At 61.2% G+C, this 55,677-nt stretch carries 55 protein-coding genes, 1 tRNA gene and 1 pseudogene (2 of these 57 only partly in view); 23 read left to right on the forward strand and 34 right to left on the reverse strand.

Features of this window, described 5'->3' with window-relative positions; all coding sequences use genetic code 11:
• A protein-coding gene (locus EEQ99_RS14095; RefSeq protein WP_047616450.1) for an undecaprenyl-phosphate glucose phosphotransferase crosses the window boundary here: on the forward strand, window positions 1-252 show its 3' portion. It extends 1,311 nt beyond the left edge of the window; the window shows 252 of its 1,563 coding nt (coding positions 1,312-1,563); its start codon lies off the left edge, out of view; the stop codon is at window positions 250-252.
• Window positions 249-1,493 (forward strand): O-antigen ligase family protein, encoded by a 1,245-nt coding sequence (locus EEQ99_RS14100; RefSeq protein ID WP_127430637.1) that lies wholly within the window; start codon window positions 249-251, stop codon window positions 1,491-1,493. The genes EEQ99_RS14095 and EEQ99_RS14100 overlap by 4 nt, the downstream gene beginning before the upstream one ends.
• 52 nt (window positions 1,494-1,545) lie before the next feature.
• On the opposite strand, the gene EEQ99_RS14105 is transcribed toward EEQ99_RS14100, so the two are convergent.
• The 3 genes from EEQ99_RS14105 to EEQ99_RS14115 form a co-directional block, all read right to left on the reverse strand.
• Window positions 1,546-2,379, reverse strand: coding sequence for a carbohydrate ABC transporter permease (locus EEQ99_RS14105; protein WP_097543010.1), 834 nt, complete (start codon window positions 2,377-2,379; stop codon window positions 1,546-1,548).
• Window positions 2,379-3,272: a carbohydrate ABC transporter permease gene (locus EEQ99_RS14110; RefSeq protein WP_047616639.1), complete on the reverse strand. Its 894-nt coding sequence runs from the start codon at window positions 3,270-3,272 to the stop codon at window positions 2,379-2,381. The genes EEQ99_RS14105 and EEQ99_RS14110 overlap by 1 nt, the downstream gene beginning before the upstream one ends.
• Window positions 3,273-3,405: 133 nt before the next feature.
• The gene (locus EEQ99_RS14115; protein ID WP_063474288.1) at window positions 3,406-4,743 is read right to left on the reverse strand and encodes an extracellular solute-binding protein; all 1,338 of its coding nucleotides are present in this window, start codon (window positions 4,741-4,743) and stop codon (window positions 3,406-3,408) included.
• Window positions 4,744-4,920: 177 nt separating this feature from the next.
• Between EEQ99_RS14115 and EEQ99_RS14120 the strand changes: the two genes are divergently transcribed.
• A complete protein-coding gene (locus tag EEQ99_RS14120; protein ID WP_025554907.1) occupies window positions 4,921-5,535 on the forward strand; it encodes a GNAT family N-acetyltransferase in 615 nt (204 codons plus the stop codon).
• 20 nt (window positions 5,536-5,555) lie between these two features.
• On the opposite strand, the gene EEQ99_RS14125 is transcribed toward EEQ99_RS14120, so the two are convergent.
• Window positions 5,556-7,313 (reverse strand): glucosidase family protein, encoded by a 1,758-nt coding sequence (locus EEQ99_RS14125; protein WP_127430638.1) that lies wholly within the window; start codon window positions 7,311-7,313, stop codon window positions 5,556-5,558.
• A gap of 362 nt (window positions 7,314-7,675) precedes the next feature.
• Between EEQ99_RS14125 and EEQ99_RS14130 the strand changes: the two genes are divergently transcribed.
• The 3 genes from EEQ99_RS14130 (at window position 7,676) to EEQ99_RS34615 (ending at window position 9,443) form a co-directional block, all read left to right on the forward strand.
• Window positions 7,676-8,857: an ROK family transcriptional regulator gene (locus tag EEQ99_RS14130; protein WP_127430639.1), complete on the forward strand. Its 1,182-nt coding sequence runs from the start codon at window positions 7,676-7,678 to the stop codon at window positions 8,855-8,857.
• Window positions 8,858-8,939: 82 nt separating this feature from the next.
• Window positions 8,940-9,233 carry a helix-turn-helix domain-containing protein gene (locus tag EEQ99_RS14135; RefSeq protein ID WP_047616439.1) on the forward strand — a complete coding sequence of 98 codons (294 nt, stop codon included), beginning with the start codon at window positions 8,940-8,942 and terminating at the stop codon, window positions 9,231-9,233.
• 60 nt (window positions 9,234-9,293) lie between these two features.
• Complete coding sequence (locus EEQ99_RS34615) at window positions 9,294-9,443, forward strand: hypothetical protein (RefSeq protein ID WP_047616637.1); 150 nt, start codon at window positions 9,294-9,296, stop codon at window positions 9,441-9,443.
• Window positions 9,444-9,446: 3 nt separating this feature from the next.
• Here the strand turns inward: EEQ99_RS34615 and EEQ99_RS14140 are convergent, their stop codons facing one another.
• The gene (locus EEQ99_RS14140; protein ID WP_029872887.1) at window positions 9,447-9,659 is read right to left on the reverse strand and encodes a hypothetical protein; all 213 of its coding nucleotides are present in this window, start codon (window positions 9,657-9,659) and stop codon (window positions 9,447-9,449) included.
• A gap of 194 nt (window positions 9,660-9,853) precedes the next feature.
• On the opposite strand from EEQ99_RS14140, the gene EEQ99_RS14145 reads away from it, so the two are divergent.
• The gene (locus tag EEQ99_RS14145; RefSeq protein WP_047616438.1) at window positions 9,854-10,087 is read left to right on the forward strand and encodes a DUF982 domain-containing protein; all 234 of its coding nucleotides are present in this window, start codon (window positions 9,854-9,856) and stop codon (window positions 10,085-10,087) included.
• Window positions 10,088-10,093: 6 nt separating this feature from the next.
• Here EEQ99_RS14145 and EEQ99_RS14150 read toward each other — a convergent pair whose 3' ends face one another.
• Window positions 10,094-10,309: a hypothetical protein gene (locus EEQ99_RS14150; protein WP_127430640.1), complete on the reverse strand. Its 216-nt coding sequence runs from the start codon at window positions 10,307-10,309 to the stop codon at window positions 10,094-10,096.
• Between the two features lie 485 nt (window positions 10,310-10,794).
• On the opposite strand from EEQ99_RS14150, the gene EEQ99_RS14155 reads away from it, so the two are divergent.
• Window positions 10,795-11,427 carry a class I SAM-dependent methyltransferase gene (locus tag EEQ99_RS14155; RefSeq protein WP_063474285.1) on the forward strand — a complete coding sequence of 211 codons (633 nt, stop codon included), beginning with the start codon at window positions 10,795-10,797 and terminating at the stop codon, window positions 11,425-11,427.
• 196 nt (window positions 11,428-11,623) lie between these two features.
• Here the strand turns inward: EEQ99_RS14155 and EEQ99_RS14160 are convergent.
• The 7 genes from EEQ99_RS14160 to bcsN form a co-directional block, all read right to left on the reverse strand.
• Window positions 11,624-11,700, reverse strand: a tRNA-Pro gene (locus tag EEQ99_RS14160).
• Window positions 11,701-11,798: 98 nt separating this feature from the next.
• A complete protein-coding gene (locus EEQ99_RS14165; protein ID WP_063474284.1) occupies window positions 11,799-12,467 on the reverse strand; it encodes an HAD family hydrolase in 669 nt (222 codons plus the stop codon).
• 90 nt (window positions 12,468-12,557) lie between these two features.
• Complete coding sequence (locus EEQ99_RS14170) at window positions 12,558-14,933, reverse strand: cellulose synthase (RefSeq protein ID WP_127430641.1); 2,376 nt, start codon at window positions 14,931-14,933, stop codon at window positions 12,558-12,560.
• Complete coding sequence (locus tag EEQ99_RS14175) at window positions 14,930-15,976, reverse strand: family 8 glycosyl hydrolase (protein WP_047616429.1); 1,047 nt, start codon at window positions 15,974-15,976, stop codon at window positions 14,930-14,932. The genes EEQ99_RS14170 and EEQ99_RS14175 overlap by 4 nt, the downstream gene beginning before the upstream one ends.
• Complete coding sequence (locus EEQ99_RS14180; protein ID WP_127430642.1) at window positions 15,973-18,435, reverse strand: cellulose biosynthesis cyclic di-GMP-binding regulatory protein BcsB; 2,463 nt, start codon at window positions 18,433-18,435, stop codon at window positions 15,973-15,975. Before EEQ99_RS14180 ends, EEQ99_RS14175 begins: the two co-directional genes overlap by 4 nt.
• Window positions 18,432-20,624: a UDP-forming cellulose synthase catalytic subunit gene (gene bcsA / locus EEQ99_RS14185; RefSeq protein ID WP_047616634.1), complete on the reverse strand. Its 2,193-nt coding sequence runs from the start codon at window positions 20,622-20,624 to the stop codon at window positions 18,432-18,434. Before bcsA ends, EEQ99_RS14180 begins: the two co-directional genes overlap by 4 nt.
• Before the next feature lie 57 nt (window positions 20,625-20,681).
• A complete protein-coding gene (bcsN, locus tag EEQ99_RS14190; protein WP_097543049.1) occupies window positions 20,682-21,662 on the reverse strand; it encodes a cellulose biosynthesis protein BcsN in 981 nt (326 codons plus the stop codon).
• Between the two features lie 326 nt (window positions 21,663-21,988).
• Here bcsN and EEQ99_RS14195 point away from each other — a divergent pair, with 326 nt between their 5' ends.
• Complete coding sequence (locus EEQ99_RS14195; RefSeq protein ID WP_097543003.1) at window positions 21,989-22,303, forward strand: DUF1236 domain-containing protein; 315 nt, start codon at window positions 21,989-21,991, stop codon at window positions 22,301-22,303.
• A gap of 150 nt (window positions 22,304-22,453) precedes the next feature.
• Here the strand turns inward: EEQ99_RS14195 and EEQ99_RS14200 are convergent, their stop codons facing one another.
• The gene (locus EEQ99_RS14200) at window positions 22,454-24,100 is read right to left on the reverse strand and encodes an ATP-binding protein (protein WP_047616423.1); all 1,647 of its coding nucleotides are present in this window, start codon (window positions 24,098-24,100) and stop codon (window positions 22,454-22,456) included.
• Window positions 24,101-24,484: 384 nt separating this feature from the next.
• On the opposite strand from EEQ99_RS14200, the gene EEQ99_RS14205 reads away from it, so the two are divergent.
• The gene (locus EEQ99_RS14205; protein ID WP_018447482.1) at window positions 24,485-24,832 is read left to right on the forward strand and encodes a response regulator; all 348 of its coding nucleotides are present in this window, start codon (window positions 24,485-24,487) and stop codon (window positions 24,830-24,832) included.
• Window positions 24,833-24,838: 6 nt separating this feature from the next.
• Here the strand turns inward: EEQ99_RS14205 and EEQ99_RS14210 are convergent, their stop codons facing one another.
• From EEQ99_RS14210 to EEQ99_RS14235, 6 genes are all read right to left on the reverse strand, one after another.
• Window positions 24,839-25,378: a MerR family transcriptional regulator gene (locus tag EEQ99_RS14210; protein WP_047616421.1), complete on the reverse strand. Its 540-nt coding sequence runs from the start codon at window positions 25,376-25,378 to the stop codon at window positions 24,839-24,841.
• Window positions 25,379-25,527: 149 nt separating this feature from the next.
• Window positions 25,528-25,866, reverse strand: coding sequence for an integration host factor subunit alpha (locus tag EEQ99_RS14215; RefSeq protein WP_047616420.1), 339 nt, complete (start codon window positions 25,864-25,866; stop codon window positions 25,528-25,530).
• 106 nt (window positions 25,867-25,972) lie between these two features.
• Window positions 25,973-26,944 carry a beta-ketoacyl-ACP synthase III gene (locus tag EEQ99_RS14220; protein WP_047616630.1) on the reverse strand — a complete coding sequence of 324 codons (972 nt, stop codon included), beginning with the start codon at window positions 26,942-26,944 and terminating at the stop codon, window positions 25,973-25,975.
• A 20-nt stretch (window positions 26,945-26,964) separates the two neighbouring features.
• Window positions 26,965-28,011, reverse strand: a complete 1,047-nt coding sequence (gene plsX, locus EEQ99_RS14225; protein WP_047616628.1) for a phosphate acyltransferase PlsX — start codon at window positions 28,009-28,011, stop codon at window positions 26,965-26,967.
• 99 nt (window positions 28,012-28,110) lie between these two features.
• Entirely contained in the window at window positions 28,111-28,665 is a 555-nt protein-coding gene (locus tag EEQ99_RS14230; protein ID WP_047616418.1) for a YceD family protein, read from the reverse strand.
• A gap of 11 nt (window positions 28,666-28,676) precedes the next feature.
• A complete protein-coding gene (locus EEQ99_RS14235) occupies window positions 28,677-29,282 on the reverse strand; it encodes a ubiquinol-cytochrome C chaperone family protein (RefSeq protein WP_052213390.1) in 606 nt (201 codons plus the stop codon).
• Window positions 29,283-29,469: 187 nt separating this feature from the next.
• Here EEQ99_RS14235 and EEQ99_RS14240 point away from each other — a divergent pair, with 187 nt between their 5' ends.
• On the forward strand, window positions 29,470-30,003 hold the full coding sequence (locus tag EEQ99_RS14240) for an outer membrane protein assembly factor BamE (RefSeq protein WP_047616416.1): 534 nt from the start codon (window positions 29,470-29,472) through the stop codon (window positions 30,001-30,003).
• 68 nt (window positions 30,004-30,071) lie between these two features.
• On the opposite strand, the gene EEQ99_RS14245 is transcribed toward EEQ99_RS14240, so the two are convergent.
• The 3 genes from EEQ99_RS14245 to ribH form a co-directional block, all read right to left on the reverse strand.
• A complete protein-coding gene (locus tag EEQ99_RS14245) occupies window positions 30,072-32,210 on the reverse strand; it encodes a sodium-translocating pyrophosphatase (RefSeq protein WP_047616414.1) in 2,139 nt (712 codons plus the stop codon).
• A gap of 198 nt (window positions 32,211-32,408) precedes the next feature.
• Window positions 32,409-32,891 (reverse strand): transcription antitermination factor NusB, encoded by a 483-nt coding sequence (nusB, locus tag EEQ99_RS14250; protein ID WP_018241520.1) that lies wholly within the window; start codon window positions 32,889-32,891, stop codon window positions 32,409-32,411.
• A gap of 3 nt (window positions 32,892-32,894) precedes the next feature.
• On the reverse strand, window positions 32,895-33,350 hold the full coding sequence (gene ribH, locus EEQ99_RS14255; RefSeq protein ID WP_004674116.1) for a 6,7-dimethyl-8-ribityllumazine synthase: 456 nt from the start codon (window positions 33,348-33,350) through the stop codon (window positions 32,895-32,897).
• A 345-nt stretch (window positions 33,351-33,695) separates the two neighbouring features.
• Between ribH and EEQ99_RS14260 the strand changes: the two genes are divergently transcribed.
• From EEQ99_RS14260 to EEQ99_RS14270, 3 genes are all read left to right on the forward strand, one after another.
• Complete coding sequence (locus tag EEQ99_RS14260; RefSeq protein WP_047616410.1) at window positions 33,696-34,055, forward strand: hypothetical protein; 360 nt, start codon at window positions 33,696-33,698, stop codon at window positions 34,053-34,055.
• Between the two features lie 209 nt (window positions 34,056-34,264).
• Entirely contained in the window at window positions 34,265-34,768 is a 504-nt protein-coding gene (locus EEQ99_RS14265) for a cupin domain-containing protein (RefSeq protein ID WP_097543002.1), read from the forward strand.
• A gap of 26 nt (window positions 34,769-34,794) precedes the next feature.
• Window positions 34,795-35,310, forward strand: coding sequence for a GNAT family N-acetyltransferase (locus EEQ99_RS14270; RefSeq protein WP_097543001.1), 516 nt, complete (start codon window positions 34,795-34,797; stop codon window positions 35,308-35,310).
• A gap of 183 nt (window positions 35,311-35,493) precedes the next feature.
• Here EEQ99_RS14270 and EEQ99_RS14275 read toward each other — a convergent pair whose 3' ends face one another.
• The 7 genes from EEQ99_RS14275 to EEQ99_RS14305 form a co-directional block, all read right to left on the reverse strand.
• Window positions 35,494-36,111, reverse strand: coding sequence for a riboflavin synthase (locus EEQ99_RS14275; protein ID WP_097543000.1), 618 nt, complete (start codon window positions 36,109-36,111; stop codon window positions 35,494-35,496).
• Complete coding sequence (gene ribD / locus EEQ99_RS14280; RefSeq protein ID WP_097631047.1) at window positions 36,111-37,349, reverse strand: bifunctional diaminohydroxyphosphoribosylaminopyrimidine deaminase/5-amino-6-(5-phosphoribosylamino)uracil reductase RibD; 1,239 nt, start codon at window positions 37,347-37,349, stop codon at window positions 36,111-36,113. Before ribD ends, EEQ99_RS14275 begins: the two co-directional genes overlap by 1 nt.
• 3 nt (window positions 37,350-37,352) lie before the next feature.
• Complete coding sequence (gene nrdR, locus EEQ99_RS14285; protein WP_003547190.1) at window positions 37,353-37,829, reverse strand: transcriptional regulator NrdR; 477 nt, start codon at window positions 37,827-37,829, stop codon at window positions 37,353-37,355.
• 9 nt (window positions 37,830-37,838) lie between these two features.
• Window positions 37,839-39,137 carry a serine hydroxymethyltransferase gene (gene glyA / locus EEQ99_RS14290; RefSeq protein WP_018447470.1) on the reverse strand — a complete coding sequence of 433 codons (1,299 nt, stop codon included), beginning with the start codon at window positions 39,135-39,137 and terminating at the stop codon, window positions 37,839-37,841.
• Between the two features lie 216 nt (window positions 39,138-39,353).
• A complete protein-coding gene (locus EEQ99_RS14295; RefSeq protein WP_047616400.1) occupies window positions 39,354-40,655 on the reverse strand; it encodes a L,D-transpeptidase family protein in 1,302 nt (433 codons plus the stop codon).
• Between the two features lie 439 nt (window positions 40,656-41,094).
• Window positions 41,095-41,610, reverse strand: a complete 516-nt coding sequence (gene ldtR, locus EEQ99_RS14300) for a transcriptional regulator LdtR (RefSeq protein WP_003547156.1) — start codon at window positions 41,608-41,610, stop codon at window positions 41,095-41,097.
• Between the two features lie 128 nt (window positions 41,611-41,738).
• Window positions 41,739-42,176 carry a DUF6163 family protein gene (locus tag EEQ99_RS14305; protein ID WP_047616398.1) on the reverse strand — a complete coding sequence of 146 codons (438 nt, stop codon included), beginning with the start codon at window positions 42,174-42,176 and terminating at the stop codon, window positions 41,739-41,741.
• A 230-nt stretch (window positions 42,177-42,406) separates the two neighbouring features.
• On the opposite strand from EEQ99_RS14305, the gene hemB reads away from it, so the two are divergent.
• From hemB to EEQ99_RS14345, 6 genes and pseudogenes are all read left to right on the forward strand, one after another.
• The gene (gene hemB / locus EEQ99_RS14310; protein WP_127430643.1) at window positions 42,407-43,420 is read left to right on the forward strand and encodes a porphobilinogen synthase; all 1,014 of its coding nucleotides are present in this window, start codon (window positions 42,407-42,409) and stop codon (window positions 43,418-43,420) included.
• A gap of 91 nt (window positions 43,421-43,511) precedes the next feature.
• Entirely contained in the window at window positions 43,512-43,970 is a 459-nt protein-coding gene (locus tag EEQ99_RS14315) for an RDD family protein (protein ID WP_047616624.1), read from the forward strand.
• A 218-nt stretch (window positions 43,971-44,188) separates the two neighbouring features.
• Window positions 44,189-44,965: an arginyltransferase gene (locus EEQ99_RS14320; RefSeq protein ID WP_063474272.1), complete on the forward strand. Its 777-nt coding sequence runs from the start codon at window positions 44,189-44,191 to the stop codon at window positions 44,963-44,965.
• 271 nt (window positions 44,966-45,236) lie between these two features.
• Complete coding sequence (locus tag EEQ99_RS14335) at window positions 45,237-46,121, forward strand: DMT family transporter (protein ID WP_097542996.1); 885 nt, start codon at window positions 45,237-45,239, stop codon at window positions 46,119-46,121.
• Between the two features lie 56 nt (window positions 46,122-46,177).
• Window positions 46,178-46,398, forward strand: a pseudogene (locus EEQ99_RS35135) (AbrB/MazE/SpoVT family DNA-binding domain-containing protein); the annotation flags it as partial.
• Window positions 46,399-46,409: 11 nt separating this feature from the next.
• Window positions 46,410-46,766: a type II toxin-antitoxin system death-on-curing family toxin gene (locus EEQ99_RS14345; RefSeq protein ID WP_127430644.1), complete on the forward strand. Its 357-nt coding sequence runs from the start codon at window positions 46,410-46,412 to the stop codon at window positions 46,764-46,766.
• On the opposite strand, the gene EEQ99_RS14350 is transcribed toward EEQ99_RS14345, so the two are convergent.
• Window positions 46,750-47,208 carry an SRPBCC family protein gene (locus tag EEQ99_RS14350; RefSeq protein ID WP_047616391.1) on the reverse strand — a complete coding sequence of 153 codons (459 nt, stop codon included), beginning with the start codon at window positions 47,206-47,208 and terminating at the stop codon, window positions 46,750-46,752. The genes EEQ99_RS14345 and EEQ99_RS14350 overlap by 17 nt on opposite strands.
• Window positions 47,209-47,360: 152 nt before the next feature.
• Window positions 47,361-49,616, reverse strand: a complete 2,256-nt coding sequence (gene parC / locus EEQ99_RS14355; protein ID WP_097542994.1) for a DNA topoisomerase IV subunit A — start codon at window positions 49,614-49,616, stop codon at window positions 47,361-47,363.
• A gap of 342 nt (window positions 49,617-49,958) precedes the next feature.
• Between parC and EEQ99_RS14360 the strand changes: the two genes are divergently transcribed.
• Window positions 49,959-51,146 carry a hypothetical protein gene (locus tag EEQ99_RS14360; protein ID WP_127430645.1) on the forward strand — a complete coding sequence of 396 codons (1,188 nt, stop codon included), beginning with the start codon at window positions 49,959-49,961 and terminating at the stop codon, window positions 51,144-51,146.
• A 104-nt stretch (window positions 51,147-51,250) separates the two neighbouring features.
• Here EEQ99_RS14360 and EEQ99_RS14365 read toward each other — a convergent pair whose 3' ends face one another.
• Window positions 51,251-51,892, reverse strand: coding sequence for a TetR/AcrR family transcriptional regulator (locus EEQ99_RS14365; RefSeq protein ID WP_097631116.1), 642 nt, complete (start codon window positions 51,890-51,892; stop codon window positions 51,251-51,253).
• 66 nt (window positions 51,893-51,958) lie between these two features.
• On the opposite strand from EEQ99_RS14365, the gene EEQ99_RS14370 reads away from it, so the two are divergent.
• Window positions 51,959-53,128, forward strand: coding sequence for a serine hydrolase domain-containing protein (locus tag EEQ99_RS14370; protein WP_097631052.1), 1,170 nt, complete (start codon window positions 51,959-51,961; stop codon window positions 53,126-53,128).
• 67 nt (window positions 53,129-53,195) lie between these two features.
• Here the strand turns inward: EEQ99_RS14370 and aspS are convergent, their stop codons facing one another.
• Window positions 53,196-54,986, reverse strand: a complete 1,791-nt coding sequence (gene aspS, locus EEQ99_RS14375) for an aspartate--tRNA ligase (RefSeq protein ID WP_127430646.1) — start codon at window positions 54,984-54,986, stop codon at window positions 53,196-53,198.
• Between the two features lie 252 nt (window positions 54,987-55,238).
• Here aspS and EEQ99_RS14385 point away from each other — a divergent pair, with 252 nt between their 5' ends.
• Window positions 55,239-55,677: the start of a multicopper oxidase family protein gene (locus tag EEQ99_RS14385; RefSeq protein ID WP_127430647.1), read on the forward strand. It continues 953 nt past the right edge of the window; 439 of the gene's 1,392 nt are visible here — the first part of the coding sequence; it begins with the start codon at window positions 55,239-55,241; its stop codon lies beyond the right edge, outside the window.

Consider the following 55,677-nt stretch of genomic DNA (forward strand, 5'->3'; position numbering starts at 1 on the left):
GTTCTCGCCCAGGCGCGCGATCGCGCCTTCTCCGATGTCGTCGAGGGCTATTTCGCCCGCCACCGCGTCAAGCCCGGCGTCACCGGCTGGGCGCAGATCAACGGCTGGCGCGGCGAAGTCGACAATGACGAGAAGATCAAGTTCCGCACGGCTTACGACCTCTATTACATCGAGAACTGGTCGCTCTGGTTCGATCTCAAGATCCTGTTCCTGACACCGATCCGGCTGCTCAACACGGAAAACGCCTATTGAGCGCGATCGAGGCGACATATCCCCGTGTCGCCCACCCGCAGCGGATGACGCTGCGCCTGATCGGCTCGGCCTTCGTCGCCTTCGGCGTCTTCCTCTCCGGTTTCGTGATCGACGAGCCGGCGCCCTATGAACTCTGGATGGCCGGGCTGATCGGCCTCTGGTTCATCCTGGGCCTCAGGATTTCGCGCGGCGTGGCGCCGCTGCTCGCCTTGTTGCTCACCTTCAATATCGGCGGCATGCTGTCGCTGACGCAGATGAAGGACCTGGCGACGGGGCCGATGTATATCGCGGTGTCGACCTTCCTGGCGCTGACGGCGGTGTTCTATGCAGCGATCATCGAGGACAGCCACAAGCGGCTGCCGCTGATGTTCAACGCCTGGACCTTCGCCGCCGTCGTCACCTCGGCGCTCGGCGTACTCGGCTATTTCCACGCATTTCCGGGCGCGGAGGTCTTCACGCTCTACGACCGCGCCAAAGGCGCCTTCCAGGACCCCAACGTTTTCGGCCCCTTTCTGGTGCCGCCATCGCTCTACCTCATCCACGGCATCCTGGCCGGCGACCTGAAGAAATCGCCGTTGAAGGCCGCCGCCCTGCTCGTGCTTGCACTCGGCATCTTCCTCTCCTTTTCCCGCGCCGCCTGGGGGCTTTTTGCTCTCGGCCTGGTGCTGCTGATCTTCATCATGCTGCTCAAGGAGCGCAGTGGCGCCTTTCGTCTGAGGGTCCTGGTGCTATCGCTGGCGGCGATCATCATGCTGGTCGCCTCGCTGCTGGTGGCGCTACAGATCCCGAAGGTCGCAGAACTGTTTTCAGCGCGCGCCCAGTTGGTACAGCAATATGACGGCGAACATCTCGGCCGTTTCGAGCGCCACCGGATCGGCTTCACCATGATGATGGAGCGCCCGCTCGGCATCGGTCCGCTGGTGTTCGGGACGATGTTTCCCGAGGACGAGCATAATATCTGGCTGAAATCGCTGACCACCTATGGCTGGCTCGGCTTCGTCAGCTATGTCGGCATGCTTGTCTGGACGCTCGCCCTTGGCTTTCGATACCTGCTGCTCGACCGGCCGTGGCAACCCTTCCTGATGGTCGCCTGGATCTCCGTCCTCGGCCATGCGGCGATCGGCAACGTCATCGACATCGACCACTGGCGCCATGTCTATCTGCTGCTTGGCACCGTCTGGGGCTGCGCGGCGCTGGAAGTGCGCCACAAGCGCGGGCGAAGGCGCCAGGGACCGGCGTGAGGCCTGACCCTCTGGCGCATCGTGCTTTGCGCGTCTGAAATCGCACAGCGGTCTATTTCGTGGCTCCTGCCGTCAGGCCGGCAATGAACCGCCGCTGGAAAACCAGATAGGTCAGGATGAGCGGGGCAATGACGATCACCGCACCGGCGGTCAAAACCGGCGTATTGACAGTGTAGCGCCCTTGGAAAAACAGCATACCGAGGGGCAGCGTCCGATAGGCGTCGTCGTTGACCAGAATGAAGGGGATCAAAAACTCATTCCAGGTCCAGATGAACAGGAACAGCGCCAGCGTCGACATTGCCGGCACCATAAGCGGGATAACGATCTTACGGAGGATATAGAAGCGTCCGGCGCCATCGAGAACCGCCGCTTCGAGAACTTCTTCCGGCAATTGCTGCATCGCGCTGGCGAGGAAGATCGTTGAGAACGGTATCGACATCGCGATCTGCGGCAAGATCAGAGCCGCATAGGTGTTGATCAGGCCGAGATAACGCATTTCATAATAAAGCGGGATGATGAAGGCCTCCGCCGGCACCATCATGCCGAGCGTCAGGATAGCGAACAGCGTGCGCCGAAACGGAAATGACAGGTAAGCGAAGGCAAAACCGGTCAGCAGGCCCAGAAAGACGCTGGCAGCAACGACGGGTATGACAACTGTAATCGAATTCCAGAAGTAAACGTTGAAATGTCCGGCATTCCAGGCATCGACGTAATTTTCGAAATGGGGATATGCCGGCAAAGCGAACGCACCCTGCAGAACGTCAGCCTTGCTCTTTATCGACGTCAGAAGCAGAAGCAGGAAGGGGATGATGGTGACGAAGGCAAGAAGCCAGAGGACAATGCGGAGGAATAGCGCACCGACGGGAAAGTTGGACGAACGGCTCATCAAGCCAATCCTTTATTCTGCGATCCCACAAATCGGTGAATTGCATAGTTGATGACGAATGTGAGTACCGCGCCGACAATGGCGATGGCCGCCGCGGCGCCGAAGCGATTGAGCTCGAAGCCGAGCTGATACATGTAGATATTCGGCACGAGGGTGGCGTTGGCGGGTCCCCCTCGGGTCATCGTGAAAATCAGGTCGAAGCTCTTGATCGACGCGATGACCGTCAAAAGCAAAACCACCCTTATCTCAGGCAATAGAAGCGGCAGCGTGATCCAGAAAAAGGTTTTTCGCGCCGAAGCGCCATCGACCTTGGCGGCGTCGAAGAGAGACGGGTCGATGCGCTGAATTCCTGTGAGGAAGATGACCATGCAAAAACCGAAGAAATACCAAGTGGCAACGATCCCGACCGCGGGGAGCACAAAATTGAAATCGCCGAGCCACGGCAACGCGAAGGCGCCTAACCCTACTGCTCTCAGAAACTGATTGAACGGGCCAAAGGCAGGATTGTAGAGCCATGCCCAGATGATGCCCAACACGGCCGTCGGCATGATGTAAGGCAGGAACAAGAATGTCCGCAGCGCGAGCTGTTCGCGTTGCTTCAGATTCCAGACGCAGGCGGCAAGGCCTATGCCGAGCACCAGCGGCAGAACACAATAAAAGATCATCAGCGCGGCATTGTTACGCAAGGCGATATAAAAACGATTGTCGGAAAAGAGATCGACGTAATTGCCCAAGCCAACCCAACTGGGCATGCTCAAGCCGTCCCAACTGGTCAGGCTCAAAGCCAAAGCCGCAATAATCGGTCCAAAGACAAAGGCCGCATAGAGCAGCAATCCAGGCAATAAATAGATAAAATTGGTGTGTTTCGAGCCATCAAGTGCGGAGCGTTTCATCCAGTACTCCATGAAGTCAAGGCGCTGGTGATCGCGCTGCAAGCCGCAGCTCGCAGCGCTGAATTTAACGTGGATCGACAAGACGCGGGCCGCGGCGTCCAAGGCGGACGGCCGCGGCCAGCGCCCGCACCTTTTATTTCTTATCCTTCAAATACGCCTGATAATCCTTGTCCATGGCGTCGACGAAGGCTTCGGGGGTGATATTGCCGGACAGAAGAAGCGGCGTGTTGTCGTCTATCGTCTTCAGCATCGTCGGGCTCGACCAGTCGGGGTAATGGCCGAGCGCATCGTTCGCGTTGAGTGTCTTCCACATTTCGATGCCGGAGCTCAGCAGCGGCGTGAGCTTTGGCTTTGCGTCGGCCGCCAGCGACGTTGCCGGAAGATAGCCGGCAGCGGCCCAGGTTTCAGCAGCCTTTTCCGAAACCATATAGTCGATATAATCACCTGCCAGGTCCTGCGTTGCCTTGGTTTTGGCAAGGCTCGTTATCGCCCAAGCAAGGTCCACGCCTCCGACACTCAATGGTTTGGAAATGCCCTTCGGGGCGGGAATGGCCATGAAGCCGATATCCGGATTGTGTTGCATGTCACCGAAATACCAGGTTCCGGAGATCAGGAAGGCACCCTGCCCTGATATGAAAAGCTGGACGGCGTCATCACCCGAGATGCCCTCGAAACCGGGGAAAAAATAACCGCCCTGTGCCCATTGCTGCACGAGTTTCGCGGATTCGATGTTCCCCTTGGTGTTCCAGGAACCGCCCCTGCCGTAGATCAGATCATCAAGTTCGGCGCGATTGCTCGCGTCGATATGCGCTTGCTCGATGGCGCCGATCATGTGCAGGGCCAGATGCTGCTTTGCCGAGCCCATCATGAAGGGCGCAACGCCTTTTTCCTTCAGCTTATCAAGATCGGCCAGAAACTCCTCGAAGGTTTGCGGCAATGCTACGCCCGCATCGTCGAGGATCTTTTTATTGTAAAAGAGACCAACGATCTCACCGAGGCCTGATATGCCATAGGTCTTGCCGACCCCGAACTTTCCATCCTCCCAGCGGTCTCGAGCAAGCACTGAATCCGACTGCCGCTTGTCCCAGCTGTATTTCTTGATGTAGTCGTCAACCGGAAGGAGCAATCCTTCCTTGACCATCGCGCCCATGTCGCCGGCGCCCTGGTTGACCTTCGTGATGACAGGGCCGTTCCCTGCCGAAACCGCAAGCTTCAGCGTCAACTTCATGTCATCAAAGGTGCGGGCGGTGCGTTTGATCGTGACACCGGGATGCGCAGCTTCGAACTCCTTGTTCAGTTGCTCTATAACAGCGCTCTGACCTTCATAGGTCTGGTCATCCCACACAGCCAGATCGTCAGCGCGCGCGGCTGCCGAAAGGCCCAAACTTATAAGCGCTGCACCAGCAAGCGCGACGGCTGCCTTCCATTGGCATCCCGGCAGTATGTTGATCGATTTCACGCTTCTATTCATCGGTTCCACCTCATTGATTTATTCTCCACTTTCCGTTCAGACCTGCCGCCCAGGCGACGGCCGAACGTTTTCTTCCCCCAGAGCTTTGCCGGGCTGGCGAATCTGAGGTAATCGTCAATGCATGAGCCTCCCTCGCAACCTGAAATGAAAAAACGCCACGCAGGAGGTGGCAAAGTGATGGACAACAACTGCTCCATCCGCCCGGCGACCGAAGCGGATACCGAAGCCCTTTTCGACATCTGCCTGAAAACCGCGAACGGCGGCGACGATGCCAGCGCGCTCTATAGCGACCCGCATCTGCCCGGCTACATCTGGTCGGTGCCCTATCTCAAATTCGCCGAAGACTTTGCCTTTGTGTTGATTCAGGACGGGCGCCCGGTCGGCTATATCGTCGGCGTCCCGGATACCAGCGCGTTCGACAGAGAGTTGCAGGCGAATTGGTGGCCGTTCGTCCGCCAGGAGATCGCTGGCCTGACGCCCGCCCGTCCGCGCGACGCCGACGTGATCGAACGTATTCAAAACCCGCGCAGCGGCACGCCGTGGCTTCAAGACGACTACCCCGCGCATCTTCACATCAACATCCTTCCCGGACTTCAGGCAGCCGGTTGGGGACGCAGGATGATCAGCATTGAGCTTGAGGCGCTGAGAGATCACGGCGTCCGAGCGGTGCATCTCGGTGTCGATCCCAACAACCACCGCGCCAGGGGCTTCTACCATCACCTCGGCTTTTCCGAATTCGAACGGGATGGTTCCGTCGCCTTCGCGATGCGGATCGATGAGGGGTCCCGCTAGAACCGACGGCGCAGTATTGTTCATGACCTTGGCTCCGCATTTGCAGCGTCCAGCCCATATTTCAAGACGACCGCCGCCGGCATGGTACTCCAGCCCTGAAGCAGGGAACCGCGCCCATAAGGCGGCGAGAAATATTCCACCGCACCGATCCAGCCATTGTCGAGGCAGGTTTCCCACCAGCGTGTCAGTGCGTAGCGTGCACCCCCAAGTCCGTGGCGAAGGCGTTCTTCGGCATAGGCGCCATCCCAATACGGCCAGTCCGAGCCATTGTGGTAGCGGTAGGGAAAAGCGGTCTTGGATCGCAGATCGCCTTGCCGCTTGAATGGCGGATAGGCGCACATGACACCCCAGCTGCCATAGGGCTGTTGTTGATTGTTGCGCGTTTCCAGTCTGTTTTCAAAAGCTTTCAACAGGCCGACGGCCCTATGCTTCGAAATTGCGCTGAATCGCGACAAGGTCAGGCTGTCGAGAGCCAGATGATCCTCGATGAAAGCGCCAGGCGTTCCATAATCGATATATCCCGCCGTTGCCGGCACGAAGAGCCTGGCCTCGATTTCTTCACGGGCCAGATTTGCGGTCTTGAGCGCGCGTGCGGCAAGCGTCGGATCGTGGCCCTCGCCAAGCCTTGCCACCGCGTCCATGGCACCGACGAAAAGACCGAGGTCATAGGAGACGAGACCCTCACGATAGACGTTGTCGGCCCAGTCCCGGTCGTTGCGCGGTTTCAGCGGCAGAACGCTGTCAGCCCCGGCCAGGCCGAGATAGCGATCGGTGATTGCTCTGACGATCGGCCAGTGCAGTTGCACCTCAGCCAGGTCTTGCGTCACGCTGAAATAATCGCTCAGAAACAGAATGAAAAAAAGCGGGCTGTCGAAGTGATCGCTCCACCAGTCCTGCGGACGGTTGTGGTATTCCGGAACGGCTCTTTTGTGGTTTTTGGGATTGGCCTTGCTGTCGGCGACAAAGTGCTGCCAGGCCTGTGATTGCGCCGGCCCCGTCAAGATCACGCCGCTCGGGGCCTCTCCATCCGGCTGCACTCCCTTGGCGAGAATTCGGATCTCGTCGCGCACCACCTCCGGCGCCAGCATCAAAAGAGGCTGCATCGTCCAGTAGCCGTCGCGGTAATAGGTTCGCGCCGGAGCACTATAGGCCTGCCCGGCGGCAAGGCCAGCGAAGGCCCCGTTTTCGTCGTGCCTGATGCTGGAAAGAGCGGCGTGTATCCCCTGGCTGACCATGCTGCGCATCAACGGATCGGCCTCGGGCATCCTGTCGCAACGCGCCGCATATTCAGCGGCTTCCCCGATGATGGCTTCGCTGGTGAGGCTCAACGCTTTCTCAGCTTCGTCTCCTGAGGCGCCGATGGCGATCCGCAAATCCGAACCCGACGTTTCGACAATGAGGACACCCCAGGCCATTTCGAAAGTCTGCCGATGGTGGTTGCGGGTGACCCTCACCCTGGGACCCTTGCCATCCGGCTCGTGCCACCAAGCGCAACGACGCGCAGGGTACACGCCCCGAAGGCTTGCTTGGCGGATCAGCATCACCGGCCGCGACTGCGCGACAAACACGCCGCCCTGTTTCGAGACGACTCGGTTCGGGGCATAAGCATAAGGGCCGGTGAGTGGAGAAAATCTCACACGCCCCAGGCTGCCGGCTCCCCACAGGGCAAGATCAGCATATCCACCCGGATGAACATCGGCCTGAAGGCGCGGCGCCATGACAGGCAGTAATACGGGCTCTTCGGCGAAAAGCTGTCCATCAGTCGAAGGCTTTATCATGGGCAGATCCCCGCACGCCAAGTTCAACAGACAGCAGGACGAGAAAAAGAAATAGAGCCGAATAAGCCCAGGCCAGCTCCTCTTCGGACGACCTTGGCGAGCGCATGTCTACCCGGACGAGACGTATGGCGCATACTGCTCCTCGACCCTCTTTATATCACGCGCATTGGATTGCGCGTTGACCTCAGCCTACAGGCCGATCCCTATTTGTCAAGGACATAGACAAATTGCCGATCTTGCTATACTCAAATCCGGGAGGACGGCGGAGCCAAGCCTCCGAATTTCTCTTCTTCTTGATAATTATGATCTAATATCGCCCCAATTAAGTATGCGCTCCGAACTAATTGGATCGATCTGGCTGGATGGCAATGACATCTTCCGTCGTACAGACACCCATCGCACGAAAAATTTCAACCAATGCGGTGATCCGAACCATTTTGGCAAACGGGCCGATCTCCCGCGCCGATATCGCCAAGCTGACCGGTCTGTCAAAGCAGACGATTTCCGAGGTCGTGCGCGACCTCGAGGATGACGGATGGCTGAAACCTGTCGGGCAGACCGACGGTCGTCCAGGCCGGAATGCCATTATCTATGAAATCAATGCGAGGGCCGGACTGGCTGTCTCTATCGATCTCGGAGGCACCAAGATCGCCGCAGCCATCTGCGATCTGTTGGGAAACGTGGTTGCCGAAACCAAAGTGGCCACCGACCCGCGCGGAGGCATGCATCTCGTCAATCAATTCAGCGATCTTCTCGTTGAACTCGCGCTTGCGGCCGGGACCACCGCCGACAAGCTCCGTCTCGCCGTCCTGGGCACACCCGGCGTGCTCGATCCGGTCACCGGACACATCAACGTCGCGCCGAATATCCCCGGCATCGACGCCATAAATCTGCAGCAAGTCTTCAGCGACAGAATGGGTATCACCGTGATCGTGGAAAACGATGTGAACCTTGCGGCGCAAGGGGAGCGGTGGCAGGGACACGGTGTCGAAACCGGCAATTTTGCTTTCGTTGCCCTTGGAACAGGCGTCGGCATGGGCATCATCGCCAACGGAACTCTGTTGCGCGGCGCGCGTGGCGCGGCCGGCGAAATCGCCTATCTCCCGATCGGCGGGGATGCGTTCGATCCCGGCGGCTTTACGCTTGGAACCTTTGAGAGCGCGGTCGGCAGTGTGGCGATGCTGCGCCGCTACACCGGTTTCGGCGGGCGTGACGCATCCACCGTGGCCGATCTCTTCGCCGCATTCAATGCAGGAGATACAAGCGCCGTGGCCGCAATCGAAGAGACGGCCAGGCTGGTGGCGGTCGCCATTGCGGCAATCGGAGCAACTCTTGATCCTGAACTGGTGATCACCGGTGGCAGCATCGGCTCGAGACCGGAACTCGTGGACGCCATCCGGCGTTTCCTGCCGCGTTGTACCCCTTACCCGCCGCGCATCGAGATCAGCCGCTTCGGAAACCGGGCCGCCCTAATGGGCGGCGTGGGGATCGCGGTCCAGCGCATGCATGATGATCTGTTTGGCGTAAAACTGAGGGACGTTTGAAGAATGCATGCAGCATTGCTTCGTTCGCCAATCAATCGCCGGGCCACTTGAGAAGCGCTGCAAATGCGCTAGATTTTCCACCATGATAACGGCAACGCAGATACGCGGCGCGCGCGCCATGATCGGAATGAGTATCGAAGAGCTCGCCGCCGCCAGCGGCCTGCCCGTGGAGACCGTGACGGCGCTCGAAAACGGTGAATTTGCGGGCGAGCCGCACGCGCTGTTCGATGTGCGCAGTACGCTCGAAGCGCACGGCATCATCTTCCTTTCCAGCGGCAATCAAGATGAAGGCGGCCCCGGCATCCGGTTGCGCGCACGCAGCTCCAGCGATGACGGCATCCGGCCGGAAAACCTCAACGCCGCCAACGACGACTGACGGAACCAATCGGTGCGCTAAGCGTTTCGCTGTCCCATGAACACATCCGGGGGCAGTCTCTTGAACCGAAGCAATGGTCTCTACGTCATCATCGGCGTTCTCGTCGTCGCCGTCGTCGGTCTCGGCGCCTACATCTTCCACGAGGAAAGCAAGCCGCAGGGGATCGAGATGAGCATCGGCAAGAATGGTGTGTCGATCGAGCAGAACTGATCGTCAGAGATAGGTTTTTGCAAGATCGGCGAGTTTGCCGCCGTCTTTCACGCCCTGCCTGTAGAGCTGAATGATGACCGCACCGATCCGCTCGGCCTCCGGTGTCGTCCTGGCCAGGCCGCGTTCGTCGCAGACCTTGTCGAGCACTTGCGACAGCAAATCGAGATCTTCCGAAAATAGCGGTAAATCATGCGGATGAATTGATGATCGTAACATCACGCCGCACATCCTCCGAGGGCAAACGCATTCACGCTTGCATCGCCGGCCGCCCTCCGCAACCGTCATAAAATCATTATGCGCGACGGTCCGAACTTTAGCAACTGCGCAAATTCCCGGGGAATAAAATTATGGAACAAAATTTTGTCCCGCGCGTTTGGTGGCGCTTGTAGCAGGAATCAGTGAGTGCAGACGTGAGCGAAATACGCTTTCCCTCCCCCGTCCGGGTCCTTTCTCCAAATAGCAGCCTGATCGTTTCCACCGTCTGGGAGGCCGTCGAATATCTGAAACGGTGGCCGAGCAAGCGCGGGCGCGATTATCGCGTTGCGCGCCAGCATTGCCTGGATGCGCTCGACGGACTGCGCAGCCCGCGCGCAGCGCAGGCTTCCTTCGTCACGGCAGCCAAAGCGGCAGGATTGCTGGTGTGAATTGCTCTAGCTGCTACGGCCGCTGGCGGCGAACTGGGTATGGATGGAGCCTTCCGTGATGACCTTGGCGGTCACTTCGATCACCTGCTCCTCGGCGAGTTCAGCGAGCGCGAGGGCGACATCGCCCTCTGACCAGCCGGCTTTGACGGCGTCTTCCGACAGAGCTTGGAAAGCGGCTGCGAGGGCCTGCCTGCAAGTGAGATTCTGCTTCATATCCGCCATGCGCTCGCACTAGGCTATTTCTGACAGGGATAATGTTAATCTACACATATTCGCCAGAAAGCGAAGAGGGTTCAGATCTTTTTCAAATAAAAATTGGACTCTTAACTTCAAAGCTCGGTATAGCCTTAACAAAATGCAACAATCATCACCTCTCCCAACTGAGGGAGTACCAAAAAGAACTACAGGAACTATTTGCGACACACTCCCAAAGGGTATTCCAGCGCGTTATTTATTTTAAATGGTCGAAACGGCTGGAGCCGATACAGCGGCCCTTTGGTCCGCGAGAATGCGGCAACCTCAATTGCGGCCCGTTTTCAGCATCTTCCTGGCACCCTGTCAATCAGCTTCGCGGACTTCCGGGACCGCTGGAGATCCCTTGGCAGCCGCGAACGCCTTCGGCGTTTATCACCTTAATACCACAACGACACCACACTGCCGTCAAAGTCCGCCGTACCATTGCGGCGGCTCACTTATCAGGAGGTAATATGTCTATCGAACTGGACGCGACTACCTATGTCCACGCCAAGCCGGCGACCGCCCATTCCTATATCTTGCCGGCCGTTGTCGATGTTCTCCAGAATAATTTTCAGGAGGCAAACGAGACTGCGGTCTTCGACCTCGGTTGCGGCACCGGCGGTGCTGCCGCCGTGCTGGCAAAAAAAGGTTACGACGTCGTCGGTGTCGATCCGTCCGAGGACGGCATTGCGAAAGCGAGAACGGCTCATCCCGATCTTCCGCTGGAGATCGGCTCTGGTTACGAAGATCTCTCCAGCCGGTACGGGACCTTCGATGCGGTGATAAGCCTTGAAGTGGTGGAGCATGTTTATGATCCCAAATCTTTCTCGGCCACCATTTACGATCTGGTCAAGCCCGGCGGCATCGCGGTCGTGTCGACGCCTTTTCACGGCTACTGGAAAAATCTGGCGTTGGCCGTAAGCGGAAAGATGGATGACCATTTCATGCCGCTCAAGGACCATGGCCATATCAAATTCTGGTCTCCCGAAACGCTCAGCACGCTGCTCGTCGAAACAGGCTTCGAAGACGTCGACTTCGAATATGTCGGGAGGATTCCGCTGCTGGCGAAGTCGATGATCGCGATCGCTCAGAAACCGCACTGAAGACGGCGTAAGGCCCGCCGTGTTTTCAATGACGGCGTAGCAACTCGTCTGCAACATCAACAAATGACGTTTTCGTTCGGGACTTTTCCGGGGTTTTCGGTTCCCGTTTCAGCACTACTGGCCATGTCTCGTTCCGTTTTCCGCCGCCGGCGGGACGAAGAAAGTGACATTCTGACTGGGATTTCAAGGGGATAAATGGTCGGGGCGACTGGACTCGAACCAGCGACCCCTTGACCCCCAGTCAAGTGCGCTACCGGGCTGCGCTACGCCCCGACCTGCCGAAACGGCTTGCTTCGTTTAGTTTTTCAGCGCGTGCAATGCAAGCGGAAAAACCTTGCCTCCCACAAAAAGGAAGCGGTTTGTGCGAATGCTCAGATCGCGGCGAGTGCCAATCGGCCTTCAGCGGTTTGAATGGGCTGCCATGCCTGGTAGTTGGCGATCGAAAAATGCGGTGTTTCGAATGGAGTGGCGTGGGTTTCGGTGATGACGGTGACGTCGGCGCCGGCGGCTTCACCGGCGAGGATGCCGGCGACGGCATCTTCGAAGACCAGGCATTTCGCGGGATCGACGCCGAGGCGGCTTGCGCCGAGCAGATAACCTTCGGGGCTGGGCTTGCCTGATTTGACCTCCTGGCCGCTGACGATGACCTTCGGCATCGGGATGCCGGCGGCAGCCATGCGGCGCCTGGCGAGCTCGATCGGCGCCGAGGTGACGATTGCCCATTTGCCATCGGCAATGGCGGAGAGGAAGCGGATGGCGCCCTGGATTTCGACGATGCCGGAGACATCCTCCATCTCCTCGGCGAGCAGCAGATCCGACTCGTGGGCCGGATCGACGCCGGGCAGGCCGAGCCCGCGGATGACGTCGGAGGCGCGGATGCCGTGGATGGTCTTCAGGAAAACCTCCGGTTCGAAGCCGTGGCGTCTTGCCCAGTCGCTCCAGACGCGTTCGACGACGGCGATGGAATTCAGGAGGGTTCCGTCCATATCGAAGAGGAAGGCATCATAGGACCTGTCGAGGACGTCATGGCGAGCGGGCACGGGCTTTTCCTTGAAGCATGAGGCCGGGAAGCATGAGGCCGCGGCGGCCCCTGCGCAGGCGAGTAGCGGAGAGCGGCGGCGGCGTCAACGTCAGTCGTTGACGTCCGGATGGGTGACGTTGCGGACGTCGGCAAGGCCGCGGGCGGCATCACGGCTACCGGTCGCGGCAGCGGCTTCGAAGATACGGGTCGCATCGCCGTACATTTTGAGATTGAGGTAGCAGTAGCCGCGCAGAACCATCAGGTCGATACGTTCCTGCTGCAGCTGGGCACGCTGATCGAGATAGATCAGGGTTTCGCGATAACGGCCGGCATCGAAGGCCGAAAGCGCCCGGTCGGCGAGGATCGCCACCTGAAGCTCGGCGGCGCGCTGTCGGTTCTGTGGCGCCTTGGTGGCCGCGACGGCAGCATTGCCGGAAAGGCCGGCGCGCAGATAGGCAAGACTCTGGCCGTAGGCCGCGTCTTCACGGACCTTGCGGGCCGGGCTCTGCAATGCCGCCTCGAAGGCCGAGATCGCCTCCATCGGCCGGTTGATATCCATCAGGCACCAGCCGCGCGACAGGGCGTCGGCCGGGCTGAGCTGCCCTGCATCGATGGTCGTCGAGCAGCCGCGTGTCTGGCGCGGACCGCGCTGGACAGTCACCGTCTGCAGCGAAGGCCTTGCCGCGCCAACGGCGACTTCCGGCTCCGGCTTCTGTGCAGGTCCCTGCTCGGCTGGGAGCGGTTGAGCGGCGGTCGGACGCGGCGGCTGCGTCGGCTGAACCGGCTGCTGCGGAGCGAGCGTCCCCTTCTCTGTCGCGACCGCATTCGGCGTCAGCGAGGAGGTATCTTCGAGTTTGGTGATCCGGGTCGACCGGCCGGCCCAGGCGCGCTGGAGGTCGAGCACGCCCTTGCGGTCGCTCAACTGCTCGCGGGTGATGACAAGGCCATAGGCGGACGGTTCGTCATCAGGTTTCCAGGCAAGAGCCGTCTCGAACCAGCGTGCGGCGGTCTGGAACTGATTGAGTGAACGGGCATACCAGCCGAACTGCTGCGCCGTCGGCGCGTATTTGCGGGCGATGACTTCGGCGGCGACGCGATGCAGCACATCCTCGGCCAGATCGGCCGGCGGCTGCAGCGCCATCAGATTGGCGGTGGCGGCGAGATAGGTTGATGTTGCATCCTCGGAATCGGCGCGCCAGCGGAACATCACCTCTTCGGCTTCCTGCGGCGCCTTGCGGGCAATCAGCGCCAGCGCCAGCCCCTGCGAAGCGGCCGCCGAATCTTGCTTGGCGCGGGCGGCGCGGAACCACTTCTCGGCATCGGCATCGTTGTTGCGGCGAAGCTGATACCAGCCGAGCAGCAGCGCATCCGAGGCAAGCCCCTGGGTCGCGGCGAGCTTTTCGAGACGGGCGACATAATCGGGCGCGATGGCGAGATTCGGATCGTCATTGCCTTCGGCCATGAAGCGCCGGGCGAGGTTGTCGCGGATCGCATCGAATTCCCTGCTGCCCTCACTGGCAGGCCTCTCCAGCGCAAGCAGCGCCTGCATCGGCTGGTAGGCAAGCAGCGTCGAGGCTTTTTCGACCGTCGCCTGCCGCTCGGCCGGATTGGGGCAGTTCTTCAGGATATAGGTGTAGGCGTCCTGGCCGCGCTGCGTCCTCTCGGTCCGGATGAAAGCTTCGGCCACGCGCCAGAGAATATCGATCTCGCTGCAGGTGAGCAGGCTCGGCGTTGCGGCAGCGGTATCGAGCACCGTTGCATATTGCTTGAGGTCGGACGCATTGATGAGGCGGGCGCGCGCCTCGGCGACATCGAGCCGGTCGAGCAGATCGGCCGGCGGCTGCCATCCGGCATCGGCTGCCTGGCGGTCAGCGATCGCCTTGCGCAGCTCCGCATAGCGGCCATCGGAATAGAGTTGCCACATGGCCTCAAGCTGTTTGTCGCCATTCTGCGGCACGGCGAGCGGATCGGCCGGCGGTACCCAGTTGGGGTAGAGCGCCTGAAGGCGGGAGATTTCGGCCTGCAGGCGCAGCTTGTCGCCGCGGCTGGCGAAATAACGAAGCGCACTTTCATCGACGGCGGGCGGCGGCGGCGCCGCAGCCTGTTGCGGCGCGGGCGGCTCGGAAACGATGGGGGGCGTGACCGGCGCCGGCGGGGCGGCCGTCTGCGGTGCCGCAGGTTGTGATGCCACAGGTGGAGGCGCTTCAGGCTGCTGTGCTGCGGCATCCGGCGCGGAGGTATCCGGTGCCGGCGGCGGCGAGGAGGTGATTGCCTCGATCTTGTCGGCGACGAGCTGCGCGTTGAATTCGGAATTGCCGCCGGGAGCATCGGCCGGCTTGATGCGGCCCACCATCATCAGCTCCGGCACCGGCTTGCCGGCAGGCCCAAGGCCGAACCGTTCCTGCAGAGCGGCACGATCCTTCAGCCCGGTGACGAGGGTCGCCACCACGACTGCCGCTGAAACCGCCACGAGAGAAGACTTCACAGACACTCCGGATGCTTCTCCCCGATATAGGCCAGCCCCAGCAACTGGAGCGTAGACGGATAATAGAGTGCGGGCGCAAATTGCAGGGCCGAGCCCGGCAGCTTGGTCCCATCGATTACACAGGCCACAACATCGTTAACAATTCTATAACCCGGATCCGGCAACACCGCCTTCGGCCGGCCGGTGGTCAGATCGAAGGTGGCAGGAACACCGTCTTTCGACATCCCCTCGCGCAGGTGGGTCAGCAGCGCCTTGTCGGTGACGCCGCCGCGAACGAGATAAAGCGGAATGCGAATGGCGTTATAGGCAAATTCCGCGTCGAAACCCTCGGCCGGCTGCGGCTGACCGCGCAGGCTCACCCATTCAGCGGGAAGCTTGCGCGGGCCGAACTGCATCGTCTTCAGCAGCGCCACGCCATCTTCCGACAGTTGTTTCCAGGCATCTGACGGAGCGAGCGCCGCCATCACCGGAATAGCCTCGTAAATCCAGTAGGACGGGTTGACGACGGGACCGTCGTCACGGTCGCTGCCGGTAAAACCCTCGCTTCCCGGCAACAGGAGCGTCCGGCCAGCCGAGCGCACGACGGTTTCGGCAAGCAGCGCCTGCGCCATGCGGGAGGCGGCAAGGATATAGTCCTCGCGTTTCCACGCCGTGCCGGCCAGCGCCAGCGCATAGGCGATCAGCATGTCGCCATCCGAGGCGTTGTTGGTGTCGGTGACGTGCGGCTTGACGTTCGGATCCCATTTCCAGACGGCCAGGCCATCGTCGCGCAGCAGCAGTTCGGTGCGGGTAAAATACCAGATCTGCTCGAAATCGGCGGGGCTAGCGGCGAGATAGGCGAGCAGCATGCCATAGCCCTGCCCTTCGCTGTGGCTGATATTGCCGTTGCCGTTGTCTACGATACGGCCGCTCGCATCGAGAAACTTCGCCTTGTATGCCGACCATGCGCCGGCATTGATCATCGCCTGCTGCGCAACGGCGGGCGCTCCAGCCGGAGCGAGCGCGACCGATGCCGCAAGCAGGAGCGCGCGTAACCGTCTCATTTCGACCGACCCAGCCTTCCGAGCATGCTTGAGGTGGTGACCCCGATCAGCAGCACGAAGACGACCAGCAGGAAGGCATAGGAGAGGATATTCGTCGACAGCCAGTTGGCGGCGATCAAGCGGTAATTGGAGATCGACCAGGGGGTGGACGGCACGAAATCGAAACGGGTGACGGGCACGGTCTCGATCTTGCCTGTCTTGCTCGAGTAGGTGGTGATGTGGCCTGATATCTGCGGCCAGTTCAGCTGCGCGGTCAGAACCTCCAGCCCTTCGCGCAAATCCTTCGCCGACGGCGCCGTCACCACGGTCCACGCGCCCGCCCCCGCGGGACTGGAGCCCTGGGCCACCAGGAGCGTGTCGACGTTGGACGGCGTGAAAATCTCCTCGGCGCCGGGCACGAATTGCAGCGAACTGCGGGAGATATCGAAATTGCGCGACACCCATTCGCGGAAAGCCGTGATCCGGTTGTGCAAGACACCGCCGCTGACCTTGGAATTCCATTCCTCAAAGGCCGTACCGGTATCGACGACGCTCGCCTGCGTATCGGCCACCGGACGCCACGAGGCCTGGCTCTCCGTCGAAATATTGGCCTGCGACAACGCGGTGGCCGGCATCTGCGAGACGGAGCCGATGAAGATGGCGTCGCGATCGCCGATCATATTCGGCGAGGCGACGGTGTCGACGGCAATCGGATGGCCGGCCGTGATCGCCATCTGGCCGAGCAGCGTGGCGGCGGCCGAAAGCGTATCGGCATCGACGCGGTCGATAAAGAGCGGCGTCGGCTCGGTGGCCCGACCATAGGGATAGGCGGTGCCGGACATTGCCGCCAGATTCGGACGCTGACCGACGCGGGCAAAATCCGGAATCTGCAGCTCGGATGTGTCGAACAGGGCAAAGCGCGGCGTCGCACCGGCCGTGGCGCCCGGCGCGCAAGCCGCATCGCCCTTGGTCATCAGGATCGCCTCGATCGCCACCGAATTGAGACCGGGCTTGAAGTGCCGCATCGTCACGCGAATCGGCAGATGACGGAGAATGCCGCCGGTGGTGGTGGTGATCGGCACGGTGGAGGCGATGTTGTCGTTGACGTAGATATCGATGTGGCTGCCGGGCAGCACGTTATCGGTATAGGCGGCGTCGAGCAGCACCTTCGCCTCGCCGTAGGCATTGGCATAAAAATCGGCCGGCACGGCGACGTTGAAACTGGTCCGCAGCCGCCGGCCGGAGAATTCGGTGGTCTTCACGCCGAGTTGGGACAAGGCGATGTTCGTATCGGAAAAGACCAGCGGCGCGTTCGGCGCGCTCCAGCGCTCGGTGGTGAGCACGTCGCGGCGGACATCCGAGGACCTGTCGGTCGGCGAGACGATGGTATCAATCGCCGAGGAGACCGCCTGCCAGGAGGGGCCGCTGATCAGAAGCACCGGCGAACCGCTGCGCGGATCGGTGGCAAAAGCGGCGAATGCCGCACTTTCGGCGCCGGGCGGCAGGCTCGGAAAAAGCGGCCGCAGCTCCGCCGCGGTACCGACGAGCACGCTGAGTTTACCTGGCCCGGCGGCCGGAAGCGAAGCGGTGCTGAAGGCAAAGATCTGGTTCGGCATGCTGCTCAGCACAGACAGGCCCTGCGCCAGTCGCAGCAGCGGCTTGGTGGTTCCCGGCTGCTCCAGTGCCGGGACGACGATGTCGAACTCGGTCTTGCCGGCGCCGTTGACGCCGATGGCGCGGATCGCGTCGGCGCTCGACAGCTGGGCGGCATCCCTGCCGGCAAAGCTCAGATAGGTTCCGGCCGGATCGATATTCGACCACAGCTCATAAGTGGACTGGATGCTGCAATCGGTGCGGTGGCGCTGGGCGGCCTCGAAGGTGACGAGATTGGCGCCGGGCTGTAGCAAACCGGGCGGAACCTGGAAGGTGACGGCCGACGGTCCATCCGGCGAGCCGACGCGCTGTTGGCCGATCGGGCGGTTGTTGAGATAGACGGTCACCGCCGAGGCCTCAGGCGCGACGACGATCGCATTCTGGTAGGCGAAGGTAAAGCTTGCCTTGGCCGCCGCCTGTTCCGGCGTCAGATAGACCGACCATGACCGGCGATCGTATTCGCCACTGAGATCCAGTTTCGAAAAGGGCACGACATAGCGACGGACATCGCCGGAGCGCGGCGGCGCAGCGGTATTTGCCGCCGCGGCTGGCTGGAGCGCGGGTGCTGCCAGTTGCGGCTGGACGACAATCGTCGGAGGAACGGCTGCGGGAGCAGGAGCGGCCGGCGTTGCAGGTGCGGGTGTTACGGAAACCGGAGGCGTGCCGGGAGCGGGTGCAGGGGCTGTCGGCGGCGTGGGTGGCGTCAATCTCGGGGTAACGGATGCCCCGGGTGGCCGCTCGCCGGACATGTCGAAGGGCGCCGTCTGCGCCTGGGCAAAGGCGGAGGCATTCAGCAGGAGAAGCGAGGCGGCGACGATCCTTCTCATCCGGCATTGACCTTTGCCGCCCGCTGCTGGGCTTCCCGCTCCGGCCGCATGCTGCGGAAGAAGTAAATGAGGCCGCGGCTCGTCTGGTAGAACGACAGGCCGAGGAACCAGATGGTGCCGCGGATCAGGCCGGGATTGCGGCGGCGCGAGGCCTGAAACTCGGTCCACTGACCGGAATTGGCAAACATCAGGTCGGCGATCAGGCGATGGTCGAGCGCGCTTTTCGGCACGTACTGGCAGCCGACATTGCTGATGTCGCCCGACGGCTCGATGTTGCGGACGATGAGCGGCAGGGTTTCCAGATCGGCGCCGCTATAGGGTCGGAAGCGGATTTCGCCGAGTGCGCCGACCAGCATCTCGTCGAGTTGCTTGTTGAAGATGTGAAGCCTCGCACCGTGGACGGAAACGTCCTCGATCGAAGCCGCGTACCACTTGCCGTTGGCGCCGAATTCGCAGCGCCGGTTAACTCGGACGCGGCGGGACAAGGCGCGCTCGCCGCGTTCCGACACGACACCCAGCGCGCAACCGGCCATGATCAGGTTGATGAGGTTCCAGCCGCCGACGACGAGCGTGACGTCGGCTTTATAAGGCTCGGCATAGATCCTGTAGATGGTGATGATGAGCGCGACGATCTGTACCGCAAAGATGACGAAGAACGGACGGCTGATCTCCGACAGACGGCTGACGGCGATCGATTCATCCTTGGCGGTGACCTTGAAGGTCGGCTTCCTCGGATTGAGCATGACGGAGACCACGGCCGGCAGCAGATGTACGGTCTGGACATATTCGTACAGCTCGGAAATCCAGGGCCAGCGGAACGACCCGTAGAGGTAGTTCTGCATCATCAGGTTCACGAGCATGTAGGCCAGCGTATAGGCAAGGAACTCGCCGCCGGAGGCGGTGAAGATCTCCAGATCGAAGAACAGGTAGAAGAGCGGCGCAAACAGGAAGATCGTCCGCGGGAACGGGAAGAGCCAGAAAAGCGTAGACGACATGTAGCAGAAGCGCTGCGGGATCGTCAGGCCGCGCTTCAGAAGCGGGAAGCGAAAGCGCAGGATCTGCATCATGCCCTGCGCCCAGCGGCTGCGCTGACCGATGAAGCTTGCGAAGGTGGCCGGCTGCAGGCCGGCGATCAGCGGCTTGTCGACATAGATGCTGTTCCAGCCGCTGCCATGAAGCGCTAGCGCCGTCTCGCAATCCTCGGTGATGCTGATGCCGGAAAAGCCGTTCTGGGATTCGAGCGCCTTGCGGCTCAGAACCGCCGCCGAGCCGCAGAAGAAGGCGGCGTTCCATTTATCGAGGCCGCGCTGGATGATGCCGTAGAACATCTCGTTCTCGCTCGGCATCTTGTCGAACGTGCGCAGATTGCGCTCCAGCGGATCGGGATTGATGAAGAAGTGCGGGGTCTGGACGAGGAAGAGCTTCGGATCGTCTTCGAAATAACCGACGGTCTCGAGCAGGAAATCGCGAGCCGGCGCGTGGTCGGCATCGAAGACGGCGATGAGTTCGCCGGTCGAATGTTTCATGCCGTTGTTGAGATTGCCGGCCTTGGCGTGCTCGTTGCGGTCGCGCGTGAGGTAGCTGACGTCGAGATCCTGACAGAGTTGCTTCAGCTCGATATGGCGGGCGGCAGCCGCCTGGGCTTCGAGCAGCTTGCCGGAATTGCGCTTCTGCAAGGTGCCGCCGTCGTCGAGCAGCCAGACATGCAGCTTCTCGGCCGGATAATCCATGGCCTTGGCGGCGGCGAGCGTGTTTCCGAGAAGCCCGGCATCCTCGTTATAGGACGGTACGAAGACATCGACATGCGGCAGACGCCCGGGATTGGCGGCACGCGAGGGGCGCGGCGGCAGCGGTGTGGCGACGATGAAAAGGCTGAGCGCCAGCATCGCGACGCTATACATTTCGGCGAGATAGAGCAGCAGGCCGGGAATGAAATTCTCAGGCTGGTTCATAGGCGGCAGCGTATTGGTGGTGCGCCAATAGACATAACGCAGCACGATCGAAGTGCCGAAGGCAAGCGCCACGAGGCGCCACGTCCCCTCGCCCTTCAAGACCTTGATCACCGCCATGACGGTTACCACGGTGATGCTGGTGATGAGCTGGGTCTGCAGGTTGACCGGCAGCGTGATCAGCACGATCAGGCAGAGCGAAACCACGGCCCATATGATGACACTGCGGGCTTTGCGCATCGTCGTTCCTTCGAAGTTGCTCAACCAGGGCGCCTTCCGGCGCCCCTGGCATGCTCACTATTTCCGGCAGGCGGCCGTCATGGCCGCGTCGCCTATACAGTCCGGCGAAGGCACGGTGACGCCGATCGCCCTTGCCGATTGTTGGTTCGGCGCAGGCGCGGCATCCGGCTTTGCGCTCGTCTGTGGCGCCTCGCCCGGCAGCGGCACGCGCGGGCCAATGGGCGCGGGCATAGGTGCTGCGCCTTGAGCCGGTTGCGAGGTCGGGGTCTTGCGAAGAGGCGTTGCCCGCGGCCGGCTGACAATCGCGGGCGCCGGCTCATAGCCGATCGGCATCGGACTGGCGCGATAACCGCCCTCGTCGGGATAGATCGGCGCGCCGCTGCGCCCGAGCGCACCATCGGCGGGCGGCGGATTGCCGTAAGGATTCCAGATCTCGCCGTCGAACGTGCCTGATACGGTGTAGCCGTAGACAATGCCGAGCAGCTGACGCTCGGTAGCACTCGCATCGCAGAGACGCAGACGCAGCTGGATCATGCCGAAATTGCGCGCCTGGGTATTGGCGGCGGCACTCGACCGGATCTGTTGCCAGGCATAGATGCAGGTGTCGCCTGCGCGGCTGCGGCCGGCGGCATAGCCGAAGGGCCCATAAGCGTTTTGCAGGAAGGTCGCCGAGGTCGCCATCGGCACACCGGGGGCCGAGCGGGCCACCTCGCGGGTAATGCCGCTCTCGTTGATCATGCTGAAGCCGGCATTGCCGGTGCCGGGATTGGCGCCGGAAGCGCCGAGGAACTGGACCTTGAGGAAATTCTGACCGGGCACGGCGGATGAGGTAAACAGCGAGATCGTCTGCTCGACGCCGTTGCCGCGCTTGCGCTCGACGACGCTGACGATCGACGGGCCGCCCGGCGGCGGCAGGACCAGCGCCTTTTCAGGCGCCACGGTTTCCGGCCCGGAAGGCTGATGCACACCGCCGGTCGACGTGCAGCCGGCCATCACGCCTGCCACGGCCATCAGCGATATCGTCTTCCGCAAACGCATGTTTCGAGCCGCCGCAATCGTCTTTTCAGATATCCATTCGCGAACCGAAACGCGACGGACCTTCGAATCAACGACCACCCGGCCGTTCATCCGACATAAACCGCCAGCATGGTTAATGAAGAGTAAAAAAGAACGAGCCGCTGATATCACCGGAGGGAATCACACTGGACGTTATTCGGACAGCTCAACCGTATGATGCACAAACCAGTTTCGCAACACCTCAACCGCTCTCATTGCGCGTGTCTCCGTCCGGCAAAAGTCAGTGGGGAACTATGCCGCATGGCCGGCGTTGCGTTGATGTCTGGGTAGGAAAAGGAGAATATCCCATGCGCAAGATCATGCTGGCTGCGGCCGCCATGCTGACCATCAGCTCCGCCGCCTTCGCGCAGAGCACCGTCATCGTCACCGATCCCGCACCGACCGGCTCCGTGGTATTGCCCGGCGAAGTGCGCACCTATGTGATGGAGCAAACCGCGCCGTCCGTCGTCTATGAAGGCGATATCGCAGTCGGCGCGACACTGCCCGATACCGTCGAAGTGCATACCGTGCCCAACGTCGACGGCTACGGCTACACCGTCGTCAACGAGCGGCGCGTGATCGTCGACCCGAAGACGCACCGCATAATCCAGGTCCTGGAATAATCTGATCTAACTGTGGACGTGCGGCCGTCTAGAACAGGATGTTTTTTGGGCCCGGCCAGCCTAAAATCTAAATCCTGTTCTAAATTAAGGAGTAGAACATGATGTCGTGCGAAAACCGCACACACTTTTCGGCATTATGATCTAGCGGCTTCACGTCCGCTCATCTTCCATCCTCACCGGCACATTCAGAAGTTCACGAATCTTGTGGGCGAGCTGCTCCAGGCTGAAGGGCTTGGCGAGCAGGGAAACGCCGTGATCGAGCACACCATTGTGGACGATGGCATTGCGGGTGTAGCCCGTCGTGTAGAGGATCCGGATCGCCGGCCATTTTTCCTGGACGACATCGGCAAGCTGGCGTCCGCTCATCTGCGGCATGACGATATCGGTGAAGATCAGGTCGACTGCCGCATTCTCCTCCAGAAGCAAAAGCGCCTCCATACCGCTTGCCGCCTGCAATACGGTGTAACCGAGTTCATGCAGGCTTTCTGCGGTCATGGTGCGGACGTTCTCATCATCCTCCACCACCAGGATCGTATCGTTGACGCTGCCCTGAGGAAGCGGCTGAGCGCCGGCGGCGCTCAAGCGGGCGTCCGTCGCGCCGACATGACGGGGAAGATAGATCTTCACCGTCGTGCCCCTGTCGATTTCCGAATAGATCTTGATGTGGCCGCCGCTCTGCTTGATGTAGCCGTAAACCTGGCTAAGGCCGAGACCGGTGCCCTTGCCGGGTCCCTTGGTCGTGTAGAACGGGTCGAAGGCGCGCTCGATCACCTCCGGCGACATGCCGGTGCCGGTATCGGTGATGCTGATCATCACATACTGGCCGGCCTCCACCTCCGAATGCATGCGCGAATAGCGCTCGTCGAGTTCGGTATTGGCGGTCTCGATCGTCAGATTTCCGCCGCCCGGCATGGCATCACGGGCGTTGACGGCCAGGTTCAGAATAGCGTTCTCGAGCTGGCTCAGATCGGCAAAGCTTGGCCAGAGGCCACCGGCGAGCACGGTCTCGATCCGGATCTGCTCGCCGAGCGTGCGCCGTAGCAGCTCGGACATGCCGCCGACCAGCTTGTTGAGGTCGATCACTTCAGGCGCGAGCGGCTGCTGGCGCGAGAAGGCGAGAAGGCGCGCGGTCAGAACGGCCGCCCTCTGCGCGCCGTCTTTGGCGTTCTGGATGGAATTCAGCAGCCGGGGATCCTCGTTGCCGGTCAGGCGCCGCTGGGCGAGATCGAGGTTACCGATGATGATCGCCAGCATGTTGTTGAAATCGTGAGCGACGCCGCCGGTCAGCTGTCCGATCGTCTCCATCTTCTGCAACTGGCGGACCTGCGCCTGAGCGGCAGCATTCTCTTCCATCTCGTGCCGGAGCTCGGCCGTGCGCTGGACCACCGTCTCTTCGAGGCGCGTGTTGAAGCTGTTGAGCTCGTTGCGAAGGCGGCTCTGCCGCTCATGGGCGATAATGATCATCTCCATCAGGCCGACGATGATCGCGGCATTGATGAGATAAGTGGAAAGACCGACCCATTGGCCGGCGCTGACCGGCCAGAAAATATTGTGCGGCTCGACGAAAAATTGCTGGACGATGAAAGCGGCAAGCATGGCCGCGACAAGGCCCGGCCCGGCGCCGCCGATGAAACTTGCGAGCAATATCGCCGGAAGGAAGCTCAGAAAGGGAAAGCCGGAGAGATAGTCGCTGGCGGCAAGCCTCAAAAGAAACGTCAGACCAACGAAGGCAACGGCAAGCGGGTAGGTAAAACCCGGCCTGTGACGCAGCCAATCCGTGGCACTCAGCAAATCCATCCGACACCCCTTCTTACAGCACCGCCATGTCTTTTCAGACGCGCAAAAGACGCTGTAACACTTTGGATTTCTGCATAATTTTATCCCGAAATCGATTCGGATTTCAGGAATTATGCAGCAAGTGGCCGTTGCGCGGCCGGCATCCCAGCTTTTGCACATCGAATTTCAACCGGCAATATGCTGTTTCTCACACTGCCGGGCACGACGTCTTGACGAGCCGTGCAAGCGGTCCACATAAACCATCATGCCTACGCATCGTGCTTTCCGAAAATCAGAATCGATTTTTGGAAAGCACGATGCGTAGGTTTAAAGTGTCGGAGCGTCCTTTGTGCATCCGAAAGGACGCACGGCGCTCTAGCAAGGGGGCAATGGGTGGACCGGATCATGAAAGACATATTCATCGTCGAAGACGACGCGCTGATTGCCATGCTGCTCGAGGACATGCTCGCCGATCTGGGTTACCGGGTCTGCGCCAGCGCGCCCGATCTGGAGCGGGCGCTGGCAACCGCCAGGGATACGGAGTTCGACGCTGCCATACTCGACGTCTCGCTGGCCGGGCAGAGTTCACTACCGGTCGCAAAGCTGCTCGACGAACGCGGCAAACCCTATCTCTACGCGACGGGATACGGCACCGCGCCTGATGGCAGCAGCCCCAGCACATTGCCCGTGCTGCAAAAACCCTTCCAGCTTAGCGAACTCGAACAGGCGATGAAGCGACTGACCGAAGCCTGAAGCGGTTCAGCGCACCTGGTCGAGCAGGCGCTTGCATTCCAGGAGATCGTAGAGCGCCTCCTGCAGTAGCGCCCTGTCTTCCTTGCCGACGCTCGACTTGCCGATCGAAACTTCCTGCTCGTCGTCTCCAGCGACGAAATTGAAGAATCGGCGGGTGATCGGCGGCTTGGCGCGGCCGACGATCTGATCTTCGTCGGCCATGCCGACGCGCGGTTCGCCGGCACCGGCATCCTGCACGCCCGAGGCAAGCGCCTCGACGCTGGCGAGATCGCCGTGGCCGACCGATATGACGAACTTGTTGCCGTTGGTCTTCAGAAGCTTCTGCACACCCTTGATCGTATAGCCGTGATCATAGAGCAGATGCCGGATGCCCTTGAGGAGATCCACGTCCTCCGGCCGGTAATAACGACGGCCGCCGCCGCGCTTCATCGGCTTTATCTGGGGAAAACGCGTTTCCCAGAAGCGCAGCACATGCTGCGGCAGATCAAGATCGTCTGCGACTTCGCTGATGGTGCGAAAGGCATCGGGGCTCTTGTCCAACGTCATACTGCTACGCGACCTCGCGGCTCGATCCAACGGCGACTCATCATATTTCAACGGTTTGGCGTCGACAATTCAAGTCATGTCTCGACGTTGCGCACAACGTTGGACAGTGCGAAAGCAAAAAACGCTGCTTAGAAACGGGAAGCCGATGATCAGGGAGCCGGATTCTGCGGCTTCAGCTTGATCTTGCGAGCGACATGCGCCTTGAGGATGCGCGTCTTCAACACGTTCGACGCCTTGAAGGTCATGACACGGCGCGGGGAAATCGGAACCTCCTCGCCGGTCTTCGGGTTGCGGCCGATCCGCTCGTTCTTGTCGCGCACCTGGAAAGTGGCAAAGGAGGAAAGCTTGACGGTTTCACCGCGCACGATCGCATTGCAGATCTCGTCGATGACGGTTTCGACGAGTTCGGCAGATTCGGTCCGGGAAAGCCCGACCTTTCGGAAAACGGATTCCGCCAGGTCTGCTCGCGTCACTGTTTTTCCGGTCATGGTTTCCCCGCCCACTACAAACTATTTTGTGAAATCGCACGAAGAGTATTTGTCTTGCGCCTTACGGTCAAGCTCTTGTTCGCCGCCAGTTTTTTAGGATTCCTGCCTACCAGCGCAGCAGAACGGCGCCCCAGGTAAAGCCGCCGCCCATCGCTTCGAGCATCACCAGGTCGCCCTTCTTGATGCGGCCGTCGCCGGCAGCGGTCGCCAGTGCGAGCGGGATCGAGGCGGCCGACGTGTTGCCGTGCAGGTCGACGGTTACGACGACTTTCGCCGCGTCGATGTTCAGCTTCTTCGCCGAACCATCGATGATGCGTCGATTGGCCTGGTGCGGCACCAGCCAGTCGAGATCATCGGCAGTGGTGCCGGTCGAATCGAAAGCCGCCTGAATGACATCGGTGATCATGCCGACGGCATATTTGAAGACCTCACGGCCTTCCATGCGCAGCTTGCCGACAGTGCCGGTCGTCGACGGTCCGCCATCGACATACAGCTTTTCCTTATGCGAGCCGTCGGAACGCAGATGCGCGGTCAGCACGCCGCGGTCGGCAACGGTGCCCTCGCCTTCGGTCGCTTCGAGTATGATCGCGCCGGCGCCATCGCCGAAAAGCACGCAGGTGGTGCGGTCGTTCCAGTCGAGAATGCGCGAAAAAGTTTCGGCGCCGATGACGAGAACACGCTTGGCAAGCCCGCCGCGGATATAGGCATCTGCTGTGGTGACCGCATAGACGAAACCGGTGCAGACGGCCTGGACGTCGAAGGCGAAGCCGTGGCTCATGCCGAGACGGTTCTGGATGTTGACCGACGTTGCCGGAAAGGTGTTGTCCGGCGTCGAGGTGGCGCAGATGATGAGATCGATGTCGGCGGGCGTCAGACCGCCATTGGCAAGGGCTGCACGCGCGGCGGCCTCGCCGAGCGACGCCGTCGTTTCGTCATCACCGGCGATATAACGCTGGCGGATGCCGGTGCGCTGGACGATCCATTCGTCGGATGTGTCGACGATCGCCTCCATGTCACCATTGGTCATCACGCGCTTCGGAAGTGCGGCTCCGAACCCGCGAACCACTGAACGGATCATATTTGACTGAACCCTATCGCTCATGCCGCTTCCGGGCCCATTGGGGGCAGCCGTTTGGCATGATATTTCTTAAGATCGTTTTCTATTTTCTGATTGAGGCCGTTCTTGGCCATGTCGTAGCCGACTTCGATGGCGGCTGCGATGCCTTCGGCATTCGCTCCGCCATGGCTCTTGATGACGATACCGTTCAGGCCGAGAAACACGCCGCCATTGACCTTGCTCGGATCGAGCTTCTCACGAAGCATGTCGAAGGCGCTTTTGGCAAAGAGGTAGCCGATGCGGGCGAGCAGCGTGCGCGACATGGCGGCACGCAGATATTCGCCGATCTGCTTGGCGGTGCCCTCGGCGGTCTTGAGTGCGATGTTGCCGGAGAATCCTTCGGTGACGACCACGTCGACCGTGCCCTTGCCAAGGTCGTTGCCCTCGACAAAGCCGGAATATTCGAGCGAATCGATATTGGCCTCGCGCAACAGCCGGCCGGCTTCCTTGACCTCCTCCTGGCCCTTCATCTCCTCGACACCGACGTTCAGAAGGCCGATCGTCGGGCGTTCGACTTCGAACAGCGCGCGCGCCATGGCGCCACCCATCAGGGCGAAATCCATCAGCTGCTGCGCATCGGCGCCGATCGTCGCACCGACGTCCAGGACGATGCTCTCACCCTTCAGCGTCGGCCAGATCGCAGCGATCGCCGGGCGCTCGATATTGGCCATGGTGCGCAGACAGAACTTCGCCATCGCCATCAGCGCCCCGGTATTGCCGGCTGAGACCGCGACATCGGCCTCCCCCGTCTTCACCGCCTCGATCGAACGCCACATGGTGGAGATATAGCGGCCGCGGCGCAGCGCCTGGCTCGGCTTCTCATCCATAGCAACGGCAAGTTCGCAATCGTGAAAGAGCGATTTTTCTTTGAGTTTCGGAAACTTGGCGAGAACCGGATCGCACTGTTCCTTGAGACCGTAGAAAACGAAGGAAATATCCGGATGCCGATCCAGCGCCTTGGCGGCGCCGGGGATGACAACCTGGGGACCAAAGTCGCCACCCATGAGGTCGAGAGATATTCTGATCACGCGTCCCTGATCCTTCTTTTCGCCGAGGGGCGAAATTTCGGCCAAAATACCGGTTTTGGCGTCGCTTACAACTGAATTGTGTCAAATGCCCGAGACGCTTCAGTCCTTTTTCCAGTCCTTGAGGACCGCGAAAGCGGAGGGTTTTTTATCGTCCTCGCCGCTATCCTCGATATGACCTGAGAATTCGATACCCTCCTTGCGCGGATAGGGATCAATCGCCAAAGCGGCGAATTCTGCAACCACCTCGCCGGCATCGATCGTATCGCCGACAAAGGTTTCGGGCAGATCGGGACCGTCGGGATCGAGCAGCATCTCGCCGGCGTCGCTGCCGGGCTGGCGCGCAAGCTTGGAGCCCTCCGGCACGAAGATCTGCTCGAAGCTCTCATCGATGGCGGATTCGACCGGTTCCAGCGTCACGACGCAGGACTGGACGATCTTCGCCTGCACGCGGCCCTTGATGCGCACGCCGTCGCGCTTCCAGCGGGCAATCTGCAGATCGGCGCTGAGATCGTCGACGGAAACGACGTTCCAGGTCTTGGCAAGCGCCGTGAGTTCGCTGGCGTCGGCCTCGACATGGACCTCGACGGGGTTGGCCGAAATATGGCCGACCTTGACATGATAGGAGAAGGGAACATCGTCCCGATCATTCTTCATCGTTTCCTCCTTCAGGCAACCGGTGGGCTGGCGACCGGCGGAAGCGTTGCCGAGCCGGTGGCGATCACCTCTTCGGCTAGAGCGGACAGATGCGCTTCCGCGGTGATCATCCATCCGGCGAGGCCGGACATATCGGCCGGCGCTTCGGTTTCGGGGTAGATATTGCGTTGAAGAGCAAGAGCCAGGGCTTCGGCATCGCCGGTGTCCATCGCCTTCGAATAGGCTTCGAGCCGGCCGTAAAACATGCCGGCAAGCTTCTTCATGCGCTTCGGCACGCTGTTGTCGCCGATGCCGAGCTCGCGGATCGAATAGTCGATATCCTGGAAGAAGGCGTCGACGATCTCCTGGGCGATCTCCTGACCGCTGGTGGCGGAAGCGCGCGTGCGGCGAAAAAACAGAATCATGGTGATCGACAGCATCTCGAAACGGCCCATGACCGTATCGGGCACATTGAGCTGCTCGTAGAGTTCCGGCATGCGCGCGGCCGCCGCCAAGGCCGCATATTGCCTGTCGACGATCGCCTGATTGTTGTTTTTCTTACGGAAGAGCCCGAAGATCATTGTTTTTTCCGGAAATGCCTCATTCTTCATGCCGGCTGGCGTCTGGCCTTGTTGCATGATTTCGAAAGCTGGTTTACCGAAGCAGGCGCGAATTGCAATGCTGATCGTGGCCAGTTTCGGGACAATGCCTTCAATGCGTCTACGAAGCGAATTCGGGACATTCGACTCGGAATGGCCACAATGGTTTTGCAGGAGGAAAGCGTGCAAGGCCCAAAATGGCTGCTATCGACACTCAAGGGAGTAGATGTCGTTGAAGAAACGGTATTTCAAGTCTGACATGAAATTCTTCAGCAGTGCGGCCATTGCCTTCATAATCGCCTCCACATCAGCTCTTTCCGGCTGCCAAACCAGCACCGTGCTCAACGGCGGTTATGTCGCCGACCAGCAGTCGCTGAACCTCGTTCCGGAGGGTTCAAGCCGCGAGCAGGTGCTGCTGTCGCTCGGCACCCCCTCGACGACGGCGACCTTCGACGGCGAAGTCTTCTATTATATCTCGCAGCGACGCACGCGTGCCGTCGCCTTCCAGAAGCTGAAGGTCGTCGACCAGAGCGTTCTGGCAATCTATTTCGACAAGGACAACGTCGTCAGCCGCCGTGCCAACTATACGCTGCAGGACGGCAAGGTGTTCGACACGATCGGACGCGTCACGCCGACCGGCGGCAAGGAACTCACCTTCCTGCAGCAGATGCTCTCCGGCGGCAGCGCCGCGAGTGCTGCCCGCAGCCTGTTCGGCGGCGGTGCGGGCGGTACGCCGCAGAACCCAAGCAGCCTGCGCTGATCGGACATACCTCATACGAAAAACCCGCCGGATCGCTCCGGCGGGTTTTTTAATGGTCTCTGATCTGTCTAGCCAGCAAGAACGGCGAGCAGCAGAAGTGCGACGATATTGGTGATCTTGATCGCCGGGTTGACGGCGGGGCCGGCGGTATCCTTGTAGGGATCGCCGACCGTATCGCCGGTGACGGAGGCCTTGTGCGCATCCGAACCCTTCATGTGACGCACGCCGTCCTTGTCGACGAAACCGTCCTCGAAGCTCTTCTTGGCATTGTCCCAGGCGCCACCGCCCGATGTCATCGAGATGGCGACGAAGAGGCCGTTGATGATGACGCCGAGCAGCGATGCGCCGAGCGCGGCAAAGGCGGAAGCCTTGGAGCCGGAGATGAGCAGCACGCCGAAATAGACGACGATCGGCGCCAGCACCGGCAGCAGCGACGGCACGATCATCTCGCGGATGGCGGCCTTGGTCAGAAGGTCGACGGCCCTGCCGTAATCCGGCTTTTCCGTGCCCTGCATGATGCCGGGCTTTTCCTTGAACTGACGGCGGACTTCCTCGACGATCGCGCCGGCCGCACGGCCGACGGCGGTCATGGCAATGCCGCCGAAGAGGTAGGGAACGAGACCTCCGAAGATCAATCCCGCCACGACGTAGGGGTTGGAAAGATCGAAGGAAATTTCGCCTATGCCCGCGAAATAAGGGAACTTGTCGCCATTCGCCGCAAAATATTTGAGGTCGTAGGAGTAGGCGGCGAAGAGAACCAGTGCGCCGAGACCGGCGGAACCGATGGCATAACCCTTGGTGACGGCTTTGGTCGTATTGCCGACAGCATCGAGCGCGTCGGTGGATTTGCGCACCTCCGGCGGCAGATGCGACATTTCGGCGATACCGCCGGCATTGTCCGTCACCGGTCCGAAGGCGTCGAGCGCGACGATCATCCCGGCAATGCCCAGCATCGCCGTGACCGCAATGCCGGTGCCGAACAGGCCGCCGAGCTGGTAGGTGGCGAGAATGCCGCCGACGATGACGATCGCCGGCAGTGCCGTCGATTCCAGCGAGACGGCCAGACCCTGGATGACGTTGGTGCCGTGACCGGTGACCGAGGCCTGGGCGATCGAAACGACCGGGCGCTTGCCGGTGCCTGTATAATATTCGGTGATCACCACGATCAGCGCGGTGACGACGAGGCCGATGACGCCGCAGAAGAAGAGGTGCGCGCCCGAGATATCGGCGCCGCCGACGGAGCCGATCGAGCCCCAGCCGATGGTCAGCGAGGTGGCAGCGCCGAGACCGACGATCGACAGCAGGCCGGTGACGATGAGGCCCTTGTAAAGAGCGCCCATGATCGAGCCGTTCGCACCGAGCTTGACGAAGAAGGTGCCGATGATCGAGGTGATGATGCAGGCACCGCAGATCGCCAGCGGATAGACCATCGCAGACTGGAGGATCGGCGCGCCGGCAAAGAAGATGGCGGCGAGAACCATGGTGGCGACGACCGAGACCGCATAGGTCTCGAAGAGGTCGGCGGCCATGCCGGCGCAGTCGCCGACATTGTCGCCGACATTATCGGCAATCGTTGCCGGGTTGCGCGGATCGTCTTCGGGAATGCCGGCTTCCACCTTGCCGACGAGGTCGCCGCCGACGTCGGCGCCCTTGGTGAAGATACCGCCACCGAGACGGGCGAAGATCGAGATCAGCGAAGCGCCGAAGCCGAGCGCCACCAGCGCATCGATGACTTCGCGCGAGCCGCTCTCATGGCCGAGCCCTATGGTCAAAATAGTGTAGTAGATGGAGACGCCGAGCAGCGCCAGACCGGCCACCAGCATGCCGGTGATCGCACCCGACTTGAAGGCGATGTCGAGGCCAGCGGAAAGGCTGATGGAGGCTGCCTGGGCGGTGCGCACATTGGCGCGGACGGAGACATGCATGCCGATGAAACCGGCAGCGCCTGATAGTACGGCGCCAATCAGGAAACCGATGGCGGCCGTGGCGGAAAGAAGCAGCCAGGCTGCGATGAAAACAACAACGCCGACAAGGGCAATGGTTCTGTACTGGCGCGTCAGATAGGCTTGAGCGCCTTCGCGGATGTAACCCGCGATCTCCTGCATGCGGCTATTGCCCTGATCGGCGGCAAGCACCGACCGGGTTGCCCAGGCGGCATAGACCACCGAGAGCAGACCGCATGCGATTACGCATAAAAGAATGGTCATTTCGCTCGTTCCTCCCATAGGCCGGAGATCACTCCTTCTCCGGCAGATACGCCGCCGAATCGCCTTCCTCTCCACAGAAATGCCACAGCTAAGCGGTGCGGAGATTGCGTGGTCGATCACGTTGCGTCAAGACCGCAACGGGCGAAAACCATTGCAGTGCGAAGAAAGACGCAGGGAGATTGTTTGGCGGCTAAGGAGTTATTTCTTCGCCTCGCCGCGGACCTGCTTGGCGATGCGGTCGAGCACGGCGTTGACAAGCTTCGGCTCGTCGTCGTCGAAGAAGGCCTGGGCGATCTCGACATATTCGGTGACGATGACCGCCACGGGAACGTCCTTGCGGTCGGTGATCTCGAAGACGCCGGCGCGCAGAATGGCGCGCACGGTGCTGTCGAGGCGCGACAAGGCCCAATCATCCTGCAGTGCCGCGGCAATCAGCGGATCGAGGCGGACCTGATCGCGCACGACGCCGGAGACGATGGAACGGAACCAGGCGGCATCGGCCTTCAGATAGGTCGCGCCGTCGAGTTCCTGGCCAAGACGGTGCGCCTCGTATTCGGCGACGATTTCCAGAACGCCGGTGCCGCCGACATCCATTTGATAAAGTGCCTGAACGGCAGCAAGACGGGCAGCGCCCCGCTGGTTTGCAGTCTTGACCGGCCGTTCCGTCTTGTCGTCGTTCATTCGTTATGCACCCAGTTTCTGCTTCAGCTCGATCATCGTCAGAGCTGCACGAGCGGCAAATCCGCCCTTATCCTTATCCGAGCGGCGCGCGCGCGCCCATGCCTGTTCATCGTTTTCGACGGTCAGGATGCCGTTGCCGATGGCAAGGGACTCGCTGACCGCAAGATCCATCAAGGCGCGCGAGGATTCGTTCGACACGATATCGAAGTGATAGGTCTCGCCGCGAATGACCATGCCGAGGGCGACATAGCCGTCATAATGCGTGCCGCCATTGTCGTCTCCATCGAGCGACATGGCAATCGCCGCCGGAATTTCCAGTGCGCCGGGAACGGTGACCACCTCGAAGGTGGCGCCGGCTTCTTGCAATGCGAAAGTCGCGCCTTCGAGCAGGGCGTCGGCCATGTCGTCGTAGAAGCGGGCCTCAACGATCAAAATATGGGGAGCGGTCTCTCTCGGCATGGTTCACCTTCGGTTGGCGGGACATTTCCCACTCGGCAGCCCGCGGTCAAAACATGCCTTCGTCCGAATGGCAAGCAATTTCGCCCGATGCCCCAATGCCAAAGAAGAAATATCTGCAAGGGGATAGCCGCGTCCTGCCTGCACTGCTGGGCAAGCCTTTCAAATCAGCTTTCCCGGATGCCTTGAAAACGGCAATTCGAAGGCGGTTTTCATGAACAATTCTTAATGGATTTTCAGTGGCTTAACCCATTGAATCGCGAAGAGGGCAACGCCAATTCCATGTCGTGACGCAGACGATCCCCTGCAACGACAGTCGACCGTCAAAGCAGATGAAAGGATACCATCATGAACCGCGTTGTCACCATCACCCTCGCCGCAGCCCTCTCCTCGCTCGCATTTGCCGGCGTCAGCCGGGCCGAAAGCCTTGGAATGAACACGGCCCAGGGCATCGAACAGACACTCCGGACCTTCCACGGCAATGATTTCAATGTCGAGCAGGTCCATAACTGGCGCAATCTCGACGACGAAACGACCGGTCCGCGCTCGGCGCCGGAACGCTCCGGTCAGGCCGTTCGCGGCATCCAGGCCTCGATCGACGCCAACAGATCGCTGGCCCACCGGCTCAACAATGAAGGCGTCGACGTCCGCAACATCGTCAACGCCGAGCAGGCAGCCGACGGAAGCTTGACCTTCTACGTCCGCTGACGCTCCAGCGCATACCCCCGAGATCGGAATCGATCTTCGGGGGTATGCGTGGGTTGAAGTGATCGAGCGTCCCTAGCGTGTTCCATTCCATGCGCGGCCGCTCACAGCATGGGCGGCGGTCTCCTCTCCGCCCATGCCGGGGATTTCCGAGATAGGCATTGAATTTTCCGGCGCGATGATAGTTTCTCTTCCTGGAACAGGAGAACATCATGGCGATGGAACCGAAGGCGGTGATCAATACCGCCGATCTCAAGCTCGACCATTGGAAACAGGGCGAGTTCTATGAAAGCGTCGACACCTCGTTCGGCACGCTTCTCGGCCTCGCCGGACTCGGCGTCAGCTACAACGAGGTACCGCCAGGCAAGTCGGGCTGTCCCTTCCACAATCATCATGTCGAAGACGAACTCTTCCATATAATCGCAGGCACCGGCGAATACCGCTTCGGCGACGCGCGCCATCCGATCAGGGCGGGCGACGTGCTCGGCGCGCCGGCTGGCGGGCCGGAAACGGCGCACCAAATCATCAACACCGGCACGACGACGCTTGTCTATCTCGGCATCTCGACGATGGCGAAGACCGAGATCGTCGAATATCCCGATTCCGGAAAGTTCCTTGCCAAGACCAACAGGGACGGCACAAAAGCCGGGCGCTTCCGCCACATCGGACGGCCGGAAGGTGATCTCGATTATTGGGACGGCGAGCCCGGCGCCTGAGGGCGCGATTTCCATAAGGACCTGATGTGACCGACATTCCGACCTTCGAAACGGCGCGGCTGACGCTGCGCCCTCACCGCCTCGACGATTTCGAGGCGCATGCGGCATTATGGGCAAACGAGGACGTCGTTCGCTTCATCACCGGCGTGCCATCGACGCGCGAGCAGAGCTGGAGCCGCATGCTGCGCCTCGCCGGCATGTGGCATCATATGGGCTTCGGCTTTCTGGCGATCATCGAAAAAGAGAGCGGCCGGTTCATCGGCGAAGCGGGCTTCCTCGAAGCCCGCCGCGAGATGGAACCGTCGATCGAAGGGACGATGGAAGTCGGCTGGGCGCTGATGCCCTTAGCACACGGCCGCGGTTATGCCACCGAGGCGCTGGCAATCCTGATCGGCTGGGCGGAGGCGCATTTCCCAGGAAAACCAATGAGCTGCATCATCAGCCCCGAGAATGAGGCTTCGTTGCGGGTGGCAGCCAAGCTCGGTTTTCGCGAGACGGCGCGGACGCAATACAATGGCGAGATTATTCAGTTTTCGCGGTAGCGGCCCCTCATCCGCCTGCCGGCACCTTCTCCCCGTAAACGGGGCGAAGGGAATATGCGGCGACCTCTCCGTCCTTCGCCGGCGTCTCGCATGGCACGTCCCCTCGCCCCGCTTTTACGGGGGTCCGAAGGACAGGGCGAGACGAGTGGCTCGACCCCGGCAGGTTAGGGTGAGGGGCACATTTCAGGCTGAGGCGCTGGGGAATTCGGCCAGCCGGGCGGCGTAACGCGCCATGGTATCGACCTCGAAATTGACGAAATCGCCGGCCTTGCGGTCGCCCCATGTGGTGACTTCGAGCGTATGGCGGATGAGCAGCACGTCGAAATCCGTGCCGTCGACCGCATTGACCGTCAGCGAGGTGCCGTCGAGTGCGATCGAACCCTTGGGGGCGACGAATTTTGCGAGGTGTTCGGGCGCACGCAGGCGGTAGCGCGTGGCGTCACCCTCCGATGTCACCGAGAGGATTTCCGCCTTGCCGTCGACATGGCCGGAAACGATATGGCCGCCGAGCTCGTCGCCGATCTTCAGCGACCGTTCGAGATTGATGCGGCTGCCTTCCCGCCAGGTGCTGATCGTCGTCAGCCGGAGCGCCTCCTCCCAGGCCTCGACCTCGTACCAGCGGCCGTTGCTGCCTTCGGCCGGCAGGGCGGTGACGGTCAGGCAGATGCCGGCATGCGAGATCGAGGCGCCCATGTCGATGGTCGCGGGATCATAGGCGGTCGCGACCCGCAAGCGGATGCCTTCTTTCAGCGGGGAAACGGATTCGACCGTGCCGACATCGGTGACTATTCCGGTGAACATCAAAACCCTCTTTCATATTCGTCCAGGCGATCTTCGCCGAACATCCGCGTGCCCCTATGGGCAAAACCCGATGGTATGTCGGTTGCATCAAGCGGCGATTCAATACCGCGCTGGCCGATAACTACAGGCGCCTGATAAAGCTGGATACGGTCGACGAGGCCAGCCTCGAGGAAAAGCCGCGCCGTCTTTGCGCCGCCCTCGACCAGAAGCGAGGAAATACCGCGTGTTGCGAGTGCCGGCAGCAGGATTTCCGGATGGTAAGGATTGCAATAGACGATCTCGACGCCGGCGGCTTCGAGTGCGGCGCGGCGCGAGTCCATGTCGGTAGCGTCTGTGGGTGGGGTACCGCCTTCTGCCCTGCCGGAGTACCGGGGCCGAGCCACAGGTCTCGACCCGTCCTTCGGACCCCCCACAGGTGGGGAGGTGTCCGGCAGGATAGAGGGGGGTAGCCCCTCCGCATCCGCCGACAAAGGCCACACTTCCTCACTCGCCACCACGATGACAGGCACGTCCCGCGCCGTCAGGGCGAGCTTGCTGGTCAGCGGCAATGCCAGGGTGGGATCGAGAACGATGCGGATCGGGGACTGGGCTTCGAGACCTGGTGTTCGCACCGTCAGCAGCGGATCGTCCGCAATCGCCGTGCCGATGCCGACGAGGATCGCATCGGTTTCGGCGCGCAGCGCATGCACCTGCGCGCGGGCGAGCGGGCCGGTGATTGCCACCTGTCCCTCCCCCTGACGGCCGACCATGCCGTCGGCGGAAACGGCAAGCTTGAGAGTCACATAGGGCCGGTTCTTCGTCTGGCGGGTGAGATAGGCGGCAAGCGAACGCCGGCCCTCTTCCTCCAGAGCACCGGCATCCACCTGTATGCCGGCTTCACGCAGCATGGCGATGCCGCGGCCCGAGACACGCGGATCTGGATCGGTGACGCTGATGACGACGCGGCCAACGCCAGAGGCGATCAGCGCCTCGGAACAGGGCGGCGTCTTGCCGTGATGCGAGCAAGGTTCGAGCGTCACATAGGCGGTGGCGCCGCGGGCGAGCGCGCCGGCTTCAGCCAGCGCCTGCGTCTCGGCATGCGGGCGGCCCCCGAGCGCCGTCACCGCCCGGCCGACGATGACGCCATCCCTGACGATCACGCATCCGACGGAGGGGTTGGTAGCGGTGCGGCCGAGATGCCAGCGCGACAGGCGGATCGCCGCCGCCATGAAACGTTCGTCATGCGGCGTGATGCTCATGGCTCACCTGTCCAGCGGGTCGCGGGCAATCTTGGCGTTGATTTCCGAAATGACCTTTTCGAAATCCTCGGCAAGCGAGAAATCCCGATAGACCGAGGCGTAGCGCACGAAGCCGACATCATCGAGGCTCTTCATCGCCTCCAGCACCTGCAGGCCGATCTGCTCGGAAGAGATCTCGGTCTCGCCGGAGCTTTCAAGCCGGCGGACGATGCCGGAGACGGCGCGCTCGATGCGATCCCGCTCGACCGGGCGCTTGCGTAGCGCCACCTCGAAAGAGCGCACCAACTTGTCGCGGTCGAATGGCACCTTGCGGCCGGTCTTCTTGATGACCATCAGCTCGCGCAGCTGCACGCGCTCGAAGGTGGTGAAGCGACCGCCGCAATCCGGACAGATGCGCCGCCGGCGGATGGAGGTGTTGTCCTCCGCCGGGCGCGAATCCTTGACCTGAGTATCTTCCGAACCGCAATAGGGGCAGCGCATCCCTACTCCTTATCCCATGTAGCCATACATGGGGAAGCGGTCGGTGAGATTGACCACCTTGCCGCGCACGGCGGCTTCGACGGCGGCATTGCCTTCATCGGAATTGGCGACCTTCAGGCCGTCGAGAACCTCGACAATGAGATTGCCGATTTCGCGGAATTCCGCTTCCTTGAAGCCACGGGTGGTGCCGGCCGGTGCGCCCAGGCGCACACCCGAGGTGACGAAGGGCTTTTCCGGATCGAAGGGAATGCCATTCTTGTTGCAGGTGACGTAGGCACGGCCGAGCGCTGCCTCGGCGCGCTTGCCGGTGGCGTTCTTCTTGCGCAGGTCGACCAGCATCAGGTGGTTGTCGGTGCCGCCGGAGACGACGTCGAGGCCGCCTGATATCAGCGTTTCAGCGAGCGCCTTGGCATTCTTGACGACCTGAGCGGCATAATCCTTGAATTCCGGCTGCAGTGCCTCGCCGAAGGCAACGGCCTTGGCGGCGATGATGTGCATCAGCGGACCACCCTGCAGGCCGGGGAAAACGGCCGAATTGAACTTCTTGGCCAGATCCTCGTCATTGGTGAGGATGACGCCGCCGCGCGGGCCGCGCAGCGACTTGTGGGTCGTCGTCGTCGCGACATGGCAATGCGGGAACGGCGACGGATGAACGCCACCGGCGACGAGGCCGGCAATATGGGCCATGTCGACCATCAGATAGGCGCCGACGCTGTCGGCGATCTCGCGGAAGCGCTTCCAGTCCCAGATGCGGGAATAGGCAGTGCCGCCGGCGATGATGAGCTTCGGCTTGGTTTCTTCGGCCTTGCGGGCGACCTCATCCATGTCGAGCAGGTTATCGCCTTCGCGCACGCCGTAGGAAACGACGTTGAACCATTTGCCGGACATGTTGACCGGCGAACCATGCGTGAGATGGCCGCCCGAATTCAGGTCGAGACCCATGAAAGTGTCGCCGGGCTGCAGAAGCGCCAGGAACACCGCCTGGTTCATCTGCGAACCGGAATTCGGCTGGACGTTGGCGAAATTGACGCCGAACAGCTTCTTGGCGCGCTCGATCGCCAGTTCCTCGGCGATATCGACGAACTGGCAGCCGCCGTAATAACGCTTGCCGGGATAACCCTCGGCATATTTGTTGGTCATGATGGAGCCCTGGGCTTCCAACACGGCGCGGGAGACGATGTTCTCAGAAGCGATCAGTTCGATCTCGTGCCGTTGGCGACCGAGTTCCTTTCCGATCGCGCTGAAAATGTCCGGATCGACGTCCGCAAGCGAGCGATTGAAGAAGGATTCGGTGGAAGCATTGGTCATGGGCGGGCTCCTCAACTGGAATGCGCTGAGGTATTAGCCTTCCGCTGTGGCAAGGGCAATACGAAGAACGACATTTGCTGAGCAAAGCGCGCGCTCACGCTCTTTTCCGGCCGCGCCGCGCCGATGCCCGGCGGCCATTTTATGGAGAGCCCCTCCCGGCATAAAAAAACCGCGCCCGAAAGCGCGGTTCTCAAATTGCGATGCAGAGCTTGCCGCTTACTGAACCGGCTGTTCCATGCCAGCCGTGGTGTCGAGCGCCAGCTCGGCATTGCCGTCCATCTGATAGATGTCGTCACGGAACTGGACGATGCCGTCGGGCATGCCCCAGGCAGAGATATAGACGAAGTAAACCGGAACTTCCGCCGCGAGTTTGATCGGCGTGTTGACGCCGGTGGCGATCACCTGCTCCATCTGCTGGCGGCTCCAGCCGGGGGTCTCGCGCAGCAGCCAGTTGGTCAGGTCGCGCACGTTCTGCACGCGGACGCAGCCCGAGGATTCGAAGCGCATCAGCTTGTTGAACAGGCCCTGCTGCGGCGTGTCGTGCATATACTCGCCGTTCTTGTTGTAGAAGTTGATCTTCGTCGACGCCATGGCGTTGATCTTGCCGGGGTCCTGTCGGAACATCAGGTTCGGCGCCTCGCCGTTCCAGTCGACGGTTTCGGGGGCGACTTCGTTGCCCTTGCCGTCGATCAGGCGGATGGCGTTCTTTTCGAGATAGGTCGGATCCTTGCGCATCAGCGGCATGATGTCCTTCTCGACGATCGAGCGCGGCGCCGTCCAGTAAGGATTGAGGATGACCTCGTAGATCTTCGAATTGACCAGATGCGTCGGGCGGCTCAAGCGGCCGACGACCGCGGTGTGACGCGTCGCGACACTGCCGTCTTCGACGGCCTCGACATAGGCCGCCGGAATATTGACCATCAGGTGACGGCGGCCCAAGTCCTCGGGGAAGGTCTGCAGACGGACGACATTGGTGTTCAGCTGCTGCAGGCGAACATCGGCGGGGATGTTCATCGCCTTCAGGGTGAATTCGCCGAGAACGCCATCGGCCGGCAGTCCGTGACGCGCCTGGAAGCGCTTGACGGCGCCGTCGACATAGGAATCGAAGGCGTTGGACAGGCCGGCCTCGCGCGGCAGATCGCCGGTGATCGCGAGACGCTGGCGCAGCGCCTGGACGGCGGGAGAGCTGACGCCGAGCTGCAGGCGCTGGTCACCGGGATTGACCTCGGGCCAGCCGCCGGCTGCGGCGATCTGCTGATACTGCATGATTGCCTGCTGGGCGCTCGCGACCGATTGGGGCCCGAGGATCGGCGTGTTGGAAACCATGGCGGTCGCCGTGCGCGACGCCGCCTTGGCGTCGAACTGGTCGTCCCAGTTGCCGCGGCGCGGCGCGTTGATCAGCGTATCGAGCGCCGATTGCGCAAATGCCGGCGCCGCGATCGCGCTGGCGCCAACCGTTGCCGCGGACGCAAGGAAAGCGCGGCGAGAGAGAGCTTCAATTCCGTTTTTCTTCGACATAGTCCCAACCACTCAATGCCGCCATAAGAACAAGCCGCGGCTCTTTGCGAAATCACTGCGCTTTAACGCAGATCCCTGTCCATTCGTTGTCCCGGCGTATCAAAAAACTCCGCCTCCCCCATCACAAGATTGCGATGAGAAAGCCTGAACTCTGATCGGTCCATTGAAAGCGCCGGTTGTTAAGCCTTCCGCTGCCACACCAATATGGCCAATTCGTGTTGCCAGGTCGGCAGAAGGACTGTCGGCTGCCGGGAACACGACGCAACGAACCATATGACGGGGTAAACCGTGCCGGTTAATAACGGCTAAAAAACGGCTTGAATACCGGGCTTTGCGCTTGTCTGCCCTGCGTTGCAAAGATGCCACGCGGATCAAACGGCAAATCGGACGTGCAGGGAACACGTCCGATTTTCTGCAACCCTGAAAGGAGGTCCGGGTTTTAGAGACGATAGAGGATCTGATCGTTCCAGAAACGGTCCAGACGCTGGAGCAGCTTGTTCATCTGGGTGAACTCGTCGGTGCCGATGCCGCCGACCTTGTCGATCGAGGCGATGTGGCGTTCGTAGAGCTTGGCCACCGTTTCGGCGATGTCCTGGCCGGTTTCGGTCAGGCTGATGCGGACCGAGCGGCGGTCGATGCGCGAGCGCTGGTGGTTGATGAAGCCGAGATCGACCAGCTTCTTGACGTTGTAGGAAACGTTGGAGCCGAGATAGTAGCCACGCGAGCGCAGCTCGCCGGCGGTCAGTTCGGAATTGCCGATGTTGAAAAGGAGCAGCGCCTGGATGGCGTTGACGTCGCTGCGACCCTGACGGTCGAATTCGTCCTTGATGACATCGAGAAGACGACGGTGCAGACGTTCAACGAGATGAAGGGATTCCATGTAAAGATCACGGATGTCATGATCCTGCTGGTCACGGAAGGTCGATACCGCCTGCGGCTTGATTTTCGTATTCATATTGACTGCCTCACTGTTTGTTTGGCGGTGTGTTTTCTTCCCGCCTTGAGTGAGACCCTATCGAATACATATAAAATTCGACTTAAACCGCAGGCTTAACGGAGCCTTACCGGTAACTCCACGTTGTCTCAGGGTAAATCAACGCTTACCTGGCGGCGATGCCGGCGCTTTTCCAGCCACAACAGCAGGCGGAAAATCCAGTAAACGACGGCGACCAAGACATGCAGCAGGATGATCAGCTGGTTGGGGCCGAAAATATCCGGCAGCAGGCCATACATCAGGATCTGCCCGCCGGCAGCGAGCACCCAGATCACCGGTCCCCAGGAAACGGTGAGCCAGAGACCGAGGGAGGCAACGGGGAAAAGCACCGCGAGACTGGTGCTCGCTACCTTCCACGGCAGGCTCAAAAGATCGAAGCGGCCGGCGCCGACCAGCGAATAGCCGACGAGCATCGCCCAATATTGCAGGCCGAACCAGAAGCAGGAGACGGCAACCAGCCTCAGGAAGAGAATGAAGAGGATATCCGCCAGCGTGCGTTTCGGTATCGTCGGGGAATCGGTTTCCATAGTGCAGACATCGGTTTGGGGTTGCATCTTCACAAAGGCGCCCGCGCATCTGACAAGACGGGCTGAGGACGCTCTATCACATTGCGTTGGCGCATAACCCTGAAAATCGACTCCAAATTTCGCGGTTATGCGCCGGAGGTTTTCCGCCGCGGCCAATCGTCCGGTTTGGATTTTCCGGGCGCCATGATAATGAGCGCTCGGATAAATGGAATGGGCTTGGGACAGATATCATGCAGGACAGGACTCATCTCGTCGACGAGATCACCGGCCATCGCCGCATGCGGCGCAACCGCAAGGCGGATTGGACACGCCGGCTGGTGCAGGAGAACCGGCTGACGGTCGACGACCTGATCTGGCCGATCTTCATCGTCCCGGGTTCCGGCATCGTCGATCCGATCCCGGCCATGCCCGGCGTCAACCGGATGAGCATCGACAAAGCCGTGGAAGCCGCGCGTGAAGCGGCCGGCCTCGGCATTCCGGCACTTGCCACCTTTCCGAATATCGAGATGGAATTGCGCGACGAGACCGGCTCGAACAGCCTCGAAGCCCACAATCTGATCAACCAGGCGACGGCAGCGATCAAGAAGGCGGTGCCCAATATCGGCGTCATCACCGACGTCGCGCTCGATCCCTTCACCAGCCACGGCCATGACGGTATTCTGAGAGACGGCGAAATCGTCAATGACGAAACGGTCGACCAGGTGGCGCGCGCCGCCGTGATGCAGGCGGATGCCGGCGCCGACATCATCGCACCATCGGAGATGATGGATGGGCGTATCGGCGCGATCCGCATGGCGCTCGATGCGGCCGGCCACCAGAACGTCGGCATCATGAGCTATGCGACGAAATTCGCCTCCGCCTTCTACGGTCCCTATCGCGAGGCGATCTCGACGGGCGGGCTGCTGAAAGGCGACAAGAAGACCTATTATCTCGACCCCGCCAACGGCACCGAGGCAGTCCGCGACGCGGCCCTCGACGTCGAGGAAGGCGCCGACATGCTGATGGTCAAGCCCGGCCTGCCCTATCTCGATATCTGCTGGCGGATAAAGGAGGCCTTCGGCTTGCCGACCTTCGCCTACCAGGTTTCCGGCGAATATACGCAGATCAAGGCTGCGGCGATGAACGGCTGGATCGACGGCGAGCGGGCGATGCTCGAAACGCTGCTGTCGTTCAAGCGGGCAGGATGCGACGGCATCCTCACCTATTTCGCGGTCGAGGTGGCGAAGATTCTCGCGAAGCGGTGATTTCAAGCAGATTGGCGATTTGGGGGCAGATTATTGCATTTTGCCCGGCCGATACCATATCAGCGGCATCGTTTTTCCGCAGGAGATTGAGATGAGCTACAACCCCAATCCGCTTTATGCCGCACCGGAGGACTGGCGCGCCTATAGCGGCGTGTTGAGCCGCCGTGTCCTCGCCTTCATCCTCGATTACGTCATCGTGGCGCTGCTCTGCATTCCCGCGGCGATCGTACTGTTCTTCCTGTCGATCGTCACGCTGGGGCTCGGCTTCTTTCTCTACCCTGCCCTCTTCGTCATCGTCGCCGGCATTTATTTCGGCCTGACGGTGGGCGGACCGAGCCAGGCCTCGCTCGGCATGCGCGCCATGGGAATCGCAATCGTGCGCGTCGATGGGCGGCCGATGGATTTCATGACGGCGATCGTGCATCTGGCGCTGTTCTGGATCCTCAACTCGGTGCTGACGCCGCTCATCCTGCTGGCCGGCCTGTTCATCGAGCGCAGCCGTCTCGTCCACGACCTGCTGGTCGGCACGGCAACGGTGCGCACAGCCTGAGACCCTGGCTCAAAGCCTCATTGCACCTTTGGGCTTTTTTGGAGGGCGGAGACGAAATAAAGTCTCCGCCTTGCCTTTGCCGGGAACTTCGGACGCTCCATATCTAAAATTAGAAGACTGAAATGAAGGGCGAAACCCGCCCCGCTGTTGACGTTTTCTATTCTTAGGTCATGCTGTCTGAAAACGGCACTGTCTCGACAAGGAAATTTCCGCGACAAATGAATACGCAGACCACGCCATCCCCGCAGTTTTATCTGACGGCTCCGGCTGCGTGTCCATATTTGCCGCATGAGATGGAGCGCAAGGTGTTCACCCATCTGGTCGGGCCGCGTGCCGCCGAGATGAACGACATCCTGACGCAGGGCGGTTTCCGCCGCTCGCAGAACATCGCCTACCGCCCGGCCTGCGAATCCTGTCGCGCCTGCGTTTCCGTGCGCATTCTCGCCCAGGAATTCGAGCCGACGAAATCGATGAAGCGGGTGCTTGCCGCCAATTCCGACGTCATGGCCACTGAATTCCCCGCCCAGCCTTCCAGCGAGCAATATTCGCTCTTCCGGCGTTATCTCGATTTTCGCCACCAGCAGGGCGGCATGTCCGACATGACCGTGCTCGACTATGCGATCATGGTGGAAGACACGCATGTGAATACGAGAATCATCGAATACCGCCGGCGCGAGGAAGGCTCCGGACTGGAGCAGCGGCCGAAGGGCGAGCTGCTTGCCGCAGCGCTGACCGATACGATGAGCGACGGGCTGTCGATGGTCTATTCCTATTTCAATCCGGCGCTCGATCGGCGTTCGCTCGGCACCTTCATGATTCTCGACCATATCAGGCGCACGAAAGCGCTGGGACTGCCGCATGTCTATCTCGGCTACTGGGTTCAAGGGTCGCGGAAAATGGACTACAAGACGCGCTTCCAGCCGCAGGAGCATCTGACGCCGCGCGGCTGGGAACGCTTCGATCCCGCCTCCATGCCCGAAAGCACCCACGATTAGAGCCTTTCCTGGTCAGCTTGAAGCATTCTGTTGGCTCAAACGGAGTCGGATGGTCGACCGGCCGGCGCGCGTCGTAGCCCAGCTCTACGGCCAAGCCGGCCGGTCGATCAGCCGGCCCGTTTCAGCCAACCCGAAGGGCCGGGCATCTTTCCGCCAGGATCAGAGGCGATCGGCTCGACCGTACCAAGAGGTATGCCCTTCGCCAATCGCCTCTGCCCTGACGAAAACCTGCTCCGGCAGAATGCTTCAAGCTGACCAGGAAAGGCTCTAAATGTTCCCCACCGCTCTTTCCGATCATCGGAAGGGTCTGCTGCTGACGGCGATCGGCGGGCTGGCGCTTTCGATGGATATCCCGCTCGTCCGTCTTGGCGATGGCGACATCTGGTCGATCCTGGGAATACGAAGCGCAGCAACGATTCTTGCGACGCTCGTCATCCTTGGAGCAATGCGCCTTGCCTCGGGCAAATGGCCGGTCCTCATTCCTGGGCGAGCAGGCCTATTCGCCGGCCTGCTTTACGGCCTCTCCTCCCTCACCTTCGTGCTTTCAGTCTTCAATACGGCCACAGCCAATGTCGTCTTCATCGTCGCCTTCAACCCGATGTTCGCTGCCCTGCTTTCCTGGATCTTCCTGAAGGAGAAGCCGCAGGCCGCGACGCTGATCGCCATGCTGTTCATGATCTTCGGCGTCGGGCTGATCGTGCGCGAGGGGCTTGCGAGCGGCCATATTTTTGGCGACGCCATGGCGCTTCTCAGCGCGCTTATTCTTGCCGCAGCCATCACCATCGGACGTGGCTCGCGCCGGGAAATGGGCTTCGTGCCGCTGCTTGCCGCCATCCTGCCGGCCGCCCTCGGCCTCGCGCAAGCTCTGCCCTTGGGATTTTCCATCGCCCATCCCGGCTGGATCCTCTTGAATGGCGCCATCATGATGCCGGTCGCCTTCTGGTGCCTTGCAACGGGGCCGCGTTATCTTTCCGCGCCTGAAGTCGGCATGTTCTATCTGCTGGAAACCGTGCTCGCGCCGATCTGGGTTTGGCTGATCTTCGCCGAAACGCCGGCGACGATGACGCTGGTCGGCGGCGGCATCCTGGTGACGGCGATCGCCGGGCATTGCTTCTGGATGGTGCGGGAGAAGAGCATCAGGCAACCAGCGGAATAGGACGTTGCCGCCGGATCGGACCATGTTGTAACTCCGTTATTACAGGGGATAAAATGATGAAGGGCACAATCCGCAAGGTCGGCAATTCCGAGGGCGTTATTATCCCTAAAGAGGTACTGCAGCGGCTGGGCTTGAGCAGCGGTGGGACAGCCTCGAATTGCGAGAGGTCGAGGGTAATATTCGGCTCGTGCCGGAATCGGCGGACCTTGCCGAGCAAGTGCGGGCAGCCCGCATCGGCATGGAAAAATATCGAGTGGCGCTCCGCGAATCCGCCAGGCGATTGAAAATATGCATGACGAGCAGATCGCCGAGCACGGCGGTCTGTCTGGCCTGCGGGATGCCAACGCATTGGAAACCAGTTTGGCACGGCCGCTCGACAAGGCGGCACATGGCGAAACCGATATCTTCGTATTCGCCGCAGCCTATCTCTACGCCATTGTTAGAAACCACCCATTCAAGGATGGAAACAAGCGTACCGGCTATCTCGCGGCGTTTACGTTTCTCTATATCAACCGCTATGTCATCAACGCCGATAACGCGCAGGTCATTGCATTTATACTCGACGTCGCCGCCGGCGTGATCGACGAGGAAGGCGCGACCCGCGTCCTTCGGGATTTCAGCATAGCGCTCAACCCGTCGCCTTGAACTGCTGCTGCTCCAGTTCCCTGCCAAGCCCCTCGATCACATGCGCCCAGCCTTGCCGGGTCTTTTCCTCATGTTCGGCCCATTCGGCGCACATTTCGTGGGTCAACGTCAGGCGGCTGCCGCCGCCGAGAGGCTCGATCTCGATTTCGACGCGGTCGCAATTGTGATCATGCTCCTCGACGGAGAAGCTGAAGACCATACGTCGTGGGCGCTTCAGTTCCAGGAAGACTCCCTGGTGGAAGGCGTCGCCGGTCGGGCGGCGGTCGACGACGAAGAAACGGCCGCCGACATGCGGATCGATATCGGCGCGGATGACGTGACCGTCATCGGTCGCGAACAGGAAGCGGCGGGCGATTTCGGGGTTAAGCCAGGCGTCGTAGACGACGGCGGGCGGGGCCCTATAGGTGTGGCTGACATGCACTTTAATGGTGCTGGCGGGCATCAATTTTCCTCCGGTAATGCGCGCACACTCCTCCCGTGCGCGGCCTGCGACCATTCCGTCCGCCTCCGGAGCCGGCCTCTCATATTTTTGGTAACAGCAATGAGATAGAGGAGTTGCCGCGCCCGCCAAGAGACGAGCGCGGAATTTATGCCTCAGCCGGCGAATTTACCGCTGCGCGGAAAGCCCTTCGGCACGGTGCGACCGGCGGTGGCGCGGTCGGCCAGCCATTCGGCAAGCTCGTCCTTGTTCTTCGTGAAGGTACGGCCGGCACTGTCTTCCCAGATAAGGCCGTCTGATATCGCGAAGCAGCGGACGTCGGAAATGCCGCCATCCTTGTAACGCTGCAGACGGACGCCCTTGCCGCGCGACATCTCCGGCACCTGCGCCAGCGGGAAGACCAGCAGCTTGCGGTTTTCGCCGACGACGGCGACATGGTCGCCGCTGACGGGCACGAGCAGTTGCGTTTCCTCGGGCAGCGCGACGTTCATGATCTGCTTGCCCTTGCGCGTATTGGCGACCAGCTCTGCCTCCGGAACGACGAAGCCGTTGCCGGCTGTGGAGACAATCAGCTGCTTGCGCGCGGGATCGTGGACGAAAGCGGTCAACACCGCCTGATCGTTATCCATGTCGACCATGATGCGCAGCGGCTCGCCGTGACCGCGACCGCCGGGCAACTTGTCGCCGCCGAGCGTGAAGGCCTTGCCGCCGGTCGTGACGATCAGGATCTTGTCCGTCGTCTGCGCCGGGAAGGCTATCTTCAAGCCGTCGCCTTCCTTGAAGGTCAGCGTCGCCGTATCGGCGATATGGCCCTTCAGCGCGCGGATCCAACCCTTTTCGGAAATGACGACGGTGATCGGTTCCTTCTCGATCATCGCCTGCTGGATTGCTTCCTCGTCGGCCTCAGGCGCATCGGCAAACTGCGTGCGGCGGCGGCCGACCTCGGTCGCCTTGGCGAATTTCTTCTTCACTTCGCCGATTTCCCAGGCGACCGTCTGCCACTGCTTTTCGTCGGAGGCAAGAAGTGTCTCGATCTCACCCTTTTCCTTGGTGAGTTCGTCGAATTCCTTGCGGATCTCGAACTCTTCGAGCTTGCGCAAGGCGCGCAGCCGCATGTTGAGGATCGCCTCGACCTGATTGTCGGTCAGATCCCAGCGCGCCATCATCACCGGCTTCGGCTCATCCTCCTCGCGGATGATGCGGATGACCTCGTCGATGTTGAGATAGGCGACCAGAAGACCACCGAGAATTTCGAGGCGCCTGTCGATCGCCGCCAGACGGAAGCGCGAGCGGCGCTGCAGAACTTCGCGGCGGTGGTCCAGCCACTCCTTCAGCACCTCGTTCAGCGCCATGACCCGCGGGATGCGGCCCATGGAGAGCACGTTCATGTTGAGCGGGAATCGGCTCTCGAGCTCCGTCAGCTTGAACATCGATTCCATCAGGATCGTCGGATCGACGCTGCGGGTCTTCGGCACCAGCACGACACGGATGTCCTCGGCCGATTCGTCGCGGATATCCTCCAGCAACGGCAGCTTGCGGGCGATCAGCAGCTCGGCGATCTTCTCGATCAGCCGCGATTTCTGCACCTGGAAGGGAATTTCGGTGATGACGATCTGGTAGCCGCCGCGGCCGAGATCTTCCGTCTGCCATTTCGCCCGCACGCGGAAACCGCCGCGGCCGGTACGATAGCTCTCGATGATGCTGTCGCGGCTGTCGATGATGATGCCGCCGGTCGGGAAGTCCGGGCCGGGAATGAATTCGACGAGCTTTTCGACGGTGGCATCCGGATGCTTGATCAGATGCAGGGCGGCATCGCAAAGCTCGTGGGCATTGTGCGACGGGATCGAGGTCGCCATGCCGACGGCGATGCCGGAGGAGCCGTTGGCGAGCAGATTCGGGAAGGCGCCGGGAAGGACGACCGGCTCGGTATTCGATTCGTCGTAAGTATCACGGAAATCGACGGCATCCTGATCGATGCCCTCGAGCAGCAGTTCGGAGACCGCCGTCATCTTCGATTCGGTGTAACGCATGGCGGCGGGGCTGTCGCCGTCGATATTGCCGAAATTGCCCTGGCCGTTGACCAGCGTGTAGCGCTGCGAGAAATCCTGGGCGAGACGGGCAAGCGCATCGTAGATCGACTGGTCGCCGTGCGGATGGTAGTTACCCATCACTTCGCCGACGATCTTGGCGCATTTCCTGAAGGCTGTATTCGGCCTCAGCCCCATCTCGTTCATCGCATAGACGATGCGGCGATGGACGGGCTTCAGCCCGTCGCGCACGTCAGGCAAAGCGCGGTGCATGATGGTCGACAGCGCATAGGCAAGGTAACGCTGCTCGAGCGCCGCCTTGAGGTCGACCGGCTGGATGTTGTCGTCGTCTCCGCCGGAAGGCGGCAAAATCTCTTGTCCCATGGGTCTTGACTAGCCCAGAAGAGCCCGGCGGGCAAGGAATCTAGCCTATTGCAGCTGTGGATGAAGTCTTGGGAATGACATCTCCAACGCATCGTGCTCTCCGAAAATCGGAATAGATTTTCGGAGAGCACGATGCGAGGGTTGAAAGTGTTACAGTGTCCTTTGCGCGTCTGAAAGACGCGCGGCACTGCAAGGATGAGACAAACGTTCCGCCGTAATTTGGACTTCGTTTGCCGTTCCTTTCAACGGAAATTTAGAAGTCCGCAAATATAAAGCGGGCCCAATCCGTAGTAGCGTAACTGCAGATTTCCAACCGCCACACGCCACCAGAGGAATCACCCCATGAATATTTCCCGGACAACGCGGCTGATGCTGTCGGGCGCCGCCTTTTTCTCGCTCGCCGGTTCGGCTTTCGCTCTCGACGGCACCGATTTGCTGAAGAAGCTTAATGCCGCCTATGCCGCTCAGGGCGGGACGATTGCGGCTGAGAACATCGACATCGACGGCACGACCGTGACCTTGAAGAATGTCACCGTCAAGCCGACCGGCGGCGAGAGCCTGCCCATCGGCGAAGTCACCCTTACCGGCGTCGAAGAAGACGAGGATGGCGGCTATTACATCGAAGAGGCCGCCTTCCCCGATATCAACAAAACGGAAGACGGCGTCACGGTGACGGCGCAGGAGCTGACGCTCGGCGGCATCTCGATCCCGGCAACGGCGGGCGGCGACACGCTCGATACCATGATGCTCTACGAAAGTGCCCATACCGGCCCGCTGAAGGTGGTCAAGGACGGCGCGGAAGTGTTCTCGGTGCTCGAAAGCAATATGAACCTGACGCTGCGCGAGGACGAATCCGGCTTCGATTTCGACGGCGCCTTCAAAAGCATGAAGGCCGATCTGACCAAGACCCAGGATGCGCAAAGCAAGGACGCGATCGAGAAGCTCGCACTGCAGCACGTCCAGGGCGACATCACCATGAAGGGCGCCTGGGAACTTGCCCCCGGCACGATCGACATTTCGGAATTCGCCCTCGATTTCACCAACGTCGGCAAGCTCAATCTCGGTTTCAAGATCTCCGGCTACACGATGGCCTTCATGAAATCGATGCAGGATGCGATGAAGGAATCCGAAGCCAATCCGAACAAGGAACAGTCGCAGCAGGCGCTCGGCCTTGCCATGCTTGGCCTGATGCAGCAGCTGTCCTTCGAGGCCGCACAGGTGCGCTTCGAAGATGCTTCGATCACCAAGCGCGCGCTGGATTATGCCGGTTCGCAGCAGAACATGTCCGGCAAGCAGATGGCGGATTCGCTGAAGGCGATGACGCCGATCATGCTGGCGCAGCTCAATATCCCGGAACTGCAGAACGCCGTTTCGGCCGCCGTCAACACCTTCCTCGACGATCCGAAGAGCCTGACGGTCAAGGCCGCGCCTGAAAAGCCGGTGCCGTTCCCGACGATCGTGGGCGCCGCCATGGGCGCCCCGAACACCCTGCCGCAGGTGCTCGGCGTCAAGGTTACCGCCAACGACTGATCGCTTCGATCTTGCGATCAAAGGCCCGGCAGCAGTGAACTGCGCCCCAAAGGTTGATGTCCAACTCTCGGGGCCAGTTCACGGACTGCCGGGCCTTTTCGTTTTCAGGCGCGGTGGCGGGCGACCTCGGCGATCGCGTGGGCTGCGATATCAAGCAGTTCTTCAAGAGGCGCCCCGTCCCTCGCCTGCACCGACATGCCCTGGATGATGGCGCCGAGGAACCGTGCGAGTGCGCGAGGATTCGTCCCGGCCTTGATATCGCGTTCGCGAATGCCGCGCTCGATCCTCGCGGTGAAAGCGTCGAGCGACCGACGACGCATCGCCGCGACATGGTCGACGATCGCTTCGTTCTCGCTGGCGCAGTTCAGCGCCGCCGTCGAGATCATGCAGCCTTTCGGATGCTCCGGTGCCGAGAAGATCGCCGCCGAGCCCCGCAATATGCGCTCGAAGGCGGAGACGGTGTCGATCGGCTCGCCGAGCGCGGAAAAGGTGTCAGCGCCCAGGCCGCGATATTGCTCGAGCGCCGCGCGATAGAGATCGGCCTTCGAGTTGAAGGCGGCATAGAGGCTTTGCGGCGTGATGCCCATTGCGGCGGTGAGATCGGCGATCGAGGCGCCCTCATATCCATGCGCCCAGAAGGTCTCGCGCGCCGCCGAGAGAACGGTCTCGCGGTCGAAGGCCGGCGGGCGGCCGCGTCGTCGGGCGGCGGGATTTTTCGTGTCAGCGCTATTTTTCACAATGATCACTCTAGAAATTCGAAGCAGCTTGCTATATTCAGGAACGGTCATTGTGATTATAGGAGATTTAATCTGATGAGTCTTCCCCTCGAAACGGCGGATGCCGACAGGAATTCATCCCTTGCCGCAGCAGTCGATGCGGCAATCACAAGCGCGATCACCGAAAAACGGCTGGTTGGAACGGTGGTGCTCGTCGCCCGCGACGGAGAGATCGTCCATCGCCGCGCCGCCGGCCTTGCCGATCGCGAAAACGGTTTGGCCATGCGCGAGGACACGATCTTCAGGCTCGCCTCCATTACCAAGCCGATCGTCACCATCGCCGCGATGCGGCTCGTCGAGCAGGGAAGAATCGGGCTCGACGACGCGGTGACGCAATGGCTGCCGGACTTCCGTCCAAGGCTGCCCGACGGCGCCGAAGCAACCATTCGCATCCGCCACCTGCTGACCCATACAGCGGGCCTCGGCTACAGCTTCTCCGAAGAGGACGGCGGCCCTTATATCAGCGCCGGCGTTTCCGACGGCCTCGACGAACCGGGACTGCCGCTGGCCGAGAACCTGCGGCGGATCGCCAGCGCGCCGCTGCGCTTCACCCCGGGCAGCGACTGGCAATATTCCCTCGCCATGGATGTTCTGGGCGGCGTCATCGAGGCGGAAACCGGCGTGCCGCTCGGCGACGCGGTCGCTGATCTGGTGACGAAACCGCTCGGTCTTGCCGATACCACGTTTTCGGTTCGCGACCGCAGCCGGCTGGCGGCGGCCTATATGGATGCTTCACCGGAACCGGCGCTGATGGGCGAGAATGCGCTGGTGATGTCGCTGATGGGTCCCATCCGCTTCGCGCCGAACCGTATCTTCGACCCCGCCTCCTATCATTCGGGCGGCGCCGGCATGGCGGGAACCGCGGGTGACGTGCTCGCCATCCTCGACACCATCCGCAGGGGCGGCGCCCCGCTGGTCTCGAGCGAAACCGTCCGGATGATGACGACCGACCAGGCCGGCGGGCGCCGCCAACAGCACGAGCCCGGTTCCGGCTTCGGTTTCGGCTGGTCCGTTATCACCAATCCGGCCGAGGCAGGCGTCCCCTTCCCCAAGGGCACGCTGAAATGGGGCGGCGTCTACGGCCATAGCTGGTTCATCGACCCGGTCAACGGGCTGACCGTCGTGGCGCTGACCAACACGACGCTGGAGGGCATGTGGGGCAAGTTCACCGTCGATCTTCGCGAGGCGATCTACGCGGCATTATGAGCGAGTGAAACAAGCAAAAAGCCCGGCGGTTGTGCCGCCGGGCTTTTTGCATTTGGGATCAGAGATCTCATTCTTTCTTGACCGGCGGGATCGGCCGGATCGAGAGCTCGCGCAGCTGCGTCGGCGTTGCCGGGCTCGGCGCCCCCATCAAGAGGTCCTGGGCCTGCTGGTTCATCGGGAACAGCGAGATTTCGCGCAGGTTCTTCGCGCCGACGAGCAGCATGACGATGCGATCGATGCCGAAGGCAGCGCCGCCATGCGGGGGCGCGCCATACTGGAAGGCGCGGTAGAGGCCGCCGAAACGATCTTCGACATCCTGCTGGCTGAGGCCGACCTTCTCGAAGGCGGCGACCATGGTTTCCGGCGACTGGTTGCGGATCGAGCCCGAGGCGATTTCGAAACCGTTGCAGACGGCGTCATACTGGAACGCCTTGATCGTCAAGGGATCCTGGTTCTTAAGCGCGTCAAGGCCGCCTTGCGGCATCGAGAACGGGTTGTGGGCGAAGTCGACCTTCTTGTCTTCCTCGCTCCACTCGAAGAAGGGGAAGTCAACGATCCAGCACAGTTCGAAGCGGTCGCGGTCGACGAGGTTCAGTTCTTCGCCAGCCTTGGTGCGAGCCTCGCCGGCGAACTTGTAGAACTTTTCCGGCTCGCCGGCAACGAAGAAGCAGGCGTCACCATCTCCGAGGCCGAGCTGGGTGCGGATCGCATCGGTGCGTTCCTCGCCGATGTTCTTGGCAAGCGGACCTGCGCCTTCGAGCTTGTCGTTCTCGCTGCGCCAGAAGATGTAGCCGAGGCCGGGCTGGCCCTGGCTCTGCGCCCAGGCGTTCATGCGGTCGCAGAAGGCGCGCGAGCCGCCGGTCTTTGCCGGGATCGCCCAGATCTCAACCTTCGGGTTGGAGGCGATCATGCCGGCGAAGACCTTGAAGCCGGAGCCGGCAAAATGTTCGGTCACCGCTTCCATGACGATCGGGTTGCGCAGGTCCGGCTTGTCCGAACCATATTTGCGGATCGCCTCGTCATAGGGGATGCGCGGCCATTCCTTGGTGACCGGCTTGCCTTCGGCGAATTCCTCGAAAATGTTGGTCATCAACGGACCCATCGTGTTCCAGACATCTTCCTGGGTCACGAAGCTCATTTCGAGGTCGAGCTGGTAGAATTCGCCCGGCAGGCGGTCGGCCCGCGGGTCTTCATCGCGGAAGCAGGGCGCGATCTGGAAGTAGCGGTCGAAGCCCGCGACCATCAGCAGCTGCTTGTACTGCTGCGGCGCCTGCGGCAGCGCGTAGAAGGTGCCGGGATGAATGCGCGAGGGCACGAGGAAGTCGCGTGCGCCTTCCGGCGAGGAGGCCGTCAGGATCGGGGTCGTATATTCGGTGAAGCCGACATTGCCCATTTCGCGGCGCATGGCGGAGATGACCTGAGTGCGCTTGACGATGTTCCGGTGCAGCGTTTCGCGGCGAAGATCGAGGAAACGATACTTGAGGCGGACGTCCTCGGGATAGTCCGGCTCACCGAAGACCGGCAGCGGCAATTCCTTGGCGGCGGAGAGGACTTCGATCTCCTGTGCGTAGAGCTCGATCTCACCGGTTGCCATGGTCTTGTTGACGGTGTCTTCGGTGCGGGCCTTGACGAGACCGTCGATGCGGATGACCCATTCACCGCGCACGGTTTCCGCCATCTTGAAGGCCGGGCTGTCGGGATCGGCGACGACCTGGGTAATGCCGTAATGGTCGCGAAGGTCGATGAAGAGAACGCCGCCATGGTCGCGAACGCGGTGGACCCAGCCGGAAATGCGGACGGTCGAGCCGACATCCGTCTTGCGGAGTGCGGCGCATGTGTGGCTGCGATAGCGATGCATGATGTCAAATCCTGGCATGTACTGAGACGGCAGCAAGGGTTTCAGGACCCTCAAGCGCCGACAAGAAAATCGGGCGGAAAAGCGCATGGACGCTCCGATTTGTCAAGGCTTGGCGCACGCGGCCGGGCGTTTGACACGCGTTTATGGCGAGGCGGCGGCCGCCATGCTGCGGCAGTTTGGCCGCGCTTGCCGTATTGCTGAAGCTACCGGTCAACTTTAAAAGGATCGGCATTCTCACCGTGGAGCGTCCGCATGCCTCTGCTTACCCGCCGCAACCTCTTGAAGGCATCCGCCGTCGCGGGCGCTTATGGCGCCGGCATTGGCATTGCCGGCAAATTCGGGCTTGCCGAGGCAGCTCCCGAGCCGCAGTTGCTGACGGCGGTAAAGACCGAGGCCATGCTGACCGAGGCGGGACCGACCAGGGATATCATGAGCTGGGGCCACGACGGCATGCCGCCGGTTTTGAGGATGACCAAGGGACGCCCTTATGCGGCGCGGCTGAAAAACGGGCTCGACGAGCCGACCACGATCCACTGGCACGGGCTTCGCATCGACAACCGCATGGACGGCGTACCGTTCATGACGCAGCCCTACATCTATACCGGCGACAGCTTCGATTATGCCTTCACGCCACCCGATGCCGGCACCTTCTGGTATCATCCGCATTGCAACACGCTGACGCAGATGGGGC

The organism is Rhizobium anhuiense (genome assembly GCF_003985145.1).
Lineage (GTDB): Bacteria > Pseudomonadota > Alphaproteobacteria > Rhizobiales > Rhizobiaceae > Rhizobium > Rhizobium anhuiense.

What these genes read in the sequence shown, in the direction of transcription:
- EEQ99_RS14105 (WP_097543010.1), bottom strand. Translation starts at nt 2,379, where the DNA reads ATGAGCCGTTCGTCCAACTTTCCCGTCGGTGCGCTATTCCTCCGCATT.
- EEQ99_RS14110 (WP_047616639.1), bottom strand. Translation starts at nt 3,272, where the DNA reads ATGAAACGCTCCGCACTTGATGGCTCGAAACACACCAATTTTATCTAT.
- EEQ99_RS14115 (WP_063474288.1), bottom strand. Translation starts at nt 4,743, where the DNA reads ATGAATAGAAGCGTGAAATCGATCAACATACTGCCGGGATGCCAATGG.
- EEQ99_RS14120 (WP_025554907.1), top strand. Translation starts at nt 4,921, where the DNA reads ATGGACAACAACTGCTCCATCCGCCCGGCGACCGAAGCGGATACCGAA.
- EEQ99_RS14125 (WP_127430638.1), bottom strand. Translation starts at nt 7,313, where the DNA reads ATGATAAAGCCTTCGACTGATGGACAGCTTTTCGCCGAAGAGCCCGTA.
- EEQ99_RS14130 (WP_127430639.1), top strand. Translation starts at nt 7,676, where the DNA reads ATGGCAATGACATCTTCCGTCGTACAGACACCCATCGCACGAAAAATT.
- EEQ99_RS14135 (WP_047616439.1), top strand. Translation starts at nt 8,940, where the DNA reads ATGATAACGGCAACGCAGATACGCGGCGCGCGCGCCATGATCGGAATG.
- EEQ99_RS14140 (WP_029872887.1), bottom strand. Translation starts at nt 9,659, where the DNA reads ATGTTACGATCATCAATTCATCCGCATGATTTACCGCTATTTTCGGAA.
- EEQ99_RS14150 (WP_127430640.1), bottom strand. Translation starts at nt 10,309, where the DNA reads ATGGCGGATATGAAGCAGAATCTCACTTGCAGGCAGGCCCTCGCAGCC.
- EEQ99_RS14155 (WP_063474285.1), top strand. Translation starts at nt 10,795, where the DNA reads ATGTCTATCGAACTGGACGCGACTACCTATGTCCACGCCAAGCCGGCG.
- EEQ99_RS14175 (WP_047616429.1), bottom strand. Translation starts at nt 15,976, where the DNA reads ATGAGACGGTTACGCGCGCTCCTGCTTGCGGCATCGGTCGCGCTCGCT.
- EEQ99_RS14180 (WP_127430642.1), bottom strand. Translation starts at nt 18,435, where the DNA reads ATGAGAAGGATCGTCGCCGCCTCGCTTCTCCTGCTGAATGCCTCCGCC.
- bcsA (WP_047616634.1), bottom strand. Translation starts at nt 20,624, where the DNA reads ATGCGCAAAGCCCGCAGTGTCATCATATGGGCCGTGGTTTCGCTCTGC.
- bcsN (WP_097543049.1), bottom strand. Translation starts at nt 21,662, where the DNA reads ATGCGTTTGCGGAAGACGATATCGCTGATGGCCGTGGCAGGCGTGATG.
- EEQ99_RS14195 (WP_097543003.1), top strand. Translation starts at nt 21,989, where the DNA reads ATGCGCAAGATCATGCTGGCTGCGGCCGCCATGCTGACCATCAGCTCC.
- EEQ99_RS14200 (WP_047616423.1), bottom strand. Translation starts at nt 24,100, where the DNA reads ATGGATTTGCTGAGTGCCACGGATTGGCTGCGTCACAGGCCGGGTTTT.
- EEQ99_RS14205 (WP_018447482.1), top strand. Translation starts at nt 24,485, where the DNA reads ATGAAAGACATATTCATCGTCGAAGACGACGCGCTGATTGCCATGCTG.
- EEQ99_RS14210 (WP_047616421.1), bottom strand. Translation starts at nt 25,378, where the DNA reads ATGACGTTGGACAAGAGCCCCGATGCCTTTCGCACCATCAGCGAAGTC.
- EEQ99_RS14215 (WP_047616420.1), bottom strand. Translation starts at nt 25,866, where the DNA reads ATGACCGGAAAAACAGTGACGCGAGCAGACCTGGCGGAATCCGTTTTC.
- EEQ99_RS14220 (WP_047616630.1), bottom strand. Translation starts at nt 26,944, where the DNA reads ATGATCCGTTCAGTGGTTCGCGGGTTCGGAGCCGCACTTCCGAAGCGC.
- EEQ99_RS14230 (WP_047616418.1), bottom strand. Translation starts at nt 28,665, where the DNA reads ATGAAGAATGATCGGGACGATGTTCCCTTCTCCTATCATGTCAAGGTC.
- EEQ99_RS14235 (WP_052213390.1), bottom strand. Translation starts at nt 29,282, where the DNA reads ATGCAACAAGGCCAGACGCCAGCCGGCATGAAGAATGAGGCATTTCCG.
- EEQ99_RS14240 (WP_047616416.1), top strand. Translation starts at nt 29,470, where the DNA reads ATGTCGTTGAAGAAACGGTATTTCAAGTCTGACATGAAATTCTTCAGC.
- EEQ99_RS14245 (WP_047616414.1), bottom strand. Translation starts at nt 32,210, where the DNA reads ATGACCATTCTTTTATGCGTAATCGCATGCGGTCTGCTCTCGGTGGTC.
- nusB (WP_018241520.1), bottom strand. Translation starts at nt 32,891, where the DNA reads ATGAACGACGACAAGACGGAACGGCCGGTCAAGACTGCAAACCAGCGG.
- ribH (WP_004674116.1), bottom strand. Translation starts at nt 33,350, where the DNA reads ATGCCGAGAGAGACCGCTCCCCATATTTTGATCGTTGAGGCCCGCTTC.
- EEQ99_RS14260 (WP_047616410.1), top strand. Translation starts at nt 33,696, where the DNA reads ATGAACCGCGTTGTCACCATCACCCTCGCCGCAGCCCTCTCCTCGCTC.
- EEQ99_RS14265 (WP_097543002.1), top strand. Translation starts at nt 34,265, where the DNA reads ATGGCGATGGAACCGAAGGCGGTGATCAATACCGCCGATCTCAAGCTC.
- EEQ99_RS14275 (WP_097543000.1), bottom strand. Translation starts at nt 36,111, where the DNA reads ATGTTCACCGGAATAGTCACCGATGTCGGCACGGTCGAATCCGTTTCC.
- ribD (WP_097631047.1), bottom strand. Translation starts at nt 37,349, where the DNA reads ATGAGCATCACGCCGCATGACGAACGTTTCATGGCGGCGGCGATCCGC.
- nrdR (WP_003547190.1), bottom strand. Translation starts at nt 37,829, where the DNA reads ATGCGCTGCCCCTATTGCGGTTCGGAAGATACTCAGGTCAAGGATTCG.
- glyA (WP_018447470.1), bottom strand. Translation starts at nt 39,137, where the DNA reads ATGACCAATGCTTCCACCGAATCCTTCTTCAATCGCTCGCTTGCGGAC.
- EEQ99_RS14295 (WP_047616400.1), bottom strand. Translation starts at nt 40,655, where the DNA reads ATGTCGAAGAAAAACGGAATTGAAGCTCTCTCTCGCCGCGCTTTCCTT.
- ldtR (WP_003547156.1), bottom strand. Translation starts at nt 41,610, where the DNA reads ATGAATACGAAAATCAAGCCGCAGGCGGTATCGACCTTCCGTGACCAG.
- EEQ99_RS14305 (WP_047616398.1), bottom strand. Translation starts at nt 42,176, where the DNA reads ATGGAAACCGATTCCCCGACGATACCGAAACGCACGCTGGCGGATATC.
- hemB (WP_127430643.1), top strand. Translation starts at nt 42,407, where the DNA reads ATGCAGGACAGGACTCATCTCGTCGACGAGATCACCGGCCATCGCCGC.
- EEQ99_RS14315 (WP_047616624.1), top strand. Translation starts at nt 43,512, where the DNA reads ATGAGCTACAACCCCAATCCGCTTTATGCCGCACCGGAGGACTGGCGC.
- EEQ99_RS14320 (WP_063474272.1), top strand. Translation starts at nt 44,189, where the DNA reads ATGAATACGCAGACCACGCCATCCCCGCAGTTTTATCTGACGGCTCCG.
- EEQ99_RS14335 (WP_097542996.1), top strand. Translation starts at nt 45,237, where the DNA reads ATGTTCCCCACCGCTCTTTCCGATCATCGGAAGGGTCTGCTGCTGACG.
- EEQ99_RS14345 (WP_127430644.1), top strand. Translation starts at nt 46,410, where the DNA reads ATGCATGACGAGCAGATCGCCGAGCACGGCGGTCTGTCTGGCCTGCGG.
- EEQ99_RS14350 (WP_047616391.1), bottom strand. Translation starts at nt 47,208, where the DNA reads ATGCCCGCCAGCACCATTAAAGTGCATGTCAGCCACACCTATAGGGCC.
- parC (WP_097542994.1), bottom strand. Translation starts at nt 49,616, where the DNA reads ATGGGACAAGAGATTTTGCCGCCTTCCGGCGGAGACGACGACAACATC.
- EEQ99_RS14360 (WP_127430645.1), top strand. Translation starts at nt 49,959, where the DNA reads ATGAATATTTCCCGGACAACGCGGCTGATGCTGTCGGGCGCCGCCTTT.
- EEQ99_RS14370 (WP_097631052.1), top strand. Translation starts at nt 51,959, where the DNA reads ATGAGTCTTCCCCTCGAAACGGCGGATGCCGACAGGAATTCATCCCTT.
- aspS (WP_127430646.1), bottom strand. Translation starts at nt 54,986, where the DNA reads ATGCATCGCTATCGCAGCCACACATGCGCCGCACTCCGCAAGACGGAT.